The organism is Streptomyces sp. NPDC021212 (genome assembly GCF_044332925.1).
GTDB lineage: Bacteria > Actinomycetota > Actinomycetes > Streptomycetales > Streptomycetaceae > Streptomyces.
Map to the genome: position 1 here is coordinate 111394 of NZ_JBIRPZ010000009.1, position 57671 is coordinate 169064.

Here is a 57671-nt window from a genome sequence, read left to right on the forward strand (position 1 = left end):
GCGGTGATCGGCCCGTACGTCGAGCCCCAGCCCAGGACCAGGGTGCGGGCGTCGCCGGTGGGGTCGTCCACCGCCAGCTCCTCGACCTCGACGCCGTCCACCTTGGCCTGCCGGACGCGGACCATGTGGTCGTGGTTGGCGGGGTCGTAGGAGATGTTCCCGGAGCCGTCCTGCTTCTCGATGCCGCCGATGCGGTGTTCGAGCCCCGGGGTGCCGGGCACCGCCCACGGGCGGGCCAGGGTCTTCGGGTCGCGCTTGTACGGCCAGAAGACCTCGGTGCCGTCCTCGGTGGTGTGGTTGGGGCCGGTCGCGAACTGGACCCGCAGGTCCGGCAGGCCGTCGACCTCCGGCACCCGCCACGGCTCCGACCCGTTGGCCAGATAGCCGTCGGACAGCAGGAAGACCGGGGTGCGGTAGGTGAGCGCGATCCGGGCCGCCTCCAGCGTGGCGTCGAAGCAGTCGGCCGGGGTCCTCGGGGCCACGATCGGCACCGGGGCCTCGCCGTTGCGCCCGTACATCGCCTGGAGCAGATCCGCCTGCTCGGTCTTGGTCGGCAGCCCCGTGGACGGGCCGCCGCGCTGGATGTCGATCACCAGCAGCGGCAGCTCCAGGCTGACCGCGAGCCCGATGGTCTCCGACTTCAGCGCCACCCCAGGACCGGACGTGGTGGTCACCGCGAGCGCCCCGCCGAACGCGGCGCCCAGCGCCGCGCCGATGCCCGCGATCTCGTCCTCGGCCTGGAAGGTGCGCACGCCGAAGTTCTTGTGCTTGCTCAGCTCGTGCAGGATGTCGGAGGCCGGGGTGATCGGGTACGAGCCCAGGAACAGCGGCAGGTCCGCCTGCCGGCTCGCGGCGATCAGCCCGTACGACAGCGCCAGGTTGCCGGAGATGTTCCGGTACGTACCCGAAGGGAAGGCGGTGGCGGCGGGGGCCACCTCGTAGGAGACCGCGAAGTCCTCGGTCGTCTCGCCGAAGTTCCACCCGGCCCGGAAGGCGGCCACGTTCGCCTCGGCGATCTGCGGCTTCTTGGCGAACTTCCGGCGCAGGAACGCCTCGGTGTTCTCCGTGGGCCGGTGGTACATCCACGACAGCAGGCCGAGCGCGAACATGTTCTTGCTGCGCTCCGCCTCCTTCCGCGACAGCCCGAACTCCTTCAGGGCCTCGATGGTCAGCGTCGTGAGCGGCACCGGATGGACCTGGTACGCGTCCAGCGAGCCGTCCTCGAGCGGGCTGCGCTCGTATCCGACCTTCGCCATCGGCCGCTTGGTGAACTCGTCGGTGTTGACGATGATGTCGGCACCGCGCGGCACGTCGCCCAGGTTGGCCTTGAGCGCGGCCGGGTTCATCGCCACCAGCACGTTCGGCGCGTCGCCGGGGGTGAGGATGTCGTGATCGGCGAAGTGGAGCTGGAAGCTCGACACCCCGGGCAGGGTGCCGGCCGGGGCGCGGATCTCCGCCGGGAAGTTCGGCAGGGTCGACAGGTCGTTCCCGAACGACGCCGTCTCCGAGGTGAAGCGGTCTCCGGTGAGCTGCATGCCGTCACCCGAGTCACCCGCGAATCGGATGATCACGCGATCCAGGCGGCGGACCTCCTTGCCGCCGTCCGGTGTTCCCTGTTCCCCGGCGAGCCCGCGCTCGCCGTTCTGATCGGCTGGTTCGGCCTGCTCGGCCGGGCTGCTGACCTGGCTGGTCACTGCTTCGGACCTCCCTCGAGGCGGCGCGCACCTGGACCGTCGGTGCCGACCGGTTGTCCCACGACCATCGTACGTCGGTAAGGCTCGCCTTCCTTGGCCGGATCCCGGGACGGATCCCGCGCCAAGTGTCCGTGATGTCACGGTATGGCACGACATTCCCCGGTCACCGCGGTGTCATTTCAGGTGATCCCCCATCTCGGCCTTTGGCCCCGCTTTGGTCCTAGGACCACGGACTTTCAGGAGTTGAGGTAGGTGAGCACCGCGAGCACCCGGCGGTGATCCCCGTCACTCGGCGACAGGCCGAGCTTCAGGAAGATGTTGCTGACGTGCTTCTCGACCGCGCCGTCGCTCACCACCAGCTGCCGGGCGATCGCCCCGTTCGTCCGGCCCTCGGCCATCAGGACCAGGACCTCCCGCTCCCGCGGGGTGAGCCCGGCCAGCACATCCTGCTTGCGGCTGCGGCCCAGCAGCTGGGCGACGACCTCCGGATCCAGCGCCGTGCCGCCGCGGGCCACCCGCACGACCGCGTCCACGAACTCGCGCACCTCGGCGACCCGGTCCTTGAGCAGATAACCGATACCGCGGCTGCTCCCGGCCAGCAGCTCGGTCGCGTACTGCTCCTCCACGTACTGCGAGAGCACCAGCACCCCGAGCCCCGGATGGTCACGGCGCAGCCGGATCGCGGCCCGCACCCCCTCGTCGGTGTGGGTGGGCGGCATCCGCACGTCGGCGACCACCACGTCCGGCAGCGCGCCCTCGTCGGCCAGCTCGCGGACCGCCTTGACCAGCGCCTCCGCGTCCCCGACGCCCGCGACGACGTCATGGCCGCGGTCGGTCAGCAGCCGGGTCAGGCCCTCCCGCAGCAGCACCGAATCCTCGGCGATGACCACCCGCACCCTGTCCTCCACGTGCTCCGCCACGATGCCCCGGCCCCCAGTTCGCGTTTCACATTGTCGGGGCCAGCATTCCAGGATTCGGACGGATCCGCCGCCGTCAGCGCCAGGGCAGCTCCACCGTCACCGACGTCGGTCCGCCGGGCGGGGAGTGGACGATCAGCACCCCGTCGACCGCCTCGATGCGCTCGGCAAGCCCCGCCAGCCCGCTGCCCCCGGCCGAGGTGGTGGCCCCGCCCCGCCCGTCGTCGCCGACCCGCAGCATCACCCGGCCCTCGGCGCGCCACACGTCGAGGTCGGCGGTGTGGGCTGCGCTGTGTTTGCTGATGTTCTGGAGGAGTTCGGAGACGGTGAAGTAGGCGATGCCTTCGATGGCGGGTGCGGGTCGCTGGGGTAGGTCGACGGTGACGGTGACGGGGACGGTGCAGCGGGCGGCGAGGGCGGAGAGGGCGGGGCCGAGTCCGCGGTCGGTGAGGATGGCGGGGTGGATGCCGCGGGCGAGGTCGCGGAGTTCTTGGAGGGCGAGTTTTACTTCGCCGTGGGCTTCGTCGACCATGCGGGCGGCTGCTTGGGGGTCTTCGTCGAGTTTTTCCTTGGCGAGGCCGAGGTCCATGGCGAGGGCGACGAGGCGGGCCTGGGCTCCGTCGTGGAGGTCGCGTTCGATGCGGCGCAGGTCGGCGGCGGCGGTGTCGACCACCGTGCCCCGGTCCGACTCCAGCTCCCACACCCGGGTCGCGAGCCGGGACGGGCCCAGCAGCCCGCTGACCAGCAGCCGGTCCACGGACGTCAGCGCCCGCATCACCCACGGGGTCGCCAGGAGGACCAGCACCCCGAGGACGCAGGCCGCGGCGACCTCGAACGGGGTGTCGAGGTAGAAGTGGCGCCCGCGCTCATCGTCCCCGAACAGCTCGATACCCGGCTGGTCGATGTACGAGGGGAAGACCCACCGCCACAGGGGATACGTCGCGAACCCCCAGCCGTAAGTGGCGAACACGATCGCCACGGTGAAGGCGAAGATCGCCCACGGCAGGTGCAGCAGCGCGTACAGGACGTGCCGCCACGAGGTGCCGCTCTTGAGCAGCGCGCCCACCCACGACACCGGCCCCCGCTTGCCGCCGGCCGCGCGGACCGGCTCCGGCTCGGCCACCTCCAGCCCCAGCAGCGCGCGGGCGCGGGCCCGCTCCACGACCCCGATCCCCCGGCAGCCCGCGAGGGCGGCGCCGAGCACCGGAACGCCGAGGAAGGTGATCAGGAGCCCCGCGCCGAGGGAGAGCATGACGACCGCGTAGGTGAAGGTCAGGAGCGACACCGGCAGGCTGATCACCAGATAGAGGAACTCGCGCCGGACGCGGCCCTCGAACGGCGCGCGCAGTGCGGGCGGCACCAGGCCGCGCCGGGGTTCGCTCCCCGGCCCGTACGGTCCGTATGCGGTGGCCATCTCGTCGTCCGTCCTCCCGAACCGAAGCCGGCGCCCGGCTTGTCCGCTGTCGTCGTCTTGCCGTCGTCTTGTCGTCGTCTCGTCGTCGTCAACCAGAGTCGCCGGGCGCGGCGGGCCGGGCCATGAAGCGGGTCGGCGTCTTCGCCCGGGGGCTAACCCCACCCCCGGCGCGGCCTCACAGCGACTTGCGGGTGGACACCGTGCGGCGGGGGACTCCGCCCGTACGGCTCGTGCCGTCGCGGTCGCGCCACGGCAACTCGGCGTCCACCGAGGTCGGGCCGCCGGGCGGGGAGTCCACCACGAACCGGCCGTCGACCGCCTCGATGCGCTCGGCCAGCCCCGCCAACCCGCTGCCCCCGTCGCGGGACGCGCCGCCGTGCCCGTCGTCCCGCACCCGGATCAGCAGCCGGCCGCCCAACCGGGACAGGCTCACCGACGCGGTGTGGGCTGCGCTGTGTTTGCTGATGTTCTGGAGGAGTTCGGAGACGGTGAAGTAGGCGATGCCTTCGATGGCGGGTGCGGGTCGCTGGGGTAGGTCGACGGTGACGGTGACGGGGACGGTGCAGCGGGCGGCGAGGGCGGAGAGGGCGGGGCCGAGTCCGCGGTCGGTGAGGATGGCGGGGTGGATGCCGCGGGCGAGGTCGCGGAGTTCTTGGAGGGCGAGTTTTACTTCGCCGTGGGCTTCGTCGACCATGCGGGCGGCTGCTTGGGGGTCTTCGTCGAGTTTTTCCTTGGCGAGGCCGAGGTCCATGGCGAGGGCGACGAGGCGGGCTTGGGCTCCGTCGTGGAGGTCGCGTTCGATGCGGCGCAGGTCGGCGGCGGCGGTGTCGACCACCGTGCCCCGGTCCGACTCCAGCTCCGCTATCCGCCGCTCCAGCCCGTCCGACGGCGACAGCAGCCCGCGCACCATCACCCGGTCGACGTTGGTCAGCCCCCGGGCGATCCAGGGCAGCACCGGCCAGGCGATGAACAGCGAGGTCAGCGCCACGACGAAGGTGAGGACGCCCCAGGGCAGCCGGATGGCGGCGTAGAGCGTGGCCCGCCAGCCCACCGGATCCCGCAGGCTCCGCCACAGCCAGCTGAAGAACCCGTCGTCCAGCCCGCGCGGCATCCGGCTGGGCTCGTCCACGTGCAGCGCCAGCAGCGCACGGGCGCGACGCCGCTCGGACCGGGCGAGCAGTCGGCTGCCCAGCAGCCCCACGGCCAGCACCGGCAGGCCCCCGATCGTGACCGCCATGCCCACGCCCACGCCCAGCCACATCAGGGCGTAGACGAAGCCGAGGACGCCCATCGGCAGATTGACCAGGAGATGGGCGATCTCCTTCCACGTCTGCGCGGGATAGGCGAAGGCGGGCGGGCGCGGCAGTCTCTCGTCGCGCTCCACGGGGGAACTGGAGGTCATGGCACCAAAGCCTGCCGCGCCCCGGCGGGCCGCGCCATGGGGTACATCGCCGGGCGCGAGTAGGGCTAGCCCCACCCGCCCCGCAGGCCGCATGCCGGACGGGCGGATCGCTCTACCACCGGTAGGGCCTAGACTCCGGTGCGTACGGATCGTCGAACACACGAGGTCGACGAGCAGCAGGCAGGACAGGGAGCGAGGGGCGGACGTGCCGGAGGCGACGACCGTACGCGCGGCCAGTGGCGTCCCGCTCGCGGCCGACTACTTCCACGCCTATACGGTGGTGGGCCTGGTCGCGGCGGTCGGGGTGATCTTCGTCGCCGTGGCCTTCGGGGCAGGGCGGCTGCTGCGGCCGGTGGTGCCGACGCCCGAGAAACTGCTGACGTACGAGTGCGGTGTGGACCCCGTGGGCGAGAGCTGGGCACACACCCAGGTCCGCTACTACGTCTACGCTTTTCTGTACGTGATTTTCGCGGTGGACTCGATCTTCCTCTTTCCCTGGGCGACGGTCTTCGCCGCGCCCGGTTTCGGCGCCGCCACCCTGGTGGAGATGTTCATCTTCCTCGGATTTCTCGCCGTAGGTCTGCTGTACGCATGGAAGAAGGGCGTCCTGGAATGGACGTGACACCGACCCCCGCGCAGGCTCCCGTGGATCTCCCGGAGCCGCGCCGCCTCGGCCCGCTCGCCCGGCTGGCGCCTGAACCGATGAAGGTGGTCCTGAACTGGGGCCGCCGCTACAGCCTGTGGGTCTTCAACTTCGGGCTCGCCTGCTGCGCGATCGAGTTCATCGCCGCCTCGATGGCCCGCCACGACTTCATCCGGCTCGGTGTGATCCCCTTCGCGCCCGGACCGCGCCAGGCCGACCTCATGGTCGTCTCCGGCACCGTCACCGACAAGATGGCGCCGGCGGTCAAGCGGCTCTACGAGCAGATGCCGGAACCGAAGTACGTGATCTCCTTCGGCGCCTGCTCGAACTGCGGCGGCCCCTACTGGGACTCGTACGCCGTGACCAAGGGCGTCGACCAGATCATCCCCGTCGATGTGTACGTCCCCGGCTGCCCGCCCCGCCCCGAGGCGCTGCTCCAGGGGATCCTCAAGCTCCAGGAGAAGATCGCCCGCGAGTCGCTGGGGGAGCGGTACGCGACGAAGGGCCGCCCGTCCACGGCCGCGCTGCGGAGCGGCCTGGTCGCGCCCCCGGCGGCCGGGGAGGACGCGCGATGACCGAGCCTGTGGGCTGGCTGCCGAGTTCCCCCACCGCACTGTTCGGCGAGGGCGCCACGGCCGAGGAGGCGTACGGCCTGCTCACCGTCGACGTGCCCGCCGATGCCTGGATCACGGCGCTGGAGACGGCCCGCGACACCCTCGGCTGCACCTACTTCGACTGGCTGAGCGCGGTGGACGAGCCCGGCACCGGTTTCCGGGTGGCCGCGCACGTCGCCGCCCTCGCCCCGGGCGCCGCCATACGCCGGTTGCTGGTCCGCACCACCGTGCCGCACGACGCGGCCACGCTGCCCACCGCCGTGGGCGTCTACGCGGGCGCGGCCTGGCACGAACGCGAGACCCACGAGATGTTCGGGGTCGGCTTCAGCGGCCACCCCGGCCTTGCGCCGCTGCTGCTGCCCGACAACTTCGAGGGCCACCCGCTGCGCAAGGACTTCGTGCTGGCGGCCCGGGTCGCCAAGGCCTGGCCGGGCGCGAAGGAGCCGGGGGAGTCCGACCACGGCGGCCCCAAGCGGCGCCAGATGCTTCCCCCGGGCGTGCCCGACCCCAACGAATGGGGCCCGCTCAAGGGCCAGCTCCCGCCCGCCCCCGCCCGCCCGGCCCGCGGCGCCCGAGCGGCAGGCGACCGCCCGACCCGCCGCACCCGCACCGCGGCGGCGGGCTCGGCAACCCAGTCCGGCGAGGCCGCCGAGCCGAAGCCCACAGGCGCGGCCCCGGCCGAGCGCCGTGCGCGCAGCGCGTCGGCGGGCTCGGCGAGCCAGCGCGCGGCGGCTGAGACGACGGCGGATGTGGAGCCGACCTCTGCCGAGCGCCCGGCCCGCCGTGCGGGCGAGGGCTCGACCGGCCAGCAGGCTTCGGCGGCTGCCGATGCGGCGCTGACGGAGACCGAGGCACAGCCCGCGGCCCCGGCGGAGAGCCCGGCGGGCGAGGACTCGGCCGGCCAGCAGGCCGCAGAGGCTGCCGAGCCGGCGGCGACGCCGGATTACCCGGCAGCCGAGCGCCCCGCGCGCCGTACGCGCAGCGCATCGGCGGGCTCGGCGAATCAACAGGCTTCGGCTGCCGAGCCGACACCGTCGGAGCAGGCCCCCGCGCCCGAGGGCGACGGCGCCACGTCCGGTGATGCGCATTCCGGTACCCATGCCTCGGGCTCGACCCCGGCTGAGCGCCCGGCCCGCCGTGCCCGCAGCGCGAGCGACGGCTCGGCGAGCCAACAGGCGTCCGCCGACGCGCAGTCCGGCGCGACGACGCCCGACGCGTCGGCCCCGGAGACCGAGCGCCCCACGCGGCGGCCCCGCTCGTCCGACGCCCCCTGGCATCACGCGCGCCCGGCGTACGGCGACGACACGGTGCAGTCCGGCCCCGCGCCGGAGGCCCCCGCGGACGACGGCCAATCCGGCACGCCGCAGCAGGACGCCCCGGAGCGACCGGAAGCCGACCAACGCGGCACAGAGAAACCCGACGAGACGACCCACCCCGACGGCCCACCAGGAGGCACCGCGTGAACGACGTCCTCGACGTCGCGCTGCGACTGCTCGTCCTCCTCGTCGCGTTCCTGGTCCTCCCGCTGCTCGTCGGTCAGACCGAGCACAAGGTCATGGCCCATATGCAGGGCCGCCTCGGGCCGATGTACGCGGGCGGCTTCCACGGGTGGGCTCAGCTGGTCGCGGACGGCGTGAAGTTCGCGCAGAAGGAGGACGTGGTTCCGGCCGGGGCCGACCGGCGGATCTTCCAGCTCGCGCCCGCCGTCGCGCTGCTGCCGTATCTGCTGGTCCTGGTCGCGATCCCGGTCGGTCCTGGCGGCGGCGCGGTCGGACAGGTCATCGACGCGGGCATCTTCTTCGTGCTCGCGGTGATGGGCGTCGGCGTACTGGGCTCGCTGATGGCGGGCTGGGCCTCGGCCAATAAGTTCTCCCTGCTCGGGGGGTTGCGGACGGCCGCCCAGCTCATGGCGTACGAGCTGCCGATGCTGCTCACCGCCGCGTCGGTGGCGATGGCCGCGGGCACGGTGTCGCTGCCGGGCATCCTCGACGCGTTCCAGTGGTGGTGGGTGCCGTGGCAGATCGTCGGCGGGCTGGTGTTCTTCACCGCCGGGCTGGCCGAGCTGCAGCGGCCGCCGTTCGACGCCCCGGTGGCCGACTCCGAGATCATCTTCGGTGCGTACACCGAGTACACCGGGCTGCGCTTCGCGCTCTTCCTGCTGGCCGAGTACGCGGGCATCGTCATCCTGTGCGGGCTGACCACCGTCCTGTTCCTCGGCGGGTGGCACGGCCCGAACTCCGGCGACATCGGCTGGCTGTGGACGCTGCTCAAGACGGCCGTCCTCGCCTTCGTCGTGATCTGGCTGCGGGTGAGCTATCCGCGGCTGCGCGAGGACCAGTTGCAGAAGCTCGCCTGGACCTGCCTCATTCCGCTCTCGCTGGCCCAGATCGCCCTCACCGGCGTCGTCAAGGTGGTGATCTCCTGATGGGTATTCCCGGCTCCGGCCTGGCCAAGGGCCTGGCCGTCACCCTGCGCACGATGACCCGCAAGTCGCACACCGCGCAGTATCCGGAGGTCCAGCCCGAACTGCCGCCCCGGACCCGCGGGGTGATCGGGCTGTTCGAGGAGAACTGCACGGTCTGCATGCTGTGCGCGCGCGAGTGCCCGGACTGGTGCATCTACATCGACTCGCACAAGGAGACGGTGCCCCCGGCGGCGCCGGGCGGGCGCGAGCGCAGCCGCAATGTGCTGGATCGGTTCGCCATCGACTTCGCCCTGTGCATGTACTGCGGTATCTGCATCGAGGTGTGTCCTTTCGACGCGCTGTTCTGGTCGCCGGAGTTCGAGTACGCGGAGGAGGACATCCGCGACCTCACCCATGAGCGGGACAAGCTCCGCGAATGGATGTGGACGGTGCCCGCGCCGCCCGCGCTCGACCTGGCCGCCGAGGAGCCCAAGGAGATCGCCGCCGCCCGCAAGGCCGCCGAGAAGGCCGCCGCGGCCGAAGCGGCCGAAGCCGCAAAGGCAGCCGAGCCCGACGGGCAGAACGGGGCCGCCTCGTGAGCGCCGCGGTCCAGCTGGCCGCCACCGGCCACGGGTTCCTGTCGCCCACCGGCGTCGAGATCGCCTTCCTCCTGGTGGGTATCGCGACGTTCGGCGCGGCCGTCATCACCGTCACCACCAAGCAGCTGGTGCACGCCGCGCTGTGGCTGGTGGTGGCGCTCGGCGGGCTCGCCGTGGAATACCTGCTGCTCACCGCGGAGTTCATCGCCTGGGTGCAGGTGCTGATCTACGTCGGCTCCGTCGTCGTCCTCCTCCTCTTCGGGCTGATGCTGACCAAGGCGCCCATCGGCCGCTCCCCCGACGCCGATTCGGGCAACCGCCCGGCCGCCCTCGCGGTGGCCGTCGCCGCCGCGGCCGCGCTGGTGTGGGTGGTCGTGGACGCCTTCCGGGCCACCTGGATCGACCTGGACAAGGGCGTACAGGGCTCCACCGCCGTCTCCGGTGAGAGCCTGTTCCGCTACTGGGTGCTGCCGTTCGAGGCGCTGTCCGTGCTGCTGCTCGCCGCGCTCGTCGGCGCGATCGTGCTGTCCCGCAAGCAGGTCGACAAGAAGGTCGAGGTGAAGCGCTGATGCACCTCGCCTACCCCGCCGTGCTCGCCGTCCTCCTCTTCTGCACCGGCCTCTACGGCGTCCTGGCCCGCCGCAACGCGATCCTGGTGCTGATGTCGGTCGAGCTGATGCTCAACGCCGTCAACCTCAACCTCGTCGCCTTCGACGTCTGGCTCCGCGACACCCTGCACGCGGGCCAGGCGCTCACCCTGTTCACTATCGCCATCGCCGCCGCCGAGATCGGCATCGGTCTCGCCATCGTCCTGCTCGTCCACCGCAACCGGGGCACCTCCGACGTCGACCGGCTCCGGGACCTGGCCGACCCCCCGACGACCGGCCAGGTTCCCACGGACGACAGCGACGACAGCATGGCAGCCGCCACTGACAACGGCCCCGACACCGAGGCATCTCCCGCCCGGAGGCAGACCGCGTGACGACCACGACCGCCGCCGTTCTCGTCCCGCTCCTGCCCTTTCTCGGTGCCGCCGCGGGGCTTCTGCTGGGCCGTCGCGCCCCCGGCTTCGTACGCCCCCTCGCCATCCTGCCCACCCTCGCCGCGACCGTGCTCGCCGTCCTCGTCGCCGTACGGCAGGGCGGCGGCGAGGGGGCAGGGAAGGCGCCGCTGACCGTCGCCACCCGGCTCGCCGACACCGGCTCGGTCCCGATCGACCTCGCGCTGCACATCGACGGGTTCGCCGCCCTGGTCGCGGTCCTCGTCGGCGTCGTCGCGTGCTGTGTGCAGATCTACTCGACCGGCTATCTGCGGGACGACCCCCGCTACCCCTCGTACGCCGCGCTCGTCTCCCTCTTCACCGCCGCGATGCTCCTCGTCGTCTACTCCGACGACCTGATCGTGCTGCTCGTCGGCTGGGAGATCATGGGCATCTGCTCGTACTTCCTGGTCGGCCACTACTGGGAGACCGCGGCCGCCCGGTCCGCCTCCCTCAAGGCGTTCCTCGTCACCAAGCTCGGCGACGTCCCGTTCCTGATCGGCATCTTCGCGCTCGCCGGGGACACCGGCACGTTCCGCATCAGCGAGATCTACGCCCGGCTCACCGCCACCACCTCCGGCATCCCGCTGGACCACCCCACCCTGATCGCGCTGCTGCTGCTGGCCGGGGTCGCGGGCAAGTCGGCCCAGTTCCCGCTGCACACCTGGCTGCCGGACGCGATGGCGGGCCCCACCCCGGTGTCCGCGCTGATCCACGCGGCCACCATGGTCGCCGCGGGTGTCTACTTCATCGCCCGGCTGCTGCCCGTCTTCGCCTCCTCCGCCGCCGCGCTCGCCGTCCTGGCCATCATGGCGGCGATCACCATGGTCGGTTCGGCGCTCGCCGCGCTCGCCCAGGACGACATCAAACGCGTCCTCGCCTACTCGACCGTCGGCCAGCTCGGCTACATGACCGGCGCGCTGGCCGTCGACGACCGCGGCGCGGCCGTCTTCCACCTCATCAGCCACGGCGCGTTCAAGGCGCTGCTCTTCCTCGGCGCGGGCGTGATCATCCACGCGGCCGGGACGAACTCCCTCGCCGCCATGTCCCGGATGACCGGCCTCGCGAAGCGCATCCCCGACGCCTACTGGACCGTCACGGTCGCGCTGCTCGCGCTCGCCGCCATCCCGCCGTTCGCGGGCTTCTTCTCCAAGGAAGCCGTCCTCGGTGCCGCCGAGCACGCCGCCACCGGCCACACCGCGGCCGTGCCCACGGGCGTCGGCTGGACCGTGTTCGCCGCGGGGCTGCTCACCGCGCTGCTCACCGCCGCGTACGCGGGCCGCCTGTGGCTGCTCGCCTTCCGCGGCAAGGGCGAGCAGGCTCCCGACCACGGCAAGCAGCCCGTCGCCCTCAACGTCGTCCTGTGGGTGCTCTTCCTCCCCACCGTCGCCCTCGGGCTGACCTACGGCACCCTCCCCGACTGGTTCGACGGCGGCACCCTCACCCCGACCCTCACCACCTCCGTCCTCGGCACAGGGGCCGCCCTCATCGGCGTGCTCGTCATGTACGCCGCCTGGCGGCACACCTCGGCGCGGGCCGCCCGCGTACCGCTGGGCGCCGTGGCCGCCCACCCGGACGCCGCCGACGCCGTCTCCGAGGTCGAGGCCATCGCCACCCACGAGGCCGCCTACGGCTCCATCGCCGGGGCCACCGACCCCGCGGACCCCGGCCGCCTCCTCCTCGGCCCCCTCCACCGCCACGCGGCAGCCGGCTTCCACCTCGACGCCGTCTACCACGCCCTGTTCGTCCGCCCCGTGCGCGCCGCCGCCACCCTCGTCCGCTTCCTCGACGGCGAGGTCGTCGAGGCTTACGTACGTGGCGTGGCCGGCGCCCCCCGCCTGCTCGGCGCGGCCGTCCGCCGCGCCCAGAACGGCAATGTGCAGACCTACCTCGGCGCGCTGCTCGCGGGCTCCCTCGTCCTGGCCGTGGCCGCCGTCCTCGTCGCAGCGGGAGCCTGACCCGTGAACCACACCGCCCTGCAATACCTCCTCGCGGCCGTCGTCGTGCTCCCCCTGCTCGGCTCCGTCGCCGCCCTGCTCCCGGCCCCGCCCGGCCTGAAAGGCCGCGACCCGGAGCAGGCCGTGCTGCGCCACGGCGTCACCGTCTCCGGCGCCGTGCTCGCCGCCGCCATCGCGCTCGCCGCCGGCTTCGACCACGGCCGCCCGGCCGCGATGCAGGCCCAGACCGACATCAGCTGGATCCCGGCGCTGAACATCCGCGTCCACCTCGGCGTGGACGGCGTCTCGCTGCCCCTGCTCGTCCTGACCGCCTTGCTGACGTTCCTGTGCGCGCTCTACACGTACAAGAACATGCCCGCCGGAGGCTCGGCGAAAGGCTTCGTCTCGCTGCTCCTCCTCCTGGAGTGCGGCACCCTGGCCAGCTTCGCGGTCCTCGACCTGATGCTGTTCTTCCTGGCGTTCGAGATGACGCTCATCCCGATGTACTTCCTCATCCACCGGTGGGGCGGCGCCGGACGGGAGCGCGGCGCCTGGCGGTTCATCCTCTACACGCTGCTCGGCTCCGTCGTCATGCTGCTGGGCCTCCTCCTCATCGGGGTCAAGGGCGGCACCTTCGACATGGTGGCACTCGCCTCCGACAATGGGTCGGGGCTGAGCCACACCACCCAGCTCATCGCGGCCCTCGCCATCATCGTCGGACTCGCCGTCAAGGCCCCGATGTGGCCGCTGCACAGCTGGCTGCCGGACGCCCACACCGCCGCGCCCACCGTCGGCTCGGTCCTCCTCGCGGGCGTCCTGCTCAAGATGGGCACGTACGGACTGGTCCGCATCGTGCTGCCGATGGTCCCCGAGGGCGCGCACACCTTCGCCCCCTACCTCGCGGCCTTCGCCGTCGTCGGCATCATCTACGGATCGCTCGCCTGCCTCGCCCTTGCACGCTCCGGCGCGGGCGGCGACCTCAAGCGGCTCATCGCCTACTCCTCCGTCGGCCACATGGGCTTCGTGCTGCTGGGCATCGCGACCCTCACCCCCACCGGGGTGAACGGCGCGCTGTTCGCCAACATCGCCCACGGCCTCATCACCGGCCTGCTCTTCTTCCTGGTCGGCGCCCTCAAGGACCGCTCCGGCACCACCGACCTGGACCAGCTCTCCGGCGCCAGCGGTGCCGCGCTCTACGGCAGGGCGCCGCGCCTGGGCGGGCTGCTCGCCTTCGGCGCCGTCGCCTCCCTCGGGCTGCCCGGACTCGCCGGGTTCTGGGGCGAGATGCTCGCCATGTTCGGCGCGTTCGAACCCGCCGACGGGCTCAGCCGCCCGGCGTACCTCACCTACATGGCGCTCGCCGGCTTCGGCACCCTGCTGACCGCCGCCTACATGCTCATCGTCGTACGGCGCGTCTGCATGGGCGACCACCCCGTGGAACCCGGGGCCGAACACGGCGCCGCCCGGCCCGCCCTGGCCGACGTCCACGGCCACGAATTCGCCGCCTGGAGCCCCCTGGTGGCCCTCACCGTCCTCGCCGGACTGTGGCCCGCGGCCCTCCTCGGCCTCACCGACCCGGCCGTGCAGCAGCTCCTCGCGGGAGGCAACTGATGACACCCCTCGCCTCTGGTCTCGCCGCGGGCCTCGTCCAGTCCGTCGACTGGCCCGCCGTCGCCCCGCCCACCATCGCCGCCGTGGCCGGCCTCGCCGTCCTCGTCGCCGACCTCTTCCTGCCCGAGCGCCGGAAGCCCCTGCTGGGCTGGCTGGCCATGGCGGGCCTCGTCCTGGCCGGGCTCAGCCTGCTGCCCCTGCTCCACGACGACCGCTCCACCTTCTGCCTGGGCTCCGGCGCCCCCGCGTGCAGCTACACGGCCGACGGCTTCACCCTCGTCATCCAGTTCCTGGTGCTCGGCGGGGCGCTGCTCACCGCGCTGCTGTCCATCAGTGGCATCCAGGACCTGAAACTCCCCGCGGGCGAGTTCTGGTTCCTGCTGCTGTCGTCCGCCTCCGGCGCCGCGCTGCTGCCCGCCTCCCGGGACCTCGCGACCCTCGTCGTCGCCCTGGAGGTGGCCTCCCTCCCCGCCTTCGCGCTCGTCGGGCTGCGCCGGGGGAGCCGGCTCTCCTCCGAGGCCGCCCTGAAATTCTTCCTCTCCTCGGTCACCGCGACCGCCGTCATGCTGCTCGGCGTCAGCTTCGTCTACGCCGCCACCGGCAGCCTGCACCTGTCGCGGATCGCCGACGGCCTCACCCATGTGGACCCGCGGCTCGACACGCTCGCGCAGACGGGCGTGGTCCTCACCCTGGTCGGCTTCGCCTTCAAGACCGCCGCCGTGCCCTTCCACTTCTGGGTCCCGGACACCTACGTCGGCGCGCCCATCCCGGTCGCCGCCTACCTCTCCGTCGTCGGCAAGGCGGTCGGCTTCTCCGGCCTCATCCTGGTGACCCTCCTTGCCTTCCCGTCCTACGACGACGTGTGGGGCCCGGCCGTCGCCGTCCTCGCCGCCCTCACCATGACCGCGGGCAACGTCGCCGCGCTGCGCCAGCGCCCCGAGCGCGCGCACAGCGCCGTCCGCCTGCTGGCCTGGTCCTCCGTCGGCCAGGCGGGCTATCTGCTGGTCCCGATCGCGGCCGCCGGATACGCGGGCTCGGCCGACGACGCCGCCCACGCCATCGGCTCGACCGTCGCGTACGCCCTCATGTACGCGGCCGTCAACCTGGGCGCCTTCGCGGTCGTCGCCCTCGTCGCCCGTACGAACGCCACCGGCCGCATCACCGACTACCGCGGCCTGTACGCCGCCCGCCCGGCCGCCGCCCTCGCCCTCGGCTTCTTCCTGCTGTGCCTGGCCGGGCTGCCGCCGGGCGTCATCGGGCTCTTCGCCAAGGTGACCGTCTTCCAGACGGCCATCCACGCGGGGCTCGGCTGGCTGGCCGTCGTCATGGCGGTGAACGTGGTGATCGCCCTCTACTACTACCTCCAGTGGACGGCGATCCTCTTCCGCGCACCGGAACCCGCACCGGAACTCGCCCCGGCGACCGCGGGCGTGGCATCCGTCACCCCGGTGGCGGCCACCGCCCCCCTGACGACCGCCATCGGACTCGCCGCCGTCCTCGGCATCGCCCTGTCCGGCGCCCCTCAGCTCGTCCTGCGGTTCGCCTCCGGCGTCCTGCTGTAGGACCGCCCGCGGTGCACATCGGTGCACAAGGGAACTAGTGCCCCTCACCTGGCGTTGACCAGTTCAGGGACGGTTCCCCTGCGGCATTTTTGGGAGGGCGTACAGTGCACCGCCGGCACAACGGGCTGAGGACCGCCGTACTCCTCGGGGGACTCTCCGCGCTCATCATCGTCATCGGCAGCTTCTTCGGCCGGATGGGGCTGATCATCGCGGTCTTCGTCGCCCTGGGGACGAACGCGTACGCCTACTGGAACAGCGACAAGCTCGCCCTGCGGGCGATGCGGGCGCGGCCCGTCAGCGAGTTCGAGGCGCCGGGGCTCTACCGGATGGTGCGCGAGCTTTCCACGGCCGCCCGCCAGCCCATGCCGCGCCTCTACATCTCCCCGACCGAGGCCCCCAACGCCTTCGCGACCGGCCGCAACCCGCGCAAGGCGGCCGTCTGCTGCACCGACGGCATCCTGCGGCTGCTGGACGAGCGCGAGCTGCGCGGGGTCATCGGCCACGAGCTGAGCCATGTCTACAACCGCGACATCCTCATCTCCTCCATCGCCGGCGCGCTCGCCAGCGTGGTGGTGTTCCTGGTCAACTTCGCCTGGCTGATCCCCGTCGGCCGGTCCGACGACGACGAGGGCCCCGGCTTCGTCGGGATGCTGCTGATCATGTTCCTCGGCCCGCTCGCGGCCTCCATCATCCAGCTCGCCGTCAGCCGCTCCCGCGAATACGAGGCGGACGCGTCCGGAGCCCAGCTCACCGGCGACCCCCTGGCCCTCGCCAGCGCCCTGCGTAAGCTGGAAGCGGGCACGCAAGCGCTGCCGCTCCCCCCGGAACCCCGGCTTGAGACCGCCAGCCATATGATGATCGCGAACCCGTTCGGGGCGGGCGGCGGCATGTCCAAGCTCTTCTCCACGCACCCGCCCATGCGGGAGCGCATCGCACGACTTGAAAAGATGGCGGGGGAGCTACCGTGAAGACCATTCTGAACATCATCTGGCTCGTGCTCAGCGGCTTCTGGCTGGCCTGTGGCTATGTCCTGGCCGGTCTGCTGCTGTGCATCACCATCATCGGCATCCCCTTCGGGATCGCCTCGTTCCGCATCGCCGGCTATGCCCTGTGGCCCTTCGGCCGCATGGCCGTCCCGCGCCGCGACGCGGGCGCCGCCTCCTGCGTGGGCAACGTCCTGTGGATCATCCTCGCCGGCTGGTGGCTCGCCCTCGGCCACATCGTCACCGGCGTCCTGCTGTGCGTGACGATCATCGGTATCCCGCTGGGCATCGCCAACTTCAAGCTGATCCCGATCTCCCTGACCCCCCTCGGCCACGACATCGTCCCCACGGACCGCCCCTTCGTCGGGCGTTGATTATCCGGCGAGCAGCCGTCCGTGCTCGTCGAGCAGGTCGCGCACCTCGGGTACGTCCTCGAAGTCGCGCAGCCGGCGCAGGACGACGCGGGAACGCTCGGCAGCCCGCTCACTGGCCACCTCGGCGGATGCCGTGACGACGAGCCGGGCCTCGGCGGCGGCCTGTTCCGGCTCGTTCGCGTCCGCGAGGGCGACCGCCAGCCATGAGCGGTACAGGGCGACCTCCCGCGCGTGGGTGGCGTCGTACCGGGCCAGCACATCAGTGAGGAGCGGCACGGCGCGCAGCGGGCGCCGCAGCTCGGTGAACACCCGGGCGTCCATCACCTCCAGCTCCGCACGGCTGACCCAGTAGGCCCACAGTGGTGCGTCGGCGCCGCCGTCCGCCGACAGGGCGTCGTGCGCCGCGCCGAGTGCCCGGATGGCGGGCTGCGCTTCCCCGGCGCGGGTGTGCGCCCAGGCGACGCGGTCGAGGAACAGCGCCCTGGCCTTGGCGGGTGCGTCCGGGCCCGCCTCCTCGACGGCCGCGAGCGCGAGACCCAGGCCCTCACGCTCCCGCCCGGTGTTGCTCAACTGGTAGGCGAGGCTGCCCGCGAGCTGGGCCACGAGTGGCCCGTCGCCCGCCTGCCGCGCGGCCGAGATGCCAATGGTGTAGGCACGGCTCGCCTGCTCGTGGTGTCCGGCGTCGCTCGCGATCCACCCCGCGATCTGAGCCAGCTCGCCGATCTGTGCCAGCAGCGCCCTGCCCACGTCCTCGGCGTGGTTCGTCTCCCGGTAGAGCCGTACGGCCGACCCCAGGTCACGGAAGGCGGGGCCGATCAGGTCGCCCCCCGCCAGGACATCGTCGGCCAGTCGCAGCCCATGCACGCGCGCCGCGAGGCGGGCCACCGTCCCGGCGCCGATACGCCGACCGGACCGTGCCCCGAGCGGCGCCAGCGGGTCGTCCGGGGGCAGCAGCTCGGCCAGGGAAGCTGACGGTCCGCCCGGGGCGGTGTCCGTCTCGCCCCGGGCGTAGGCGGCGGCCCGTTCCAGCTCGCCCACCGACACACCGAGCGCCTGCGCCAGGGCGGGAAGCCACGCATCGGGCACCCGTGCGCCCCGCTCCCACCGGGAGATCTCGTGCCGCGTGACGGAACCCAGCCCCGACAGCGCACACAGCCGCTCCGCCAACTGCCGCTGGCTCCGCCCGGTGGCCCGTCGCAGGCGTGCGAGATAGCTGCCGAACCACGTACGCCGGTCATCGCTCATCCTGGCCCCCTCCCCGTCCCAGTCTGGCCCCTCCCAGGCCCCCTGGGCGGCTCCTCCGTGAGGTCAACGGAGCCACTTCGATGGAGTCACGTACCCACGACGGAAGCAGAGCACCATGCCGGACCGCACCGCCCGCGACATCGAACCGCCGCTACGCCTACTGCCCTGGACGACCCCGGACGGCAAACCCTGCTACCTCTCCTCCGGCGACGCCGGCAGCCGGTTGAACCGGCGGGCGGACGAGGTCGAGGCGGTGCAGCTGAACATGGGGACGGAGCTGCTGGCCCACGCCCGCGCCCTGCTGGACGACCGCAAGACGCACGCCGGGGAACTCCGTTACCTGGCGCACCGGCTGACCGAAGCCCTCCGCGACGCGCTGCGGATCGCCGAGAGCCGGGGCGAACGGCTGGTCGCCGACGACGGGGGTGCCGGACACGCGGACGCCGGGGCCCCGCGAGGCCCCGGCGTGCCGTAACCCGGCGCAACCGCTACCGGTAGTTGACGAACTGGATCGCGAAGTCCAGGTCCTTGCCCTTCAGCAGCGCGATCACGGACTGGAGGTCGTCCCGGCTCTTCGAGGTGACCCGCAGCTCTTCGCCCTGCACCTGCGCCTTGACGCCCTTCGGGCCCTCATCGCGGATGATCTTGGCGACCTTCTTCGCGTTGTCCTGCGAGATGCCCTCCTGGAGCGACGCGAAGATCTTGTACTCCTTGCCGGACGCCTGCGGCTCACCCGCGTCGAGCGCCTTCAGCGAGATCCCGCGCTTGACCAGCTTGGACTGGAAGACGTCGAGGATCGCCTTCACTCGCTCCTCGGAGTTCGCGCGCATCTCGATCCGCTCGCCCGACCACTCGATCGAGGCCCCGACGTTCTTGAAGTCGTAGCGCTGGGAGATCTCGCGGCTCGCCTGGTTGAGCGCGTTGTCGACCTCCTGCCGCTCGACCTTCGAGACGATGTCGAAACTGGAGTCGGCCATCTTGAGTTGGCTCCTCGTACGTAGATCCGTCAGTGGCACGGCCCAGCGGACCGTAGGCGCCAGCCTAGCCATCCCGGTCATGATCCAGAGGCGATCAACCGGGTGGCGGACCACCCCCCGGCATCAGGTATTGTTTACGTCGTTGCCAGGGAGCAGCGCCGCGCAAGCGGGGCACCTGGCGCACATCCCAGGCGGTGTGCCCGAGTGGCCAATGGGAGCGGACTGTAAATCCGTCGGCTTAGCCTACCCAGGTTCGAATCCTGGCGCCGCCACGCTGGGAAAACGGCCCCCGAGCTGCGATTACGCGGCCGGGGGCCGTTGTCGTCCCCAGGACTTAACCTGAAACCGTGCCCAGGTACGAGCAGATCGCCGACGCGCTGCGGCACGGCATCCGCACCGGCCGGCTCCACCCGGGGGAGCGGCTGCCCGCCGAGGACAGGCTTGCCGCCCGGTACCGGACCAGCGTGCCGACGCTGCAGCGGGCGCTGTCCGAGCTGGTGGCCGAGGGGCTGATCGACAAGCGGCACGGGGTCGGGACGTTCGTGCGTACGCCGCGACGGCGCGTCGAGCGGAGCAACGAGCGGCACCAGTGGGAGAAGAACCGGGCGCGCCGGCCCAGGGCCGAGCGCCTGCGGACCGGGTCCACGGAGCATGACACCGGGCTGGACGTGTCCGACCTCGCCTTCCACGCCGAGTACCGCGAGGCGAAGGCCGACGAGGACCTGGCGGGGGTCTTCGGGGTGCCCGTGGGGACGCGGCTGCTGGAGCGGGTGTACCGCACCAACTGCCGTGCGGAGGACGCCCCGTTCGCGCTGGTGCACTCGTATCTCGTGCACGACGTCGTCGCTGCCGACCCCGATCTGCTCGACGCCGCCAACGAGCCCTGGCCCGGGGGCACGCAGCACCAGCTCTACACGATCGGTATCGAGCTGGACCGCGTGGAGGAACGGATCACGGCCCGCCCGCCGACGGCGGAGGAGGCCGGCGCGCTCGGCCTGGGGAAGGGCGTCTCGCTGATTCTCCTCCGGAAGATCTGCGTCGACACCGACGACCGGGTGGTCGAGGTCTCGGACGTACGGCTGCCCGGTGACCGAACGGAACTCGTTTTCGTCACGCCCCTGACAAGGTGGTGACATGCCGAACATCATCACGGTCATCACCGCGGTCCACGCCCCGGGCGCCGGGCATCTGCCGGACGCGTACGCCTCGTTGTGCCAGCAGGAGCTGCCGGACGGCTGGGAGTGGCAGTGGGTCGTCCAGGAGGACGGCGAGACCGACGCCGTACGCCCGTACGTCCCCCACGACGACCGGATCAGCTTCGGCCAGGGCCGGGCCGGGCGGGCGGCCATGGCCCGCACGATGGGGCTCTCCCGCGCCGAGGGCAGTTACGTGAAGGTGCTGGACGCCGACGACATGCTCACCCCCGGGGCCCTCGCCCGCGACCTGCGCGCGCTCGACGGGAACCCGGGGCTCGGCTGGGCCACCTCGCGCGCCCTGGACCTGCTGCCCGACGGCTCCACCGTCGGCTTCGAGGGCGACCCGCCGCAGGGCCCGATCGCGCGCGGCGCCCTCCTCGACCACTGGAAGGCCCACGACCACCGCGCCCAGGTCCACCCGGCGACCCTGTTCGTCCGCCGCGACCTGCTCCTCGCCCTCGGCGGCTGGATGGCCCTGCCCGCCTCCGAGGACACCGGACTGCTGATGGCCCTCAGCGCGGTCAGCCGCGGCTGGTTCACCGCCGAGACGGGCCTCCTCTACCGCAAGTGGCCCGGCCAGGTCACCGCCCATGCCTCCCACGCCGACGCGGCCGAGCGCGAGGCCCGCTTCACGGTCGTGGAGGCCCGGGCCCGCGTCCTGGCGGCGATGGACGGCTGGCGCTACGAGGGCGCCTGACCGGCGCCGCGGTCAGGGCGCCGCGGTCAGGGCAAGGTCTCGGCGTCGACACGGGAGAAGACCAGGTCGCTCTCCGTAGCGACGGGGCCATGCCACCGGCGTGGGACCCGTGCGGGGCCGTGGACCGCGGCGGGGTAGGTGCCTGCCGCGTAGTCGTTGGCCAGGTGGTAGGTGTGGAAGCCGTGCTTCCGCAGGGCTTCCAGCAGCTCCTCGACGGATTCGCCCAGGTCGGCCATCCGCTCCGGGGTGACCTCGATGGTCAGCTCGGCGTCGGGGCGCAGGGCGGGGAGCAGGGGGAGGAGGCCGCGGACCACGCCGCCTTCCGCGCCCTCGACGTCGATCTTGATGACCCTGGCCCGGGCGATCTCGTCCTCGGTGAGGAGGTCGGGCAGCGGCCGGGCCGCGATGTCGAAGGTGGACTCGGCCGGGCCGTCATAGGGGACGATGCTGTTCGCGCCCATGTTGCGCGAGCTGGCGAGGATGAAGGTCAGCAGCTCGTCGCGGTCGGAGACGGCGGCGTTGAGGGCGCGGATGTTGGTGCAGGCGTTGCGCCGGGCGTGCCGCAGGAGCAGCTGGTGGAACGTCGGCGAGGCTTCGACCGCCACCACGCTCCCACCGGGCCCGACGAGGCGGGAGGCGAGGACGCTGTAGTAGCCGATGTTGGCGCCGACGTCCACGAACACGTCGCCGGGCCGCAGCCTGCGCTGGAGCCAGCGCGTCATGTGCGGTTCCCAGACGCCGAAGAGGTACAGGTACCGCTGGATGAGGTCCTGGGTGTCGACGGCGAAGGTGGCGCCGAAGCGGGTGCGGGCCAGGCGGTGCAGGGGGCGGTCCCGCAGGGCGGCGTTCAGGTGCCGCTCGACCAGGGTCCGCTTTCCGGCGCTCCAGGGCGCGTGGCGGACGTAGGCGCGGCCGAGGTCCAGGGCGGCCTGGCCGAGCCACAGCTTCACGGGAGACCTCCGGCTCGGCGCCGGGCGGTGCGGACCGCCGGTGCGCAGGCAAGCGCCCGATCGCTGGCGACGGGGGATGCACCAGCGATCGGGCTGTTCCCAAGCGTAACGCGCCTGCCCGCGTCAGGGTGCCGACTGGTTGGAATGAACGCGGAGTTGTGATCGTGATCACGCATCGGGGCCCCTTTCCTTAAGCTCCGCACGGGGGCTCGTACGACATTCGGGGCAGATACTCGTGCCACTTCTCCGGCGTCAGGACGCCCTCGGTCATCGAGCAGACGCGACGGATGGCCTTGTCGACGTCCAGGTCCCACAGCCGGACCGTATCGGCGCCGGTCGACACTCCGAGCATGTGGCTCTGGGGACTGAACGACAGGAAGTTGCCGGTCTTGGCGTTGGGGCTCATCGACTGGCCGATGGCGTCGGCCTTGGACGGGACGGAGATGTCCCAGAGCCGGACCGCGTTGTCGTTGCCGCCGCTGGCCAGCGTGGTGCCGTCCCGGCTGAGCGTGAGCGAGACGATGGAGTCGGTGTGGCCGGTGAGCGGGCGGCCCAGCCGGGTCGCCCTGCGGGGATCGGCGACGTTCCAGAGCCGGACCGTGTTGTCGTCGCTGCCGCTGGCCAGGGTGCGGCCGTCCGGGCTGTAGGCGAGCGCGTTGACGGGGCCGAGGTGTCCCGTGAGCGGCTCGCCCAGCGGTACGGCGTGACGCCGGTCGGCCACCTTCCACAGCCGGATGGTGTTGTCCGCGCTGCCGCTGGCCAGGGTGCGGCCGTCCGGGCTGAAGAGGAGGGCGTTGACGTAGCCCTTGTGGCCGGTGAGCGGCGCGCCGAGCGGACGGACGTGGGACGGGTCGCTGACGTCCCACAGCCGGATGGTGCGGTCGTCGTACACGGTGGCCAGGGTGCGCCCGTCCGGGGTGAAGGCCATCGCGCCCGCGAACCGGGTCCGCAGGTCGATGGGCGGCCCGGCGGGGCGGGGACGGGCCGGATCGCTGACATCCCACAGCCGTGCCGTGGCGACCCCGGTCATCGCCGCGAAGATGCGGCCGTCCGGGGAGAACGTCGGCTCCCGCACCGAGCCCTTCCCCATGCTGAACGGCTTGCCCATCGGCACCGGCCGCCCGCGCTTCGCCACCTTCCACATCCGGACCTTCTCGTCGCGGGCCGCCGTGGCGAGCACCTTCCCGTCCGGGCGGAACGCCCCGACCCGGCCGATCATGTCCGACGTCGGGATCGACCACAGGCGGACCGTGTTGTCACCGCTCCCGGTGGCCAGCGTCCGGCCGTCGGGGCTGAAGCCCAGGGCGTACATCTCGCCGCTGGCCCCCGCGAGCGGCTCGCCGACCTGCGACGGATACGCCGGGTCCTGGACGTTCCACAGGCTCGCCGTGCTGTCCTGGCTGGCGGCGGCGAGCATGTTGCCGTCCGGGCTGAAGGACACCGACCAGATCGGGCCGGTGTGGCCGGTGAGCGGCGCGCCCAGCGGCTCCGCGTGGCGTCGATCGCCGACATCCCACAGCCGGATCGTGTTGTCCGCGGCGCCGCTGGCGAGGGTGCGGCCGTCCGGGCTGAACGCCACGGAGTGCACCAGGTCCGTGTGGCCGGTCAGCGCCTTGCCCAGCCGCTTCGGATGACGCGGATCGGCCATGTCCCACAGCCTGATCATGCCGTCGTCGCCACCGCCCGCGAGCGTCCGGCCGTCGGGGCTGAACGCCACGGAGCGCACGGCGGCGGTGGGGCCGTTCAGCGTGCCGAGCGACTTCGGCCGCCCCCGCTCGGCCATGTCCCACAGGCGGACGTGACGGTCCTCGGTGGCGGCCGCCAGGGTGCGCCCGTCCGGGCTGAAGGCGAGCAGGTAGATCGTGCCGTCATGGCCGGACAGCGGCCCGCCGAGCGGCCGCGGACGGCTCGGGTCCGTCACGTCCCACAGGCGGACCGTGCCGTCGTCGCCGGCGCTGGCGAGGGTGCGGCCGTCCGGGCTGAAGACCGCGCTGCTCACCCAGCTGGTGTGGCCGGTGAGGGGCTTGCCCAGCGGCTTGGGGCGCGTGGGGTCGCTGGTGTCCCAGAGCCGGACGGTCCGGTCGTAGGCGGCGGTGGCCAGGGTCCGCCCGTCCGGGCTGAACGAGGTGAGGTAGACGGCGCCGGTGTGGCCGAGCAGCGGGGTGGCCAGCGGCGCGTTCACGATCGAGATCAGCCGGTTCCTCGTGGCCTCGTCGTCCGGCCGCAGCCGGTGGGCCACCAGGGCGAGCTGGGCGGACAGCGACGGATCCCGGTACTCGAAGCGGTCCGCTTCGGTGACCACCTGTTCGAACACCGCGTCGTCCCGCTGCTGCCACGCCACCACCGCCGCGCCGACGGCCACCACCGCCAGGACGACCAGGGCCGCCACCGCGCCCCGGCTGAGCCAGATGATGCGCTTGCGCAGCCGCACCGAGGCGGCCAGGAACTCCACCGCGCTGGGCGCCAGCAGGGTGTCACCGGCGGACTTCGCCCAGGTGTGGGCCTGCTCCAGCCGGGAGCCCCGGTAGAGCAGGGACGGGTCGCGGTTCATGCCCTCCCAGGCCCGGCCGTCCTCCTCCAGGCGCTGGCGCAGCAGATGGTCGTTCCGGCCCTCGTCGATCCAGTCGCGCAGCCGGGGCCAGGCGTGCAGCAGCGCCTCGTGGGTGATCTCCACGGTCTCCGCGTCGAGGGTCACCAGGCGGGCGCGGACCAGCGCTTCGAGCGATTCCTGCGTCTTGCCGGGTTCCGTCGACTCCTCCGACAGCTGGCGCCGCGTCCCCCGCCTGCGGGTGGCCTGGGTGTCCTCGCCGAGCCGGACCAGCCGGAGGAGGAGCAGCCGGGCGGCCGTGCGCGCCGCGGGGTCCAGGCTGGTCCAGGCCCGTTCGGCCGTCGCGGCCACCGCGCCCTGGATGCCGCCCGCCGCGCGGTAGCCGGCCAGGGTCAGCCGTCCCGCCTTGCGGCGCTGCCAGGTGGCGAGCAGGGCGTGGGAGAGGAGCGGCAGCACCCCCGCGTCATGGGTACCGCGGGGGCCGTCGGCGCTCACCTCGCGGACGATCAGCTCCGCGAGACCGGGTTCGAGTTCCAGCCCGACGGCCTTGGCCGGGCCCGTCACCGCCTCGCGCAGCTCGGCGACGGTCAGCGGGCCGAGCACCATGTGGCGGTGCTGGAGCGCGTCGGCCAGCTCGGGGTGGGCCAGGCACTGTTCGTAGAAGTCGGCGCGGATGCCGAGGACGACGAGGACGGGTGCCGGGTCACCGGAGGCGGAGGGCGAGCACGCGGCGTGCAGCAGCCGGACGAACGTACGCCGGTCCGCCTCGTCGGTGCCGAGGGTGAACGCCTCCTCGAACTGGTCCACGATGACGACCGGGCGCCCGGCGGAGCCGGACGCCCACGCCGTGACGGCCTCCCGTACCGCGTCCGCCTCCCCCTCGGTACCGGCGACGTCCGCGAGCTGGGGTATCCGGCGGATCAGCTCCGCGAGCGGGTCGCCGCCCGGCGCGAGCTGGAGCACCTCGCGCGCCCCGCCGTCCCCGTCGCCCAGCGCGCCGTGCTCCAGCGCGGGCACCAGCCCGGCGTTCAGCAGGGAGGACTTCCCCGCGCCCGAGGCGCCCACGAGCATGACCAGGCCGCCCGTCTTCTCCGCCGCGCGCAGCTGGGCGACGAGCGCCTCCGTGCTCCGCTCCCGGCCGAAGAACCACCGGGCGTCCTGCTGCCGGTACGCGGCCAGCCCCCGGTAGGGGCACACCGCGCCGGGGACGGCCGGGGTGCCGGCCGGGGGCTGCTCCTCCTCGTCCGGGGCCGCCGGGGGGCGCTCGCCGACCGGGTCGGCCACCGCGCGCTCCCAGAGGCGCTGCCACTGGGCCATGTCGTACAGGCCGGTGGACACCGGCGCGGGCCGCAGCCGCCGTGCGTCGGGGATCAGTACGTGCAGCACCGCCGCGAGGGCCGCGAACTGAGCGGGTACGTTCCTGGCCCGCCGCCAGTCGCTGATCCGCTGGGCGGACACCCGTACGGGGCGCCCCCGTTCGTCGACCCGCTGAAGCCGGACGACCGCCTCGGCCACGCTCTTGAGGGGAGGGTTGCCGGCCTCCCGGTAGAGCAGAGCGAGGCGTTCCGCGAACGCCGTGCGTACCCCTGAGTCGGAACTCAAGGTCTCCACTCCTTACTTCCCCCGCGCCTGGACATCCGGACCGGAAAAGTCACTTTATACGGATGACCTGCGACGAAGCCCTCGGCCCCGAACCGGAACCTCCTCGGAGGCACGCACAGCTGGCAGGATCGCAACGCAACAGCGCAGCCGATCGCGGCGCCTTGGCGGGCCATCGGCCCGGGTCCCTGACGGCCGCCGCGTCGACCACCGAACCGCCCCTCCCGCGATCCGCACCCGAACGGGGGGGTGCGGATCGGCACCGCCCCACCGTTCGGCTCCGGTCCCCGCGTGGGGAGGGACCGGCGCCGAACGCCGTGGGGTGCGGATGTGACCGACGCTCAGGCATGAACCGATCTCATGACCGCGGCCCCGGATAGGCAAGGGGGGCGGCCGGGATTCGCGCCATGATGGCCGAAATCGACCTGCTTACGCCGTCCGGTCGTTGTCGAAGTCCAGCTCCAGCATCCGGATCGCGTTGCCGCGCAGGATCTTGTACGTGGTCTCCGGCGACAGCCCCGCGACGTGCTCGGCCGCGATCCGCTTCGTGTGCGGCCAGGTGGAGTCCACGTGCGGGTAGTCGGTCTCGAACGTGGCGTTGTCCACCCCGACCGTGTCGAGCGAGGCGACGCCGTGCCGGTCGCGGAAGAAGCAGCAGTAGATCTGCCGGTAGTAGTACGTGGACGGCGGCTCGGGTACGAGGTCCCGTACGCCGCCCCACGCCCGGTGCTCCTCCCAGACGTCGTCCGCGCGCTCCAGGGCGTAGGGGATCCAGCCCATCTGGCCCTCGGCGTACGCGAGCTTCAGTCGTGGGAACCTCACCAGGACGCCGCTGAAGAGGAAGTCCATCATCGAGGCCATGGCGTTGTTGAAGCTCAACGCCGCCTGGACGGCGGGCGGGGCGTCGGGGGAGGCGGCGGGCATCTGCGAGGACGAGCCGATGTGCATGCACACGACCGTCCCCGTCGCCTCGCACTCGGCGAAGAACGGGTCCCAGTAGCCGCTGTGGATGCTCGGCAGGCCGAGGTACGTCGGGATCTCGCTGAACGTCACCGCGCGCACGCCCCGCGCCGCGTTCCGCCGGATCTCCGCCACGGCCAGCCCGACGTCCCACAGCGGGATCAGGCACAGCGGGATCAGCCGCCCGCCGCTGTCACCGCACCACTCCTCGACCATCCAGTCGTTGTACGCCCGCACGCACGCCAGCCCGACCTCCTTGTCGCCGGCCTCGGCGAAGGTCTGGCCGCAGAAGCGGGGGAAGGTCGGGAAGCACAGCGACGCCTCGACGTGGTTCATCTCCATGTCGGCGATCCGGGCCTTGGGGTCCCAGCAGCCGCGGCGCATCTGCTCGCGGGTGATGCCCTCCAGGGTCATCTCGTCCCGCGAGAAGCCGACGGCCGCGATGATCCGCTTGTACGGGAACAGGGCGCCCTCGTACTCCCACCAGTCCGTGAGCGGACCGTCCGGATCGGTCGTGATGCGGTATTTGCCGCCGATGTACGCCAGTTCCCCGATGCCGGCCGTGAGCGGCTTCGGGCCGCGGTCGCGGTGCTTGACCGGGAGCCAGGTCTCGAAGAGATGGGCGGGCTCGATCACATGGTCGTCCACGCTGATGACCATGGGCAGCTCGGTCGTCATGGCGCCATCTCCCCACGTTGATCTGACGGTCCGTCAGGTTTAGGGTAGAGGTGATCGCCTCAGGCAACAAGAGAGGGCCGCGCCCGTTTCCGCGGGGCCGTCCGGGGCAAACGCCGCACAGGCTGCGTTGGCCGGACGTCGGGAGGCAAACGGTGAACGCATCGTCGATCGCACGTGGGCTGGGGCCGGCGGCGCGCACCCGCCCCCCGCACCGGGCCATCGAGACCGCGGCCCGCGGCGGCCTCACCGCCCGCGGCGTCCTCTACCTGCTCGTCGGCGTCCTCGCGCTGCGCATCGCCTTCGGCGACGGCGGCGAACAAGCCGACCGGAGCGGGGCCCTCCAGATGCTCGCCCACCAGCCGTTCGGCGCTGCCCTGGTCTGGGCCGTCGGGGCCGGTCTGGTCTGCATGGCGCTGTGGCGACTGTCCGAGGCGGCCTTCGGCGCGGCCGGACCGGACGGCCGCAAGGCCACCAAACGGCTCGCCGGCGCGGCCCGCGCGGTCTTCTACGCCTTCGTCGCCTCCTCCGTGCTCGCCTTCGCGGCCGGGGAACACGGCAGCGGCTCCAGCGACCGCCAGTCACAGGACGTCACGGCCCGCGCGCTCGGCCTGCCGGAGGGACGGTGGCTGGTCGGCCTGGGCGGCGCGGTGATCGCCGTGGCCGGGGTGTGGATCGCCGTACGGGCCCTGCTGCGCACCTTCCGCAAGCACCTGGCGCTCTCCGGGATGCCCCGCCGGGCCGAGCGCGCCGTGGAGGCGCTGGGCGTATGCGGAGGGGTGGCGCGCGGCACCGTGTTCGCGGCGGCGGGCGGCTTCGCGGTCTCCGCCGCCGTACGGTACGACCCGGACCGGGCCAAGGGCGTCGACGACACCCTCCGCACCTTCGCGGCGACCTCGGCCGGGCCGTGGCTGCTGGCCGCGGTCGCGGCGGGGCTGGCGCTGTTCGGCGTGTTCTCCTTCGCCATGGCCCGCTGGCGCCGCGTCTGATCCCTCCGCGCACCCCGATGCGCCCTGTCGCGGCGCCCCGGCGCCCGGGACGATCACACCATGACCCCTAGCGCCCGCATCGCCGCCGCGGTGGCGACCGTCACCCTGGCCGCCACCCCCGCCGCGCTGGCCGACGCGCCCGCCCCGGCCCCGGCCCATGGCGCGCCGTACGTCGAAACCCGCCTCCTCTTCGGCACCGAGCGCCCCGACGGCGGCCCGCCCGTCACCGAGAAGCAGTTCCTGGCCTTCGTGGACCGCCAGATCACCCCGCGCTTCCCGGCCGGCCTCACCATCCAGGACGGCCGCGGCCAGTGGCGCGACCGCAACGGCACGATCGAGCGGGAGCGCTCGTACGAGGTCACCCTGCTCTACCCGGCCCCCGAGGCCGAGTCCCGCAACCCCCGCATCGAACGCATCCGCACCGCTTACGAACGGCGCTTCGCCCAGGAGTCGGTGGCCAGGGCGGACACCCCGACCCGGGTCGACTTCTAGCGCACACGAACCGAACGCCGGGGCCGCTCCCGCACCCGCTCGGCGCCCGCCATGGGCGCCGGGACCGGGCAGGGAACCGGGGCCGCGCACCCCGCATCGTCTCCCCGTTCTCAGCCACCGGCGGCGATCGTTCGCACCGCCTCCGCCACCGGCGTGGTGCCGCCCACGAGTTCCACGGTGCGGCCCGCCGTGCGGGGTTCGTCGAGGAGGGCGGCCAGGACGGCGGCCACGTCGTCGCGGGTCACCTCGGCCCGGCCCGTGTGCTCGGCCAGGTTCACCAGGCCCGTGCCCGGGTCGTCGGTGAGGCGGCCCGGGCGCAGCACGGTCCAGTCGAGGGCGGTGCGGGCCCGTACGTCGTCGTCCGCGGCGCCCTTCGCGCGCAGGTAGGCGGCGAAGACCGGGTCCGTGCCGGGCGCGGGCTCGTGGTCCGCGCCCATCGCGGACACGGTGAGGAACCGCCGTACACCCGCCCGCTCGGCCGCGTCCGCGAAGAGCGCCGAGGCCCCGCGGTCGACGGTGTCCTTGCGGGCGGCCCCGCTGCCGGGGCCCGCACCGGCGGCGAAGACGGCGGCGTCGGCGCCCTCCAGGTGCTTGGCCACGTCGTCCACGGAGGCCGATTCGAGGTCGCAGACGACCGGTTCGGCACCGGCCGCCAGCAGGTCGCCCGCCTGTTCCGGCTTGCGGATGATGCCCGCCACTTCGTCGCCGCGCGCGGAGAGCAGCCGCTCCAGCCGCAGCGCGATCTGTCCATGTCCACCAGCGATGACAATGCGCATGATCCCGACCGTACGCCGGTCCGGCTATGGCTGCGCGGGCCGGGACTGGCGGGGGAGGTCGAGGGCGACCGCGGCGGCCGAGTCGCAGTACTCCCGTACCGCGCTGGTGCGGGCGACCACCCGGCCGTCGTGCACCACGACCCGGCTGTACGCGAGCGACAGCACGCCCGCGAGCCCGTCGCCGCGCACCGCCAGCAGCTCGGCGGGGAACCCCGCCTCCACGCGCACCTCGGGCAGCCCCAGCGCGGCCCGGGCCCGGGCGCAGACCGCGTCGTAGGCGTCCGCGGGCCCCAGTTCGCCCCGGGAGGCCAGCAGGTAGGCGGCCTCCAAGGGGTCGCCGCGGCCCACGGGGTTGACGGTGTCGCGCAGGGCGCCGCTCCCGGCGGCGACCCGGACGCCCGCGGCCCGCAGCAGCCGCACCGGCGCGCAGCCGGCCACGCGCGCCCCCTGCTCACCCCGGTCCTCCCGCCCGACGCAGTCGCCCTGGGGCAGGCAGACCACGGTGACGCCCGCGGCCGCGAGCCGGTCGGCGGTCCGCGCCGCGATGTCCCGGGGCAGCCGGGCCAGCCCGCCGCAGGGGCCGATGGTGACGCCGGGCCGCAGGCCCCCGGCCATCGCCGCGAGCCGGGCGAGCCGGGCCGGGTCGTCGCCGTCCGTGTGGAGGTCGACGGCGCAGCCGTGGCGGGCGGCGAGGTCGAGGACGGCCTCGGCGTGACCGCTCGGGTCGGGGTCGAGGTCGGGGCAGCCTCCGATCACGGAGGCGCCCATCCGTACGGCGTCCCGCAGCATCGCGAGCCCGTCCGCCCCGGCCGCGCCGGTCAGCACGCGCGGCACCGCGACCGCGCCGAGGTCGATGAGCCCGCGGAGGCTGTGCCGGGCCTCCAGGACGGCCTCCAGGGAGCGCAGGCCGTGCACCCCGCCGATCCGCACATGGGTGCGCACGGCGGTCGCCCCGTGGCCGAGGTGCAGCAGGGCGGCCTCGGTGGTGCGGCGCTGGACGTCCTCGGCGGTGTGCGGGACGGGGCCCGCGATGTCGGCCGTCAGGGCGGTGTCGCAGTGCGCGTGCGGCTCGGCGGGGGCGGGGAGCAGCAGGTAGCCGGCGAGGTCGAGCCGCGGCCCGGGGACCAGGCTGCCGGTGGTGCCGACCGCCTCGATCCGCCCGCCGCTGAGCCGCACGTCCACCGTCCGGCCGTCGGCGAGCCGGGCGCCGCCGAGGACCAGCGCGGTGGGCCCGGTCCCGGGACCGGGCCCGGGGGCCGCTCCGCCGTCGTTGCCGGAGGGCTGCTGCTGGTGACTCTCGGGCGGCTGGCTCTCGGGCATCGCACTCCTGGGGCGGGCGCAAGATCACGCGGGGCGACCCGAGCCTAGGACCGCATGGCGGCGGCTTCGCGGAGGAGCCGAATAGTCGTACCGGTGTGGTGCGTGAGCACTCTGTGTCGCACCCACCGACCCTGGGCCGATACGGATTTCACCTTCGGCGGCCGAGCGTGTAATGTCTTCATCGCTCGCCCCAATAGCTCAGTCGGCAGAGCGTCTCCATGGTAAGGAGAAGGTCTACGGTTCGATTCCGTATTGGGGCTCTGATGTGAGGTATCCCGTTCGACTTCGGTCGGACGGGGCCCGGCTCGCATCGAGGCGGTGTAGCTCAGTCGGTAGAGCAAGCGGCTCATAATCGCTGTGTCACCGGTTCAAGTCCGGTCACCGCTACACACAGTAGCCGATTGTGGGGTCGGTCCTCCGGTCGGCTACTCTTTACTGCGTTCTTCATGTCCTATCCGTTCGTCAAGGAGCACTCACGTGGCTGCCACCGACGTCCGCCCGAAGATCACGCTGGCCTGCGTGGAGTGCAAGGAGCGGAACTACATCACCAAGAAGAACCGGCGTAATGACCCGGATCGTCTTGAGATCAAGAAGCACTGCCCGCGTTGCAACGCGCACACCGCGCACCGCGAGACGCGATAGCAATAAGCTCTCATTCGAGGCCGCCCCCCACTAGCGGGGGTGGCCTCGTTTCGTTAGTCGTCAAACAGCAGGAGGTGCCGAGGCGATGGCGCTTGATCCGTCTTTCGTCGGGCGGACCTATCCGCCCACCGACCCGTACGAGGTCGGCAGGGAGAAGATCCGCGAATTCGCCGAATCGATCGGCGAGACCAACCCGGTCTACACCGATCCCGAGGCAGCCAAGGCGCTCGGCTACTCCGATGTGATCGCCCCGCCCACGTTCGTCTTCGCGATCACCTTCAAGGCCGCACGGCACCTGGTGGTCGGGGACCCGCAGCTGGGCCTGGACTTCAACCGGGTGGTGCACGGCGACCAGAAGTTCGCGTACACCCGGCCCATCGAGGCGGCCGACCGCCTCACCGTCGTCACCAGGATCGACGACATCAAGTCGCTCGCGGGCAACGATGTGATCCTGATCAGCGGTGAGGTGCGCGACGCCGCGGGCGAGCACGTGGTGACGGCGATGACGAAACTGGTGGCGCGGGCCGCCGAAGCGGAGGACGCCGGATGACTGCCAAGATCTCGTACGACGCCGTCGAGGTCGGCACCGAACTGCCCGCGCAGACCTTCCCGGTGAACCGCGCCGACCTCATCCGGTACGCCGGCGCGTCCGGCGACTTCAACCCGATCCACTGGAACGAGAAGTTCGCCAAGGAGGTCGGCCTCCCCGACGTCATCGCCCACGGCATGTTCACCATGGCCGAGGCGATCCGCGTGGTGACCGACTGGACCGGCGACCCCGGGGCCGTCGCCGACTACGGCGTGCGCTTCACCAAGCCGGTCGTCGTCCCGAACGACGACAAGGGCGCGCTCATCGAGATCGCCGCCAAGGTCGCCGCCAAGCTGGACGACGAGGCCCGCACGGTCCGGGTGGACATCACGGCGACCAGCGAGGGCCGGAAGGTGCTGGGCATGGCCCGCGCCGTCGTCCGCCTCGCGTAAGTCACTGGGGCCCCCACACGCCCCCGGCAGCGCGCTGGGGGCGCCCCCGTACTCTTGAGCGCGTGCAGGAACTCCATGACGCCCCCCTCGCCCCCCTCACCACCTTCCGCCTCGGCGGCCCGGCCACCCGTCTGATCACGGCCACCACCGACGACGAGGTGATCACCGCGGTCCGCGAGGCCGACGCGAGCGGCACGCCGCTGCTGCTGATCGGCGGCGGCAGCAACCTCGTCATCGCCGACAAGGGCTTCGACGGCACCGCCCTGCACATCGCGACCACCGGCTTCACCCTCGACGGCACCCGGCTGGAGCTGGCCGCGGGCGAGAACTGGTCCGACGCCGTGGCCCGTACGGTCGAGGCGGGCCTCGCCGGTATCGAATGCCTGGCCGGAATCCCCGGCTCCGCGGGCGCGACCCCGATACAGAACGTCGGGGCGTACGGGCAGGAGGTCTCCGCGACCCTCACCGAGGTGGACGCCTACGACCGCCGCACCGACACGGTCGTGACGATCCCCGCCGCCGACTGCGCCTTCTCCTACCGCCACAGCCGCTTCAAGGCCGAGCCGGACCGCCACGTCATCCTGCGGGTCCGCTTCGAGCTGGAGGACGCGGGCGGGCTGTCCGCGCCCATCAAGTACGCCGAGACCGCCCGGGTGCTCGGCGTCGGGGTGGGCGACCGGGTGCCCGCCGACACCGCCCGCCGGACCGTGCTGTCCCTGCGCGCGGGCAAGGGCATGGTGCTCGACCCGGAGGACCACGACACCTGGTCCGCGGGGTCGTTCTTCACCAACCCGGTGCTGACCGAGAGCGCGTACGAAGCCTTCCTGACCCGCGTCGCCGACCGCCTCGGCGCGGACATCGCCCCGCCCGCCTTCCCGGCGGGGGAGGGGCGGATCAAGACCTCCGCCGCCTGGCTGATCGACAAGGCGGGCTTCACCAAGGGCTACGGCACCGGCCCGGCCCGCATCTCCACCAAGCACACCCTCGCGCTCACCAACCGCGGCGAGGCCACCACCGAGGACCTGCTGGCGCTGGCCCGCGAGGTGGTGGCCGGGGTCGAGGAGGCGTTCGGCGTGACGCTGGTCAACGAGCCGGTGACGGTGGGCGTGAGCCTGTAGCCACCTCCGAAAATTCGGAGGTGGCTACGCCAGCCACTCGTCGATCCCCGCCAGCAGCCGCCGCCGTACGTCCTCCGGCGCCGCCGAACCCCGCACCGACTGCCGCGCCAGCTCGGCCAGTTCCTCGTCGCTGAAACCGTGGTGCTCGCGCGCCAGCTGGTACTGGGCCGCCAGCCGCGACCCGAACAGCAGTGGGTCGTCGGCGCCCAGCGCCATCGGCACCCCGGCGTCGTACAGGGTGCGCAGCGGTACGTCCTCGGGCTTCTCGTAGACCCCGAGCGCGACGTTGGAGGACGGGCACACCTCGCAGGTCACCCCGCGGTCGGCCAGCCGGGCGAGCAGCCGCGGGTCCTCGGCCGCGCGCACCCCGTGGCCCACCCGGGACGCGACGAGGTCGTCCAGGCAGTCGCGGACGCTGCCGGGCCCGGACAGCTCGCCGCCGTGCGGGGCGGCCAGCAGCCCGCCGTCCCGGGCGATGGCGAAGGCGCGGTCGAAGTCGCGGGCGAAACCGCGCCGCTCGTCGTTGGAGAGCCCGAAGCCGACCACCCCGCGGTCCGCGAAGCGCACCGCGAGCCGGGCCAGGGTGCGGGCCTCCAGGGGGTGTTTCATCCGGTTCGCGGCGACCAGGACCCGTATCCCGAGCCCGGTGTCCCGGGAGGCGGCGTCCACCGCGTCCAGGATGATCTCCAGCGCGGGGATCAGCCCGCCCAGGCGCGGGGCGTACGAGGTGGGGTCGACCTGGATCTCCAGCCACCCGGAGCCGTCCGCGACGTCCTCCTCGGCGGTCTCGCGCACCAGCCGCCGGATGTCGTCGGGTTCCCGCAGGCAGGACCGGGCGATGTCGTACAGGCGCTGGAAGCGGAACCAGCCGCGCTCATCGGTGGCCCGCAGTCTCGGCGGCTCTCCGCCGCTCAGCGCCTCGGGCAGATGGACGCCGTACTTGTCGGCGAGTTCGAGGAGCGTGCCGGGGCGCATCGAGCCGGTGAAGTGGAGATGCAGATGCGCCTTGGGGAGCAGATGTACATCGCGTGCCATCTGCGAATTTTGCCGTACGTCCGGAGCCGGCGGTACCGCTTTCGCCGAACGTGGGCTTGCCCGCACAGGAATCCGGGTCCGGACGAGAGCGGGCGCCCGGCCACGGCCGGGCGCCCGCTCTCAACAGGGAAGACCCGCTCAGGCGCGGGCCTCAGCCAGCAGCTTCTGGATGCGCGCGATGCCCTCGACGAGGTCCTCGTCGCCCAGCGCGTAGGACAGCCGCAGGTAGCCCGGTGTGCCGAACGCCTCACCCGGCACGACGGCGACCTCGGCCTCCTCCAGGATCAGCGCGGCCAGTTCGACGGTGGTCCCCGGCCGCTTGCCGCGGATCTCCTTGCCGAGCAGCCCCTTCGCCGACGGGTAGGCGTAGAACGCGCCCTCCGGCTCCGGGCACTCGACGCCGTCGATCTCGTTGAGCATGCGCACGATCGTGCGGCGGCGGCGGTCGAACGCCTCGCGCATCGTGGCGACGGCGTCGAGGTCGCCGGAGACGGCGGCCAGGGCGGCGGCCTGCGCGACGTTGCTCACATTGGAGGTGGCGTGCGACTGGAGGTTGGTCGCGGCCTTCACCACGTCCTTGGGGCCGATGATCCAGCCGACCCGCCAGCCGGTCATCGCGTACGTCTTCGCGACACCGTTGACCACGACGCACTTGTCGGCCAGCTCGGGCACGACCACCGGCAGCGAGTGGAACTTCGCGTCGCCGTAGACGAGGTGCTCGTAGATCTCGTCGGTGAGCACCCACAGCCCGTGCTCGGCGGCCCAGCGGCCGATCTCCTCGATCTGCTCACGGCTGTAGACCGCGCCGGTCGGGTTCGACGGCGAGACGAAGACCAGCACCTTGGTGCGCTCGGTGCGGGCCGCCTCCAGCTGCTCGACGGAGACCCGGTAGCCGGTCGTCTCGTCCGCGACGACGTCCACCGGGATACCGCCGGCCAGCCGGATCGACTCCGGGTAGGTGGTCCAGTACGGCGCGGGGACGATGACCTCGTCGCCCGGGTCGACGATCGCGGCGAACGCCTCGTAGATCGCCTGCTTGCCGCCGTTGGTGACCAGGATCTGGGCGGCCTCGACCTCGTAACCGCTGTCGCGCAGCGTCTTCGCGGCGATGGCGGCCTTCAGCTCGGGGAGCCCGCCGGCCGGGGTGTAGCGGTGGAACCGGGGGTCGCGGCAAGCCGCCACCGCCGCCTCGACGACGTAGTCGGGAGTGGGGAAGTCCGGCTCACCGGCGCCGAAGCCGATCACCGGGCGGCCGGCGGCCTTGAGGGCCTTGGCCTTCGCATCGACGGCGAGGGTCGCCGACTCGGAGATGGAACCGATCCGGGCCGACACCCGCCGGTCGGTCGGGGACTGTGCAGGGGGAGTAGCAGCGGTCATGAATGCATCGTTGCAGACGGGCGAAAAGGGCGGTACACGGGTTTAACGAGACTCACACAAGTCGCCCGCCGGGACTCGGCCCGAGGGCACGGGCGCTTCTCGTTCGACGCCCGGCCGTCAAGCACGTACACTCAACCGTCGTTGGCCACCCAACAGACGTATCCGACTCGCACACTCCGTGCAGCGGGATGGATGCGGTAGGTTGGGGGTTGCCGCAAAGGGTCGTAGCTCAATTGGTAGAGCACTGGTCTCCAAAACCAGCGGTTGGGGGTTCAAGTCCCTCCGGCCCTGCTACACGCACTTGATCGACAGGGTGCGTGCATGCGTACGCAAGGACAAGCACCGCTGTGCGGCCGGGCCGGACGCGGCACGGCCACGACCCGGATTCAGGTGAGGACGAGTGACGGAAGCCCTTGGCTCCACCGCGACGCCTGAGAGCGGTCGTCCCGACGAGGACGAGGTGGCGACCAAGAAGGGCCGCCGTGGTGGCAAGCGCGCGAAGAAGGGGCCCTTCGGCCGGCTCGCGCTGTTCTACCGCCAGATCATCGCCGAGCTGCGCAAGGTCGTGTGGCCCACGCGCAGCCAGCTGTCGACGTACACCAGCGTGGTGATCGTCTTCGTGCTGATCATGATCGGCATCGTGACCGTGATTGACTATGGGTTCAACAACGCCATCAAGTACGTCTTTGGCTGAGACCCCGCGGAGGGCGGCCGCGTCCCGGTGGCGCCCCTTCGCACGTTCCACCCCTTGAAGCCAGGAAGAAGCAGCCACCGTGTCTGACCCGAACCTGAACGACGCCGCCGAGCCCGTCGAGTCCCGTGAGGACGAGCTCGACATCGTCGAGGCGGCGGACTCCGACCAGGCTGAAGCCGCCGACGCCGCCGCGGGTGAGCCCGCCGAGACGGCCGCGATCCACGTCGAGGACGAGGACGAGGCCGTCGTCGAGGCCGCTGAGGACGTCGAGGCCGCCGAGGCCGAGGTCGAGGTCGACCCGGTCGAGGCCCTTCGCGAGGAGCTGCGCGGGCTGCCCGGCGAGTGGTACGTGATCCACACCTACGCGGGCTACGAGAAGCGCGTGAAGGCCAACCTGGAGCAGCGCGCCGTCTCGCTGAACGTCGAGGACTTCATCTACCAGGCCGAGGTCCCCGAAGAAGAGATCGTCCAGATCAAGAACGGCGAGCGGAAGAACGTCCGTCAGAACAAGCTCCCCGGCTATGTGCTGGTGCGCATGGACCTGACGAACGAGTCCTGGGGCGTCGTGCGGAACACCCCCGGTGTCACCGGCTTCGTGGGCAACGCCTACGACCCGTACCCGCTGACCCTGGACGAGATCGTCAAGATGCTCGCCCCGGAGGCCGAGGAGAAGGCCGCCAAGGCCACCGCCGAGGAGGGCGGCGCCCCGGCGCCCAGCCGCAAGGTCGAGGTCCAGGTGCTGGACTTCGAGGTGGGCGACTCGGTCACGGTCACCGACGGCCCGTTTGCCACGCTCCAGGCCACGATCAACGAGATCAACGCCGACTCGAAGAAGGTCAAGGGCCTGGTCGAGATCTTCGGCCGGGAGACCCCGGTCGAGCTGAGCTTCGACCAGATCCAGAAGAACTGACGCTTCTTCCCCACCCTTCCGACAGGTCAGACGGGCCCTCCTGGGGCCGGTCTGACCTGCTCGGTTTCAGGCCGCACAGCCATACCCGTTATCGTTGTGCGGTATGCCTCCATCCGGATGACCCGGAGTGGGGGCGGACCACCTCTCACTAAGACCCGGAGAGAGCATGCCTCCCAAGAAGAAGAAGGTCACGGGGCTGATCAAGCTCCAGATCCAGGCCGGTGCCGCGAACCCGGCCCCGCCGGTCGGCCCCGCGCTGGGTCAGCACGGCGTCAACATCATGGAGTTCTGCAAGGCATACAACGCCGCGACCGAGTCGCAGCGCGGCATGGTCGTGCCGGTGGAGATCACGGTCTACGAGGACCGTTCCTTCACCTTCATCACCAAGACTCCGCCGGCCGCGAAGCTGATCCTCAAGGCCGCGGGCGTGGAGAAGGGCTCCGGCGAGCCGCACAAGACCAAGGTCGCCAAGATCACCCGCGACCAGGTCCGCGACATCGCCACCACCAAGATGCCCGACCTGAACGCCAACGACCTGGACGCCGCCGAGAAGATCATCGCCGGCACCGCCCGCTCCATGGGCATCACGGTCGAGGGCTGACAGCCACCCCGTAGCACCACCGTGGCAGGGCCAATGCGCGGTCCGGACCACGACTCCGCACACATACATCAGGAGCAGAGTTGAGCAAGCGCAGCAAGTCCCTCCGCGCTGCGGACGCCAAGATCGACCGGGAGCGCCTGTACGCCCCGCTCGAGGCCGTCCGTCTCGCCAAGGACACCTCCCCGAGCAAGTTCGACGCGACCGTCGAGGTCGCCATGCGCCTGGGCGTCGACCCGCGCAAGGCCGACCAGATGGTCCGCGGCACCGTGAACCTGCCGCACGGCACCGGTAAGACCGCCCGGGTCCTGGTCTTCGCGACCGGTGACCGTGCTGCGGCCGCGGAGGCCGCGGGCGCCGACATCGTCGGCTCCGACGAGCTCATCGACGAGGTGTCCAAGGGCCGCCTGGACTTCGACGCCGTCGTCGCCACCCCGGACCTCATGGGCAAGGTCGGCCGCCTCGGCCGCGTGCTCGGTCCGCGTGGTCTGATGCCGAACCCGAAGACCGGCACCGTCACCCCGGACGTGGCCAAGGCCGTCACGGACATCAAGGGCGGCAAGATCGAGTTCCGCGTCGACAAGCACGCCAACCTGCACTTCATCATCGGCAAGGTGTCGTTCGGTGAGACGCAGCTGGTGGAGAACTACGCCGCGGCGCTCGAGGAGATCAACCGTCTCAAGCCGTCCGCCGCGAAGGGCCGCTACATCAAGAAGGCGAACCTGAGCACGACGATGGGCCCCGGCATCCCGCTGGACGCCAACCGCACCCGCAACCTGCTGGTCGAGGACGAGGCCGTCTGAGCCCTTCCCTGACCGGAACCGCCGGGCCCCCGCCTCTCGTGAAGAGAGGCGGGGGCCCGGCGCGTTGCTGTCGGCGGCCCTCGATAGGGTTCTGATCGACAGTCGTAAAAGAAAAATAAGGGGGAACCGTGCGCGGTACTCATGTGGGCGTGCGTTGCGTGATCGCGGCCTGTGGCATTGTTCTGATGGCCGGACTCACCGCGTGCGGGAGCGACAAGTCCGATGGCGACAAGGCGGGCGGCAACGGCGACAGCGGCGGCCAGTCGGTGGGCAGCCCGCTGGCGGCCCTGAAGCTCGCCTCACAGCGCACGGACGAGCAGCACTCGGCCAAGGTCGACGGCTCCACGCAGATGGGCACCCAGTCCTCCGAGCTGTCCGGCGCCATGGACTGGGCGGACGGCATGAACGCCAACATGACCATCACGCAGAAGGGCGGGGCCATAGCCTCCAGCCCGATCGCGGGCAAGCCCCTCCAGGCGCGGTACACGCCCGACGCGATGTTCATGAACATGGGCGACGAGTTCGCCCAGCAGGCGGGCGGCGGCAAGCACTGGATCAAGTACGACTACGACGCCCTGGCCCAGAAGGCGGGCGCCTCCGGTGCCTTCCTCAAGGACCAGATGCAGAACAACAACCCGTCGCGGTCGGTGCAGCTGCTGATGGCCTCGGGCAAGGTGAAGAAGGTGGGCTCGGAGGACGTCAAGGGCGCAGAGACCACCCACTACACGGGCACGGTCAAGGTCTCCGAGTTGACCAAGATGCAGTCCAAGGACATGAGCCAGTCGGACCTGGACGCGCTGCAGAAGCAGATGGAGCAGTCCGGCATGGAGACCGAGACCATCGATCTGTGGATCGACAGCAAGAACCTGCTGGTCAAGAAGCGTGAGCAGGCCAAGAGCAACAACGGCCCCTACGACTCGACGGTCTTCTACTCGGACTACGGCACCAAGGTCACGGTCCAGGAGCCGTCCTCCTCGGACACCGTGAGCTTCGACCAGATGGCCGGCGGCGCCGGAGCGCAGTCGCCGAGCAGCTGATGCGCCCGTAGCTGATTTGCCCGGCCGCGGCCCGTTCGCGTAATCTGCTGCAGAAGCCAAAGACCGCTGGTTGTCGCTGTGTCTCCGCAAGGGGGTACGGCGGCTGAAGGATCCGCTAGCTGCGGACGACCCGCGCAGGTGACTGTGGTGAGAACTCCCGAACGGGCCGTGGGTCCGTGCGGTCGAGTCACGCCCCGTGCGCCTGCGCCGGGGCGTTTTCGTGTTGTTCAGCCTCCTTCCTTCAGGCCGATGCGGTCCTCATCACCCGGAAGGAGGCCGAGGCTCATGGCGAGTCCCGACAAGGTCGACGCCGTCGACGAGATGCGGGAGAAGTTCAGCACCTCGAACGGCGCCGTTGTGACCGCGTACACCGGTCTCACCGTCGCACAGCTCAAGGAGCTGCGCCGTTCGCTCGGTGAGAACGCCCAGTACCGTGTGGTGAAGAACACGCTGACCAAGATCGCGGCCAACGAGGCCGGGATCAACCAGATCGACGACCTGTTCACAGGTTCGTCGGCCGTCGCCTTCGTGACCGGTGACCCGGTCGAGGCGGCGAAGGGTCTCCGTGACTTCGCCAAGGACAACCCCGCGCTCGTCATCAAGGGCGGTGTCCTTGATGGCAAGGCGCTGTCCGCCGACGACATCAAGAAGCTCGCGGACCTCGAGTCCCGCGAGGTGCTGCTCTCCAAGCTGGCGGGCGCCATGAAGGGCAAGCAGTCCCAGGCTGCCGCGCTCTTCCAGGCCCCGCTCTCGAAGTTCATCCGCACCGCGGAGGCGCTTCGGGCCAAGGTGGACGAGCAGGGCGGTGCCGGCGAGCCGGCTCCCGCCGAGGCCGAGGCCGCCGAGTAACTCGGCCCCGGTCGCAGCGGGCCCGGAAGAAGCCCGCCACCATTTTCATCCGGCACCTGCCGAACTAGTGGAAGGACCGCCATCATGGCGAAGCTCAGCCAGGACGACCTGCTCGCGCAGTTCGAGGAGATGACCCTCATCGAGCTCTCCGAGTTCGTGAAGGCCTTCGAGGAGAAGTTCGACGTCACCGCCGCCGCCCCGGCCGCCGTCGTCGCCCCCGCCGCGGGTGGCGCGGGCGCCGCTGCCGAGGCCGTCGAGGAGCAGGACGAGTTCGACGTCGTCCTCACCGGCGCCGGCGACAAGAAGATCCAGGTCATCAAGGTCGTGCGTGAGCTGACCTCCCTGGGCCTGAAGGAGGCCAAGGACCTCGTCGACGGCACCCCGAAGCCGGTCGTCGAGAAGGTCAGCAAGGAGGCCGCCGAGAAGGCCGCCGAGTCCCTCAAGGCCGCCGGCGCCTCGGTCGAGGTCAAGTGACCCCACGGGTCGGATGACCCGCTGTGCCGCGAGGGCGATCACCCGTTGGGGTGGTCGCCCTTCGGTGTTCTTGGGACGGCTACGCTGACTTTCCGGTTCCGGCAGGTATGGTGATCTTCGTTGCCCGTCGCCACGCCCTGTGACGATCTCGCCGGAGTGGGGGGCCTTGACGAACGGCACGCAGCGCGCAATTCTCGGGACGCGACGTCACACCGATCCGTAAGTCCGAGGCATGGATCGTCGGCGGAGCGGGCAGTATCGATATGCGCCGGCGACGCGCGGGCTGCCGACCAGGCGTATGAAGGACAACGAGGGGCGTGCCCCCTCACCGGAGGGAGAGATTGGCGCTGCCGGTCTCAGAAACTCGGCGCTGGACATCAGTGTGCCAAGTGGCTACACTGACCCTTTGCGCTGCCTGTTAGCTGCTCCCTGCCCGTCACCAGGGGCATACCCACCTTTGAGCACTGCCGATGAAAATACCCTGACCAGGGATTTCATCCATGGGTTCGCGGTGGGACCGGTACGCGCGTAGTGAGTCCGAGCCCTCGGAAGGACCCCCTCTTGGCCGCCTCGCGCAACGCCTCGACTGCCAATACGAACAATGGCGCCAGCACCGCCCCGCTGCGCATCTCCTTTGCGAAGATCAAGGAGCCCCTCGAGGTTCCGAACCTCCTTGCACTGCAGACCGAGAGCTTCGATTGGCTGCTCGGCAATGCCGCCTGGAAGGCTCGCGTCGAGGCTGCGCTGGACAGTGGTCAGGACGTCCCCACCAAGTCCGGTCTGGAAGAGATCTTCGAGGAGATCTCCCCGATCGAGGACTTCTCCGGGTCGATGTCCCTGACCTTCCGTGATCACCGCTTCGAGCCGCCGAAGAACTCGATCGACGAGTGCAAGGAGCGCGACTTCACGTACGCCGCGCCGCTCTTCGTCACCGCCGAGTTCACCAACAACGAGACCGGTGAGATCAAGTCCCAGACGGTCTTCATGGGCGACTTCCCGCTCATGACGCCGAAGGGCACCTTCTGCATCAACGGCACCGAGCGTGTCGTCGTCTCGCAGCTGGTCCGCTCGCCGGGTGTGTACTTCGACTCCTCCATCGACAAGACGTCCGACAAGGACATCTTCTCCGCCAAGATCATCCCGTCCCGGGGTGCCTGGCTGGAGATGGAGATCGACAAGCGCGACATGGTCGGCGTCCGCATCGACCGCAAGCGCAAGCAGTCCGTCACCGTCCTGCTCAAGGCGCTCGGCTGGACCACCGAGCAGATCCTCGAGGAGTTCGGCGAGTACGAGTCCATGCGCGCCACCCTGGAGAAGGACCACACCCAGGGCCAGGACGATGCGCTGCTCGACATCTACCGCAAGCTGCGCCCGGGCGAGCCGCCGACGCGTGAGGCCGCCCAGACGCTGCTGGAGAACCTGTACTTCAACCCGAAGCGCTACGACCTCGCCAAGGTCGGCCGCTACAAGGTCAACAAGAAGCTCGGCGCGGACGCCCCCCTCGACGCCGGCGTGCTGACCACCGACGACGTCATCGCGACCATCAAGTACCTGGTCAAGCTGCACGCCGGGGAGACCGAGACGGCCGGCGAGGCCGGCGACACGATCGTCGTCGAGACCGATGACATCGACCACTTCGGCAACCGCCGCCTGCGGAACGTCGGCGAGCTGATCCAGAACCAGGTCCGCACCGGTCTGGCCCGTATGGAGCGCGTCGTCCGCGAGCGGATGACCACCCAGGACGTCGAGGCGATCACGCCGCAGACCCTGATCAACATCCGGCCGGTCGTCGCCTCCATCAAGGAGTTCTTCGGCACCAGCCAGCTGTCGCAGTTCATGGACCAGACCAACCCGCTGTCGGGTCTGACCCACAAGCGCCGCCTGTCGGCGCTGGGCCCGGGTGGTCTGAGCCGTGAGCGGGCCGGCTTCGAGGTCCGTGACGTGCACCCCTCGCACTACGGCCGCATGTGCCCGATCGAGACGCCGGAAGGCCCGAACATCGGTCTGATCGGCTCGCTCGCCTCGTACGGCCGGGTCAACGCGTTCGGTTTCGTCGAGACCCCGTACCGCAAGGTCCACGAGGGTGTCGTCACCGACAAGGTGGACTTCCTCACCGCCGACGAGGAGGACCGCTTCGTCATCGCCCAGGCGAACGCGCCGCTGGCCGAGGACAACACGTACGCCGAGAACCGCGTCCTGGTCCGCCGCCGTGGTGGCGAGGTCGACTACGTGCCCGGCTCCGAGGTCGACTACATGGACGTCTCGCCGCGCCAGATGGTGTCGGTCGCGACCGCCATGATCCCCTTCCTCGAGCACGACGACGCCAACCGCGCGCTCATGGGCTCGAACATGATGCGCCAGGCCGTGCCGCTGATCAAGGCGGAGTCCCCGCTGGTCGGCACCGGCATGGAGTACCGCTGCGCGGTCGACGCCGGCGACGTCATCAAGGCCGAGAAGGACGGTGTCGTCCAAGAGGTCTCCGCCGACTACGTGACGGTGGCCAACGACGACGGCACCTACACCACCTACCGGATCGCCAAGTTCTCCCGCTCCAACCAGGGCACCTCCTTCAACCAGAAGGTCGTCGTCGACGAGGGCGCGCGCGTCATCACCGGCCAGGTGCTGGCCGACGGCCCGTCCACCGAGGACGGCGAGATGGCGCTCGGCAAGAACCTGCTCGTCGCGTTCATGCCGTGGGAGGGCCACAACTACGAGGACGCGATCATCCTCAGCCAGCGGCTGGTGCAGGACGACGTTCTCTCCTCGATCCACATCGAGGAGCACGAGGTCGACGCCCGGGACACCAAGCTCGGCCCCGAGGAGATCACCCGGGACATCCCGAACGTCTCCGAGGAGGTCCTGGCCGACCTCGACGAGCGCGGCATCATCCGCATCGGCGCCGAGGTCATCGCCGGGGACATCCTGGTCGGCAAGGTCACCCCGAAGGGTGAGACCGAGCTGACCCCGGAGGAGCGCCTGCTGCGCGCGATCTTCGGTGAGAAGGCCCGTGAGGTCCGTGACACCTCGCTGAAGGTGCCGCACGGCGAGACCGGCAAGGTCATCGGCGTCCGCGTCTTCGACCGCGAGGAGGGCGACGAGCTGCCCCCGGGCGTGAACCAGCTGGTCCGCGTCTACGTCGCGCAGAAGCGCAAGATCACCGACGGTGACAAGCTCGCCGGCCGCCACGGCAACAAGGGCGTCATCTCGAAGATCCTGCCGGTCGAGGACATGCCGTTCCTGGAGGACGGCACCCCGGTCGACATCATCCTCAACCCGCTGGGTGTCCCGTCCCGAATGAACCCGGGACAGGTCCTGGAGATCCACCTCGGCTGGCTGGCCTCCCGTGGCTGGAAGGTCGAGGGCTCCGAGGAGTGGATGCAGCGGCTGCAGGCGATCGGCGCGGACGAGGTCCAGCCCGGCACCAACGTCGCGACCCCGGTCTTCGACGGCGCCCGCGAGGACGAGATCGCCGGTCTCTTCGAGTCGACGATCCCGAACCGCGACGGCGACCGCCTGGTCCAGCCCTCCGGTAAGGCCCGGCTCTTCGACGGCCGCTCCGGCGAGCCGTTCCCGGACCCGATCTCGGTCGGCTTCATGTACATCCTCAAGCTGCACCACCTGGTGGACGACAAGCTGCACGCCCGGTCCACCGGCCCGTACTCGATGATCACCCAGCAGCCGCTGGGCGGTAAGGCTCAGTTCGGTGGCCAGCGCTTCGGAGAGATGGAGGTGTGGGCGCTGGAGGCTTACGGCGCCGCGTACGCCCTCCAGGAGCTGCTGACCATCAAGTCCGACGACGTCACCGGCCGCGTGAAGGTCTACGAGGCCATCGTCAAGGGCGAGAACATCCCCGAGCCCGGCATCCCCGAGTCCTTCAAGGTGCTCATCAAGGAGATGCAGTCCCTGTGCCTCAACGTGGAGGTGCTGTCCAGCGACGGCATGTCCATCGAGATGCGCGACACCGACGAGGACGTCTTCCGCGCTGCGGAGGAGCTCGGCATCGACCTGTCGCGGCGCGAGCCGAGCAGCGTCGAAGAGGTCTGACGGGTCTGGCCGGGGCGGCTCGTACGCACCGCCCCGGCCTCTCCCCGGACCCCCAGTCAGACCCGAAGACACGACCCTGAAAGAGGGATTGACGACAAGTGCTCGACGTCAACTTCTTCGACGAGCTGCGGATCGGCCTTGCCACCGCTGACGACATCCGTCAGTGGTCCCACGGCGAGGTCAAGAAGCCGGAGACCATCAACTACCGCACCCTGAAGCCCGAAAAGGACGGACTCTTCTGCGAGAAGATCTTCGGTCCGACCCGGGACTGGGAGTGCTACTGCGGCAAGTACAAGCGCGTCCGCTTCAAGGGCATCATCTGCGAGCGCTGTGGCGTCGAGGTCACCCGCGCCAAGGTGCGCCGTGAGCGGATGGGCCACATCGAGCTGGCCGCACCCGTCACCCACATCTGGTACTTCAAGGGCGTGCCCAGCCGCCTGGGCTACCTGCTCGACCTCGCCCCGAAGGACCTCGAGAAGGTCATCTACTTCGCCGCCTACATGATCACGTGGGTGGACGAGGAGCGCCGTACGCGCGACCTGCCCTCGCTGGAGGCCCACGTCTCCGTCGAGCGTCAGCAGATCGAGCAGCGCCGCGACGCCGACCTGGAGGCCCGTGCCAAGAAGCTCGAGGCGGACCTGGCCGACCTCGAGGCCGAGGGCGCCAAGGCCGATGTGCGCCGCAAGGTGCGCGAGGGCGCCGAGCGCGAGATGAAGCAGCTGCGCGACCGCGCCCAGCGCGAGATCGACCGTCTCGACGAGGTGTGGAACCGCTTCAAGAGCCTCAAGGTCCAGGACCTGGAGGGCGACGAGCTGCTCTACCGCGAGCTGCGTGACCGCTTCGGCACGTACTTCATGGGCGGCATGGGCGCGGCTGCGCTGCAGAAGCGCCTGGAGTCCTTCGACCTCGACGAGGAGGCCGAGAAGCTCCGCGAGATCATCCGGACCGGCAAGGGCCAGAAGAAGACCCGTGCGCTCAAGCGCCTCAAGGTCGTCTCCGCCTTCCTGCAGACCCGCAACAGCCCCAACGGCATGGTGCTGGACTGCATCCCGGTGATCCCGCCGGACCTGCGTCCGATGGTGCAGCTGGACGGTGGCCGCTTCGCGACCTCCGACCTGAACGACCTGTACCGCCGTGTGATCAACCGGAACAACCGCCTCAAGCGTCTCCTTGACCTCGGTGCCCCCGAGATCATCGTGAACAACGAGAAGCGGATGCTGCAGGAGGCCGTCGACGCGCTGTTCGACAACGGCCGCCGCGGCCGCCCGGTGACCGGTCCCGGTAACCGTCCGCTGAAGTCCCTCAGCGACATGCTGAAGGGTAAGCAGGGCCGGTTCCGTCAGAACCTGCTCGGTAAGCGCGTCGACTACTCGGCCCGTTCCGTCATCGTCGTCGGCCCGCAGCTCAAGCTGCACCAGTGCGGTCTGCCCAAGGCCATGGCGCTGGAGCTCTTCAAGCCGTTCGTGATGAAGCGCCTGGTGGACCTCAACCACGCGCAGAACATCAAGTCGGCCAAGCGCATGGTCGAGCGCGGCCGCACGGTCGTGTACGACGTGCTCGAAGAGGTCATCGCCGAGCACCCGGTGCTGCTGAACCGTGCGCCGACCCTGCACCGCCTCGGCATCCAGGCCTTCGAGCCGCAGCTGGTCGAGGGCAAGGCCATTCAGATTCACCCGCTCGTCTGCACCGCGTTCAACGCGGACTTCGACGGTGACCAGATGGCCGTGCACCTGCCGCTGTCCGCGGAGGCCCAGGCCGAGGCCCGCATCCTGATGCTGTCCTCGAACAACATCCTCAAGCCGGCCGACGGCCGGCCGGTGACCATGCCGACCCAGGACATGGTGCTGGGTCTGTTCTTCCTCACCACCGACGAGGAGGAGCGCAAGGTCATCGGCGAGGGCCGGTCCTTCGGCTCCACCGCCGAGGCGATCATGGCGTTCGACGCCCGGGAGCTGTCGCTCCAGGCGAAGATCGACATCCGCTTCCCGATCGGCACCGTCCCGCCCCGCGGCTGGACCCCGCCGGCTCCGGAAGAGGGCGAGCCTGCCTGGCAGCAGGGCGACAGCTTCCGGCTGCGCACCACGCTGGGTCGGGCGCTCTTCAACGAGCTGCTGCCCGAGGACTACCCGTTCGTCGACTACTCGGTGGGCAAGAAGCAGCTCTCCGAGATCGTCAACGACCTCGCCGAGCGCTACCCCAAGGTGATCGTCGCGGCGACGCTGGACAACCTGAAGGCGGCCGGTTTCCACTGGGCCACCCGCTCCGGTGTCACCGTCGCCATCTCCGACATCGTCGTGCCCGAGGCCAAGAAGGCCATCATCACGGGCTACGAGGCGCAGGACGAGAAGGTCCAGAAGCAGTACGAGCGCGGCCTGATCACCAAGGACGAGCGCACCCAGGAACTGATCGCGATCTGGACCAAGGCGACCAACGAGGTCTCCGAGGCGATGAACGCGAACTTCCCGAAGACCAACCCGATCTTCATGATGGTCGACTCGGGCGCGCGTGGAAACATGATGCAGATGCGTCAGATCGCCGGTATGCGTGGTCTGGTGTCCAACGCGAAGAACGAGACCATCCCGCGGCCCATCAAGGCGTCGTTCCGTGAGGGTCTCTCCGTGCTGGAGTACTTCATCTCCACCCACGGTGCCCGTAAGGGTCTCGCGGACACCGCCCTGCGTACCGCCGACTCGGGTTACCTGACCCGTCGTCTGGTGGACGTCTCGCAGGACGTGATCATTCGCGAGGAGGACTGCGGCACCGAGCGCGGCCTCAAGCTCGCGATCGCGTCCACCGGCGCGGACGGCGTGCTGCGCAAGACCGAGGACGTCGAGACCAGCGTGTACGCGCGCTGCCTCGCCGAGGACATCGTCGTGGACGGGAAGGTCCTGGCCCCGGCCGGCACCGACCTGGGCGACGTGCTCATCGACGAGCTGGTCCGGCACGGCGTGGCGACGGTCAAGACCCGCTCGGTGCTCACCTGCGAGTCCGCCGTCGGCACCTGCGCCATGTGCTACGGCCGCTCGCTGGCGACCGGCAAGCTGGTGGACATCGGCGAGGCCGTCGGCATCATCGCCGCCCAGTCCATCGGTGAGCCCGGCACCCAGCTGACGATGCGTACCTTCCACACCGGTGGTGTGGCCGGTGACGACATCACCCAGGGTCTGCCGCGTGTCGTCGAGCTGTTCGAGGCCCGTACGCCCAAGGGCGTCGCGCCGATCTCGGAAGCGGCAGGCCGCGTCCGGATCGAAGAGACCGAGAAGACCAAGAAGCTCGTCGTCACCCCGGACGACGGCTCCGACGAGACCGCCTACGGCGTCTCCAAGCGGGCCCGTCTGCTGGTGGGCGAGGGCGACCACGTCGAGGTCGGCCAGGCGCTGACCGTGGGTGCCACCAACCCGCACGACGTGCTGCGCATCCTCGGCCAGCGCGCCGTCCAGGTGCACCTGGTCGGCGAGGTCCAGAAGGTCTACAACTCGCAGGGTGTGTCGATCCACGACAAGCACATCGAGATCATCATCCGGCAGATGCTGCGCCGGGTCACGATCATCGAGTCCGGCGACGCGGAGCTGCTGCCGGGCGAGCTGGTGGAGCGCACGCGCTTCGAGGGTGAGAACCGTCGTGTGGTCCAGGAAGGCGGCCACCCGGCCTCCGGCCGTCCGCAGCTGATGGGTATCACCAAGGCCTCGCTGGCGACCGAGTCCTGGCTGTCGGCGGCGTCCTTCCAGGAGACGACCCGGGTGCTCACCGACGCGGCGATCAACGCCAAGTCGGACTCCCTGATCGGCCTCAAGGAGAACGTCATCATCGGTAAGCTCATCCCGGCCGGTACGGGCCTGTCCCGCTACCGCAACATCCGGGTCGAGCCCACCGAGGAGGCGAAGGCCGCGATGTACTCGGCCGTCGGCTACGACGACATCGACTACTCGCCCTTCGGCACCGGCTCCGGCCAGGCGGTCCCGCTGGAGGACTACGACTACGGTCCGTACAACCAGTAAGCACTGGATCTGTTCGCAGGGCGGTCACCCCATGGCGGGGTGGCCGCCCTGCGGCTATGCTCCGGGTTGGTGTGTCCAGCGCGTGTGCATTTGTTTTGACCGGAGCCGATGCGGTAGGTACGCTCTGACCTTGTGCCTGGGGTGTCCCTGGGCTCCCGTATGCGCCAAGCGCGACGGGGGGCCGAGGTGTCGACACCAACAATCTGCACTCTCCTGACATTCGCAGGGGGCTGCGGTGCGCGACACACCCGACCGCGTGGGTCGGAGAAACCCCAGGTTAGCTTTATCGAGATCGGCACACAGAAACCGGAGAAACGGTGCCTACGATCCAGCAGCTGGTCCGCAAGGGCCGCCAGGACAAGGTCGAGAAGAACAAGACTCCCGCACTGGCGGGGTCGCCGCAGCGTCGTGGCACGTGCACCCGCGTGTTCACCACGACGCCGAAGAAGCCGAACTCGGCGCTCCGTAAGGTCGCGCGTGTCCGGCTGAGCAGTGGGATCGAGGTCACCGCCTATGTCCCGGGTGAGGGTCACAACCTGCAGGAGCACTCCATCGTGCTCGTGCGCGGCGGTCGAGTGAAGGACCTGCCGGGTGTTCGCTACAAGATCATCCGCGGCTCCCTCGACACGCAGGGCGTCAAGAACCGCAAGCAGGCTCGCAGCCGCTACGGCGCCAAGAAGGAGAAGTAAGAATGCCTCGTAAGGGTCCCGCCCCGAAGCGCCCGGTCATCATCGACCCGGTTTACAACTCTCCTCTGGTGACGTCCCTCATCAACAAGGTCCTGCTGAACGGCAAGCGCTCCACCGCCGAGCGCATTGTCTACGGCGCCATGGAGGGCCTGCGTGAGAAGTCCGGCAACGACCCGGTCATCACGCTCAAGCGCGCGCTGGAGAACGTGAAGCCGACCCTCGAGGTCCGCTCCCGCCGTGTCGGTGGCGCCACCTACCAGGTGCCGGTCGAGGTTCGCCCCGGCCGCTCCTCCACCCTCGCGCTGCGCTGGCTCGTGGGCTACTCCCGCGCCCGTCGCGAGAAGACCATGACCGAGCGGCTGATGAACGAGCTGCTGGACGCCAGCAACGGTCTGGGCGCCTCCGTCAAGCGTCGCGAGGACACCCACAAGATGGCCGAGTCCAACAAGGCCTTCGCGCACTACCGCTGGTAGTCGCTACCCCATCGAGATCCGAGAGAAGACTGAAGCCTTATGGCTACCACTTCACTTGACCTGGCCAAGGTCCGCAATATTGGGATCATGGCCCACATCGACGCGGGCAAGACGACGACCACCGAGCGGATCCTGTTCTACACCGGTGTGAGCTACAAGATCGGTGAAGTCCACGACGGCGCTGCCACGATGGACTGGATGGAGCAGGAGCAGGAGCGCGGCATCACGATCACGTCGGCCGCGACGACCTGTCACTGGCCGCTCGAGGACACCGATCACACGATCAACATCATTGACACCCCGGGCCACGTCGACTTCACGGTCGAGGTGGAGCGTTCGCTGCGCGTCCTCGACGGTGCCGTGACGGTGTTCGACGGTGTGGCCGGCGTGGAGCCGCAGTCCGAGACCGTGTGGCGTCAGGCGGACCGCTACGGCGTGCCGCGCATCTGCTTCGTCAACAAGCTCGACCGCACCGGTGCCGAGTTCCACCGCTGCGTCGACATGATCACGGACCGCCTGGGCGCGGTGCCGCTGGTCATGCAGCTGCCGATCGGCACCGAGGCCGACTTCAAGGGCGTCATCGACCTCGTCACCATGAAGGCGCTGGTCTGGAACCTCGAAGCGACCAAGGGCGAGATGTACGACACCGTCGACATCCCGGACACCCACGCCGAGGCCGCCGACGAGTGGCGCGGCAAGCTGCTGGAGTCCGTCGCCGAGAACGACGAAGAGATGATGGAGCTGTACCTGGAGGGCGAGGAGCCCTCCGTGGAGCAGCTGTACGCGGCGATCCGCCGCATCACCATCGCCTCCGGCAAGGGCGGCGGCACCACCGTCACCCCCGTGTTCTGCGGCACCGCGTTCAAGAACAAGGGCGTGCAGCCCCTGCTCGACGCGGTCGTCCGGTACCTGCCGTCGCCGATCGACATCGAGGCGATCGAGGGCCACTCGGTCAAGGACCCCGACGAGGTCATCAAGCGTCGTCCGACCGAGGACGAGCCGCTGTCGGCGCTGGCGTTCAAGATCGCGAGCGACCCGCACCTCGGCAAGCTCACCTTCATCCGGGTGTACTCGGGCCGCATGACGGCCGGCACGCAGGTGCTGAACTCGGTGAAGGGCAAGAAGGAGCGCATCGGCAAGATCTACCGGATGCACGCGAACAAGCGTGAGGAGATCGAGTCGGTGGGTGCCGGTGACATCGTCGCCGTCATGGGTCTGAAGCAGACCACCACCGGTGAGACCCTCTGCGACTCGTCGAACCCGGTGATCCTCGAGTCCATGGACTTCCCGGCCCCGGTCATCGAGGTGGCCATCGAGCCGAAGTCCAAGGGCGACCAGGAGAAGCTGGCCGTCGCGATCCAGCGGCTTGCCGAGGAGGACCCGTCCTTCCGCGTCAAGACCGACGAGGAGACCGGCCAGACCATCATCGCCGGTATGGGTGAGCTTCACCTCGACGTGCTGGTCGACCGCATGAAGCGCGAGTTCAAGGTCGAGGCCAACGTCGGTAAGCCGCAGGTGGCCTACCGCGAGACGCTGCGCAAGGCGGTCGAGCGGTACGACTACACGCACAAGAAGCAGACTGGTGGTTCCGGCCAGTTCGCCAAGGTGCAGATCGCGCTGGAGCCGCTCGAGGGCGACGGCTACGAGTTCGAGAACAAGGTCACCGGTGGCCGCATCCCGCGGGAGTACATCCCGTCCGTGGACGCGGGCTGCCAGGAGGCCATGGAGTTCGGCGTGCTCGCCGGCTACCCGCTGACCGGCGTCAAGGTCGTGCTTCTCGACGGTGGCTACCACGAGGTCGACTCCTCCGAGATGGCGTTCAAGATCGCCGGTTCGATGGCCTTCAAGGAGGCCGCCCGCAAGGCCAGCCCGGCCCTGCTCGAGCCGATGATGAAGGTGGAGGTCACGACGCCCGAGGACTACATGGGCGACGTGATCGGCGACATCAACTCCCGCCGTGGTCAGATCCAGTCCATGGAGGACCGTAGCGGCGCCAAGCTGGTGATCGGTCTGGTCCCGCTGTCGGAGATGTTCGGCTACGTGGGCGACCTGCGCAGCAAGACCTCTGGCCGCGCCAGCTACTCCATGCAGTTCGACTCCTACGCCGAGGTTCCCCGGAACGTCGCCGAGGAGATCATCGCGAAGGCCAAGGGCGAGTAAGGCGGGTTCATCCGCATTCCTCACCGTTTAGGCTGGAGCAAAGGCACATGGGTATTCCGTCGCGGAGCGCTCGAAACGGCGTTTCGCGGCGGGTCCCCTGACGCCGGCCCCCCATAACGAATACGGCGACGGGCATCCCCTCGGGGTCCTGGCCGGTTCGGTAAGACCACCTGAACCCGTCCGCAAAGCGCGGATGCGTTACAGAACCACTCCACAGGAGGACCCCAGTGGCGAAGGCGAAGTTCGAGCGGACTAAGCCGCACGTCAACATCGGCACCATCGGTCACGTCGACCACGGTAAGACGACCCTTACCGCGGCGATCACCAAGGTGCTGCATGACAAGTTCCCGGAGCTGAACCCGTACACGCCGTTCGACGAGATCGACAAGGCTCCGGAAGAGCGGCAGCGCGGTATTACGATCTCCATCGCGCACGTGGAGTACCAGACGGACTCCCGTCACTACGCCCACGTCGACTGCCCGGGTCACGCGGACTACATCAAGAACATGATCACCGGTGCGGCGCAGATGGACGGCGCCGTCCTCGTGGTCGCCGCCACCGACGGCCCGATGCCGCAGACCAAGGAGCACGTGCTCCTGGCCCGCCAGTCGAACGTGCCGTACATCGTCGTCGCGCTGAACAAGGCCGACATGGTGGACGACGAGGAGATCCTGGAGCTGGTGGAGCTCGAGGTCCGTGAGCTGCTCTCGGACTACGAGTTCCCGGGCGACGACGCGCCGATCATCCGCGTCTCCGCGCTGAAGGCGCTCGAGGGCGACCCGCAGTGGGTCAAGTCCGTCGAGGACCTGATGACCGCGGTCGACCAGTCGATCCCGGAGCCGGCGCGTGACGTCGACAAGCCGTTCCTCATGCCGATCGAGGACGTCTTCACCATCACCGGTCGCGGTACGGTCGTCACCGGCCGTATCGAGCGCGGTGTGCTGAAGCTCAACGAGAACGTTGACATCATCGGCATCAAGAACGAGAAGACCTCGACCACGGTCACCGGCATCGAGATGTTCCGCAAGCTGCTCGACGAGGGGCAGGCCGGTGAGAACGTCGGTCTGCTGCTCCGCGGCATCAAGCGCGAGGACGTCGAGCGCGGCCAGTGCATCATCAAGCCGGGTTCGGTCACCCCGCACACCGAGTTCGAGGCCACGGCCTACATCCTGTCGAAGGACGAGGGTGGTCGCCACACCCCGTTCTTCAACAACTACCGTCCGCAGTTCTACTTCCGTACGACTGACGTGACCGGTGTGGTGACCCTCACCGAGGGCACCGAGATGGTCATGCCGGGCGACAACGCCACCATGAGCGTCCAGCTGATCCAGCCGGTCGCCATGGAGGAGGGCCTGCGGTTCACCATCCGTGAGGGTGGCCGTACCGTCGGCGCCGGCCAGGTCACCAAGGTCACCAAGTGACCGAAAAGTGATCCTTCCTGCCCCGCGAGGGTAGGGGTTCACGGCTCAAGGGCGGGTCCGCGCATCGTGAGATGTGCGGGCCCGCCTTGCTGTTTCTGGGGGCTGGTAGGGGTTTTCCCGGCGACCAGGGTGCAGCACGCTGGCAGGACGCCGGGCCGGACGGGCCGGCGGTGAGGGCCCGGAACGACGACCGGATGGGAACCACCGATGCCCCGGACCGAGGACGACGAGCTGTGGATACGGCGTTTCCACGCCGCCCCGGACAGCGCCGTCAGCCTGGTGTGCCTCCCGCACGCGGGAGGCTCGGCCCATGCGTACTTCCCGCTGTCCGAGGGGCTTATCCCCTCGGTGGAGGTGCTGTCCGTGCAGTACCCCGGCCGGCAGGACCGCCGCTGGGAGCCGCCCGCCACCAGCGTCGAGGAGCTCGCCCGGTCGGTGGCCACGGCGCTGCGGGGCACCCTGGAGCGCCCGGTGGCGCTGTTCGGCCACAGCATGGGCGGTGCGGTCGCCTTCGAACTGGCCCGCATCCTGGAACGGGAGGGCGTCACCCCGGTCGGCCTGTTCGTCTCGGCGCGGCGTGCACCCTCCCGGCACCGGTACGACCCGGACGCCCGGCTGCCCTCCGATGACGAGGTGAAGGCCGAGGTGCGGCGGCTCAGCGGCGCGGACGCGGCGATCCTGGAGGACGCGGGGCTGCTGGACGCCTTCCTCCCGGTGATCCGCGCCGACTACGCGGTCGCCGGTGGGTACCGGGGTGCCGCCGATGCCCGGGTCGGCTGCCCGGTCACGGTGCTGGTGGGCGACGCCGACCCCGAGACCACGGACGAGGAGGCCCGCGCCTGGCGGGACCACACCACCGGCGCGTTCACCCTGCACCGTTATCCCGGGGGCCACTTCTACATCGAGCAGCACCGGGCAGCCGTGATCGACGTGCTCGCGGACGCGCTGCTGCCCGTGGGCACCGCGGCGGCCGGGCCGGCCCGGCCACCGGCTCAGGCTATGTCGGCATCGTCGAACCCCAGGCTGGCGGGCAGCTGATGACGGTGTTTGATCCTGAACTTGCGGTAGACCTTGGTGAGGTGCTGCTCGACGGTACTGACGGTGATGAAGAGCTTCTCCGCCACTTCCCGGTTGGCCAGCCCCTTGGCGGCCAGTAACGCCACCCGGCGTTCGGCGTCGGTGAGCGACTCGACCCGCATCGTCTTCTGTCCGCCGCAGGAGGCCGAGCGGTCGTACGGCAGGGCCGGCCGCAGGACGCGCAGCAGCTGCTCCGCCCCGCACTCCTGGGCCAGCCGCCAGGCGCGGCGCACCACTTGCCGGGCCTCGCCGCCCTTCCCCAGCTGCTGCTGAGCCTGGGCGAGGTCGGCGAGGGTGCGGGCCATGTTGTACCGGTCGCTGCCCGCCTGGAACATCTCCAGGGCGCGGCTCAGCAGGCCCGGGCGCTGGGCCGAGGTGCGGGTCGCGGCCAGCAGCCGCAGCGCGGAGCCGACGGCCCTGGGCTGCCACGGCTGGGCGCGTTCGAGTTGTTCGTTCAGCAGCTCGGCGGCCTGGGCCGGCTTGTTGAGCCGTAGCCACGCCTCGGCGGCTCCGCTGCGCCAGGGCACGAACCCGGGGGAGTCAAGACCCCAGGCCCGGGCCTGTTCCCCGCAGGACAGGAAGCAGGCGAGCGCGGCCTGGTCCTGCTCCATGGCCAGGTGGTACCGGCCGCGCGCGTACTGGTGGTGCAGCCCGTACCGGGTCTGGAAGGCGGCGTCGGGGAGCGGGCGGCCCAGCAGTTCGGCCGCCGCGTCGTACTCGCCCATGGCGGTGTTGGCCTCGATCAGGGTGGCCAGGGGGAGGGCGAGGGAGACGCCCCAGCCCTCGACCGGGAACCGGGACAGGGCGTCGAGGGCCTGGTCGCGGGCGGCCGGCAGGTTGCCCTTGCGCAGCGTGACCATGGCCTTGGTGCTCAGCAGCAGCGCGTCCCAGGCGGGGGCGTGGCGCTTGGCCGACTGGGCCAGCAGCTGGTCGCACCAGGAGTCCGCGAGGTTCAGCTGATCGATGTAGATCAGGGCGTGCAGCGCCGACAGCGGCATCTCCATGGACTGCTGGCCGAGACGTACGTACTGGAGCACCAGCTCGGCCTGGGCGGCGATCGACTCGACGCCCTGGCCGGTGACGGCAGAGAACACGGCGTGGGCCGCGGTCAGCTGCGGCGGGTCCGTCTCCGACGCGGTGGGAAAGCCCTCCGGCGCGACGGCCAGCAGCGGCCCGCCCATCCTGCGCAGCGCGCCGGGGTAGGTGGAGGCGAGCCGTATCCAGGTGGTGAGCAGCAGAGGGTCGGACTGCTGCTCGTCGCCGGTCGTCGGCAGCCCGTCGGCGACCTTGACCGCCTCGTCCTCCAGGCCGTTCCACAGCAGGGCGCGGATCAGCTGGAGCGAGGTGGCCAGTGGTATCGCACCCTCCTGGGCGGAGACGGCCAGCGACTGGAGCTGGGAGACGGCGGTCTTCGGGTCCAGCCGCCAGGTGATGCCGGCCGCCGCTGCCTTGAAGACGAGGGCCTGCGCCTCGTCGCCGGAGCAGCACCGGCTGGCCAGTTGCAGGCAGTGCGCCGCCGAACTGCCCTGTCCTGCGACCAGGAAGTGGTCGGCCGCCGCGCGCAGCAGGGGCGCTTCCCAGTCCTCGCCGAGGGGGCCGCATTCCAGCAGCCTGGCGGCGACCACGGTCTGCGGTGCGCCCTCCTCGTGGAGCAGCCGGGTGGCGCGACGCAGC

Annotated in this window: 49 protein-coding genes and 4 tRNA genes (2 of these 53 only partly in view); 39 read left to right on the plus strand and 14 right to left on the minus strand. The window is 70.7% G+C overall.

Annotated elements, in window-relative coordinates; translation table 11 throughout:
- From ACH4SI_RS24540 to ACH4SI_RS24555, 4 genes are all read right to left on the minus strand, one after another.
- On the minus strand, nucleotides 1-1694 hold the 5' portion of the coding sequence (locus ACH4SI_RS24540) for a 2-oxoacid:acceptor oxidoreductase subunit alpha (protein WP_398299017.1). The gene continues 259 nt to the left of window position 1, outside the view; 1694 of the gene's 1953 nt are visible here — the first part of the coding sequence; the start codon lies at nucleotides 1692-1694; the stop codon falls past the left edge of the window.
- A gap of 236 nt (nucleotides 1695-1930) precedes the next feature.
- Nucleotides 1931-2590 carry a response regulator gene (locus ACH4SI_RS24545; RefSeq protein ID WP_398299494.1) on the minus strand — a complete coding sequence of 220 codons (660 nt, stop codon included), beginning with the start codon at nucleotides 2588-2590 and terminating at the stop codon, nucleotides 1931-1933.
- Nucleotides 2591-2687: 97 nt separating this feature from the next.
- Entirely contained in the window at nucleotides 2688-4025 is a 1338-nt protein-coding gene (locus ACH4SI_RS24550; protein WP_398299019.1) for a sensor histidine kinase, read from the minus strand.
- Between the two features lie 175 nt (nucleotides 4026-4200).
- Nucleotides 4201-5427 (minus strand): sensor histidine kinase, encoded by a 1227-nt coding sequence (locus tag ACH4SI_RS24555; protein ID WP_398299021.1) that lies wholly within the window; start codon nucleotides 5425-5427, stop codon nucleotides 4201-4203.
- 205 nt (nucleotides 5428-5632) lie between these two features.
- Here ACH4SI_RS24555 and ACH4SI_RS24560 point away from each other — a divergent pair, with 205 nt between their 5' ends.
- From ACH4SI_RS24560 to ACH4SI_RS24615, 12 genes are all read left to right on the plus strand, one after another.
- Complete coding sequence (locus ACH4SI_RS24560; RefSeq protein WP_361485025.1) at nucleotides 5633-6049, plus strand: NADH-quinone oxidoreductase subunit A; 417 nt, start codon at nucleotides 5633-5635, stop codon at nucleotides 6047-6049.
- Nucleotides 6040-6645, plus strand: a complete 606-nt coding sequence (locus ACH4SI_RS24565; protein WP_398299023.1) for an NADH-quinone oxidoreductase subunit B — start codon at nucleotides 6040-6042, stop codon at nucleotides 6643-6645. Before ACH4SI_RS24560 ends, ACH4SI_RS24565 begins: the two co-directional genes overlap by 10 nt.
- On the plus strand, nucleotides 6642-8147 hold the full coding sequence (locus tag ACH4SI_RS24570; RefSeq protein WP_398299025.1) for an NADH-quinone oxidoreductase subunit C: 1506 nt from the start codon (nucleotides 6642-6644) through the stop codon (nucleotides 8145-8147). Before ACH4SI_RS24565 ends, ACH4SI_RS24570 begins: the two co-directional genes overlap by 4 nt.
- The gene (locus tag ACH4SI_RS24575) at nucleotides 8144-9109 is read left to right on the plus strand and encodes an NADH-quinone oxidoreductase subunit H (RefSeq protein WP_398299027.1); all 966 of its coding nucleotides are present in this window, start codon (nucleotides 8144-8146) and stop codon (nucleotides 9107-9109) included. Before ACH4SI_RS24570 ends, ACH4SI_RS24575 begins: the two co-directional genes overlap by 4 nt.
- Nucleotides 9109-9687, plus strand: a complete 579-nt coding sequence (locus ACH4SI_RS24580; protein ID WP_398299029.1) for a NuoI/complex I 23 kDa subunit family protein — start codon at nucleotides 9109-9111, stop codon at nucleotides 9685-9687. Before ACH4SI_RS24575 ends, ACH4SI_RS24580 begins: the two co-directional genes overlap by 1 nt.
- Nucleotides 9684-10256, plus strand: coding sequence for an NADH-quinone oxidoreductase subunit J (locus tag ACH4SI_RS24585; RefSeq protein WP_398299031.1), 573 nt, complete (start codon nucleotides 9684-9686; stop codon nucleotides 10254-10256). The genes ACH4SI_RS24580 and ACH4SI_RS24585 overlap by 4 nt, the downstream gene beginning before the upstream one ends.
- Nucleotides 10256-10669 (plus strand): NADH-quinone oxidoreductase subunit NuoK, encoded by a 414-nt coding sequence (gene nuoK / locus ACH4SI_RS24590; RefSeq protein WP_398299033.1) that lies wholly within the window; start codon nucleotides 10256-10258, stop codon nucleotides 10667-10669. Before ACH4SI_RS24585 ends, nuoK begins: the two co-directional genes overlap by 1 nt.
- Nucleotides 10666-12684 (plus strand): NADH-quinone oxidoreductase subunit L, encoded by a 2019-nt coding sequence (locus ACH4SI_RS24595; protein ID WP_398299035.1) that lies wholly within the window; start codon nucleotides 10666-10668, stop codon nucleotides 12682-12684. Before nuoK ends, ACH4SI_RS24595 begins: the two co-directional genes overlap by 4 nt.
- A gap of 3 nt (nucleotides 12685-12687) precedes the next feature.
- Entirely contained in the window at nucleotides 12688-14274 is a 1587-nt protein-coding gene (locus ACH4SI_RS24600) for a NuoM family protein (protein ID WP_398299037.1), read from the plus strand.
- Nucleotides 14274-15836: an NADH-quinone oxidoreductase subunit N gene (locus tag ACH4SI_RS24605; RefSeq protein WP_398299039.1), complete on the plus strand. Its 1563-nt coding sequence runs from the start codon at nucleotides 14274-14276 to the stop codon at nucleotides 15834-15836. The genes ACH4SI_RS24600 and ACH4SI_RS24605 overlap by 1 nt, the downstream gene beginning before the upstream one ends.
- A gap of 104 nt (nucleotides 15837-15940) precedes the next feature.
- Nucleotides 15941-16804: a zinc metalloprotease HtpX gene (gene htpX / locus ACH4SI_RS24610; RefSeq protein ID WP_398299041.1), complete on the plus strand. Its 864-nt coding sequence runs from the start codon at nucleotides 15941-15943 to the stop codon at nucleotides 16802-16804.
- Complete coding sequence (locus ACH4SI_RS24615; RefSeq protein ID WP_398299043.1) at nucleotides 16801-17193, plus strand: YccF domain-containing protein; 393 nt, start codon at nucleotides 16801-16803, stop codon at nucleotides 17191-17193. Before htpX ends, ACH4SI_RS24615 begins: the two co-directional genes overlap by 4 nt.
- Here the strand turns inward: ACH4SI_RS24615 and ACH4SI_RS24620 are convergent, their stop codons facing one another.
- Nucleotides 17194-18438, minus strand: a complete 1245-nt coding sequence (locus ACH4SI_RS24620) for a helix-turn-helix domain-containing protein (protein ID WP_398299045.1) — start codon at nucleotides 18436-18438, stop codon at nucleotides 17194-17196.
- A gap of 115 nt (nucleotides 18439-18553) precedes the next feature.
- Here ACH4SI_RS24620 and ACH4SI_RS24625 point away from each other — a divergent pair, with 115 nt between their 5' ends.
- Nucleotides 18554-18913, plus strand: coding sequence for a hypothetical protein (locus ACH4SI_RS24625; RefSeq protein WP_398299047.1), 360 nt, complete (start codon nucleotides 18554-18556; stop codon nucleotides 18911-18913).
- 13 nt (nucleotides 18914-18926) lie between these two features.
- Here ACH4SI_RS24625 and ACH4SI_RS24630 read toward each other — a convergent pair whose 3' ends face one another.
- Nucleotides 18927-19415 carry a YajQ family cyclic di-GMP-binding protein gene (locus ACH4SI_RS24630; protein WP_398299049.1) on the minus strand — a complete coding sequence of 163 codons (489 nt, stop codon included), beginning with the start codon at nucleotides 19413-19415 and terminating at the stop codon, nucleotides 18927-18929.
- Between the two features lie 190 nt (nucleotides 19416-19605).
- Between ACH4SI_RS24630 and ACH4SI_RS24635 the strand changes: the two genes are divergently transcribed.
- From ACH4SI_RS24635 to ACH4SI_RS24645, 3 genes are all read left to right on the plus strand, one after another.
- Nucleotides 19606-19687, plus strand: a tRNA-Tyr gene (locus ACH4SI_RS24635).
- Between the two features lie 75 nt (nucleotides 19688-19762).
- Complete coding sequence (locus tag ACH4SI_RS24640) at nucleotides 19763-20548, plus strand: GntR family transcriptional regulator (protein ID WP_398299051.1); 786 nt, start codon at nucleotides 19763-19765, stop codon at nucleotides 20546-20548.
- Between the two features lies 1 nt (nucleotide 20549).
- Nucleotides 20550-21308, plus strand: a complete 759-nt coding sequence (locus ACH4SI_RS24645) for a glycosyltransferase family 2 protein (protein ID WP_398299053.1) — start codon at nucleotides 20550-20552, stop codon at nucleotides 21306-21308.
- A gap of 26 nt (nucleotides 21309-21334) precedes the next feature.
- Here the strand turns inward: ACH4SI_RS24645 and ACH4SI_RS24650 are convergent, their stop codons facing one another.
- The 3 genes from ACH4SI_RS24650 to ACH4SI_RS24660 all read right to left on the minus strand — a co-directional run bounded on the left by ACH4SI_RS24650 (nucleotide 21335) and on the right by ACH4SI_RS24660 (nucleotide 28043).
- Nucleotides 21335-22258 carry an FkbM family methyltransferase gene (locus ACH4SI_RS24650; RefSeq protein WP_398299055.1) on the minus strand — a complete coding sequence of 308 codons (924 nt, stop codon included), beginning with the start codon at nucleotides 22256-22258 and terminating at the stop codon, nucleotides 21335-21337.
- 190 nt (nucleotides 22259-22448) lie between these two features.
- Nucleotides 22449-26417, minus strand: a complete 3969-nt coding sequence (locus ACH4SI_RS24655) for a hypothetical protein (RefSeq protein WP_398299057.1) — start codon at nucleotides 26415-26417, stop codon at nucleotides 22449-22451.
- Nucleotides 26418-26834: 417 nt separating this feature from the next.
- A complete protein-coding gene (locus ACH4SI_RS24660; protein WP_398299059.1) occupies nucleotides 26835-28043 on the minus strand; it encodes an amidohydrolase family protein in 1209 nt (402 codons plus the stop codon).
- Nucleotides 28044-28210: 167 nt separating this feature from the next.
- Here ACH4SI_RS24660 and ACH4SI_RS24665 point away from each other — a divergent pair, with 167 nt between their 5' ends.
- Nucleotides 28211-29029: a DUF1206 domain-containing protein gene (locus tag ACH4SI_RS24665; protein ID WP_398299496.1), complete on the plus strand. Its 819-nt coding sequence runs from the start codon at nucleotides 28211-28213 to the stop codon at nucleotides 29027-29029.
- Nucleotides 29030-29089: 60 nt separating this feature from the next.
- Nucleotides 29090-29521, plus strand: coding sequence for a DUF3574 domain-containing protein (locus ACH4SI_RS24670; protein WP_398299062.1), 432 nt, complete (start codon nucleotides 29090-29092; stop codon nucleotides 29519-29521).
- Nucleotides 29522-29631: 110 nt separating this feature from the next.
- Here the strand turns inward: ACH4SI_RS24670 and ACH4SI_RS24675 are convergent, their stop codons facing one another.
- The gene (locus ACH4SI_RS24675; protein WP_398299064.1) at nucleotides 29632-30297 is read right to left on the minus strand and encodes an NAD(P)H-binding protein; all 666 of its coding nucleotides are present in this window, start codon (nucleotides 30295-30297) and stop codon (nucleotides 29632-29634) included.
- Between the two features lie 24 nt (nucleotides 30298-30321).
- Nucleotides 30322-31617 carry a hydrolase gene (locus ACH4SI_RS24680; protein ID WP_398299066.1) on the minus strand — a complete coding sequence of 432 codons (1296 nt, stop codon included), beginning with the start codon at nucleotides 31615-31617 and terminating at the stop codon, nucleotides 30322-30324.
- Between the two features lie 187 nt (nucleotides 31618-31804).
- Between ACH4SI_RS24680 and ACH4SI_RS24685 the strand changes: the two genes are divergently transcribed.
- From ACH4SI_RS24685 to ACH4SI_RS24710, 6 genes are all read left to right on the plus strand, one after another.
- Nucleotides 31805-31877: transfer RNA gene (locus tag ACH4SI_RS24685), tRNA-Thr, on the plus strand.
- Nucleotides 31878-31931: 54 nt separating this feature from the next.
- Nucleotides 31932-32004, plus strand: a tRNA-Met gene (locus ACH4SI_RS24690).
- Between the two features lie 90 nt (nucleotides 32005-32094).
- Nucleotides 32095-32259 (plus strand): 50S ribosomal protein L33, encoded by a 165-nt coding sequence (gene rpmG, locus ACH4SI_RS24695; protein ID WP_009715907.1) that lies wholly within the window; start codon nucleotides 32095-32097, stop codon nucleotides 32257-32259.
- A gap of 85 nt (nucleotides 32260-32344) precedes the next feature.
- Nucleotides 32345-32809, plus strand: coding sequence for a MaoC family dehydratase N-terminal domain-containing protein (locus tag ACH4SI_RS24700; protein ID WP_398299068.1), 465 nt, complete (start codon nucleotides 32345-32347; stop codon nucleotides 32807-32809).
- Nucleotides 32806-33240 (plus strand): MaoC family dehydratase, encoded by a 435-nt coding sequence (locus tag ACH4SI_RS24705; RefSeq protein WP_398299070.1) that lies wholly within the window; start codon nucleotides 32806-32808, stop codon nucleotides 33238-33240. Before ACH4SI_RS24700 ends, ACH4SI_RS24705 begins: the two co-directional genes overlap by 4 nt.
- Nucleotides 33241-33302: 62 nt before the next feature.
- Entirely contained in the window at nucleotides 33303-34358 is a 1056-nt protein-coding gene (locus ACH4SI_RS24710) for a UDP-N-acetylmuramate dehydrogenase (RefSeq protein ID WP_398299072.1), read from the plus strand.
- A 24-nt stretch (nucleotides 34359-34382) separates the two neighbouring features.
- Here the strand turns inward: ACH4SI_RS24710 and ACH4SI_RS24715 are convergent, their stop codons facing one another.
- The gene (locus ACH4SI_RS24715; RefSeq protein ID WP_398299074.1) at nucleotides 34383-35393 is read right to left on the minus strand and encodes an adenosine deaminase; all 1011 of its coding nucleotides are present in this window, start codon (nucleotides 35391-35393) and stop codon (nucleotides 34383-34385) included.
- A 138-nt stretch (nucleotides 35394-35531) separates the two neighbouring features.
- Entirely contained in the window at nucleotides 35532-36770 is a 1239-nt protein-coding gene (locus ACH4SI_RS24720; RefSeq protein ID WP_398299076.1) for a pyridoxal phosphate-dependent aminotransferase, read from the minus strand.
- Between the two features lie 218 nt (nucleotides 36771-36988).
- On the opposite strand from ACH4SI_RS24720, the gene ACH4SI_RS24725 reads away from it, so the two are divergent.
- From ACH4SI_RS24725 to ACH4SI_RS24795, 15 genes are all read left to right on the plus strand, one after another.
- Nucleotides 36989-37061 (plus strand) — tRNA-Trp (locus tag ACH4SI_RS24725).
- Between the two features lie 109 nt (nucleotides 37062-37170).
- The gene (gene secE, locus ACH4SI_RS24730) at nucleotides 37171-37464 is read left to right on the plus strand and encodes a preprotein translocase subunit SecE (RefSeq protein ID WP_009715901.1); all 294 of its coding nucleotides are present in this window, start codon (nucleotides 37171-37173) and stop codon (nucleotides 37462-37464) included.
- A gap of 79 nt (nucleotides 37465-37543) precedes the next feature.
- Nucleotides 37544-38374 (plus strand): transcription termination/antitermination protein NusG, encoded by an 831-nt coding sequence (gene nusG / locus ACH4SI_RS24735; RefSeq protein WP_398299079.1) that lies wholly within the window; start codon nucleotides 37544-37546, stop codon nucleotides 38372-38374.
- A gap of 166 nt (nucleotides 38375-38540) precedes the next feature.
- The gene (rplK, locus tag ACH4SI_RS24740; protein ID WP_009715899.1) at nucleotides 38541-38975 is read left to right on the plus strand and encodes a 50S ribosomal protein L11; all 435 of its coding nucleotides are present in this window, start codon (nucleotides 38541-38543) and stop codon (nucleotides 38973-38975) included.
- A gap of 80 nt (nucleotides 38976-39055) precedes the next feature.
- The gene (rplA, locus tag ACH4SI_RS24745; RefSeq protein ID WP_398299081.1) at nucleotides 39056-39775 is read left to right on the plus strand and encodes a 50S ribosomal protein L1; all 720 of its coding nucleotides are present in this window, start codon (nucleotides 39056-39058) and stop codon (nucleotides 39773-39775) included.
- Between the two features lie 185 nt (nucleotides 39776-39960).
- Complete coding sequence (locus tag ACH4SI_RS24750) at nucleotides 39961-40812, plus strand: hypothetical protein (protein ID WP_398299083.1); 852 nt, start codon at nucleotides 39961-39963, stop codon at nucleotides 40810-40812.
- Nucleotides 40813-41097: 285 nt separating this feature from the next.
- Nucleotides 41098-41661, plus strand: coding sequence for a 50S ribosomal protein L10 (gene rplJ / locus ACH4SI_RS24755; protein ID WP_398299085.1), 564 nt, complete (start codon nucleotides 41098-41100; stop codon nucleotides 41659-41661).
- A gap of 84 nt (nucleotides 41662-41745) precedes the next feature.
- Nucleotides 41746-42135: a 50S ribosomal protein L7/L12 gene (rplL, locus tag ACH4SI_RS24760; protein WP_398299087.1), complete on the plus strand. Its 390-nt coding sequence runs from the start codon at nucleotides 41746-41748 to the stop codon at nucleotides 42133-42135.
- 561 nt (nucleotides 42136-42696) lie between these two features.
- The gene (rpoB, locus tag ACH4SI_RS24765) at nucleotides 42697-46179 is read left to right on the plus strand and encodes a DNA-directed RNA polymerase subunit beta (RefSeq protein WP_398299089.1); all 3483 of its coding nucleotides are present in this window, start codon (nucleotides 42697-42699) and stop codon (nucleotides 46177-46179) included.
- A 98-nt stretch (nucleotides 46180-46277) separates the two neighbouring features.
- The gene (locus tag ACH4SI_RS24770; RefSeq protein ID WP_398299091.1) at nucleotides 46278-50177 is read left to right on the plus strand and encodes a DNA-directed RNA polymerase subunit beta'; all 3900 of its coding nucleotides are present in this window, start codon (nucleotides 46278-46280) and stop codon (nucleotides 50175-50177) included.
- A 317-nt stretch (nucleotides 50178-50494) separates the two neighbouring features.
- Complete coding sequence (gene rpsL / locus ACH4SI_RS24775; RefSeq protein ID WP_014054153.1) at nucleotides 50495-50866, plus strand: 30S ribosomal protein S12; 372 nt, start codon at nucleotides 50495-50497, stop codon at nucleotides 50864-50866.
- A gap of 2 nt (nucleotides 50867-50868) precedes the next feature.
- The gene (rpsG, locus tag ACH4SI_RS24780) at nucleotides 50869-51339 is read left to right on the plus strand and encodes a 30S ribosomal protein S7 (RefSeq protein WP_014178748.1); all 471 of its coding nucleotides are present in this window, start codon (nucleotides 50869-50871) and stop codon (nucleotides 51337-51339) included.
- Between the two features lie 39 nt (nucleotides 51340-51378).
- The gene (gene fusA / locus ACH4SI_RS24785) at nucleotides 51379-53499 is read left to right on the plus strand and encodes an elongation factor G (protein WP_398299093.1); all 2121 of its coding nucleotides are present in this window, start codon (nucleotides 51379-51381) and stop codon (nucleotides 53497-53499) included.
- 227 nt (nucleotides 53500-53726) lie between these two features.
- Entirely contained in the window at nucleotides 53727-54920 is a 1194-nt protein-coding gene (gene tuf, locus ACH4SI_RS24790) for an elongation factor Tu (protein ID WP_398299095.1), read from the plus strand.
- 207 nt (nucleotides 54921-55127) lie between these two features.
- The gene (locus tag ACH4SI_RS24795) at nucleotides 55128-55958 is read left to right on the plus strand and encodes a thioesterase II family protein (RefSeq protein ID WP_398299097.1); all 831 of its coding nucleotides are present in this window, start codon (nucleotides 55128-55130) and stop codon (nucleotides 55956-55958) included.
- On the opposite strand, the gene ACH4SI_RS24800 is transcribed toward ACH4SI_RS24795, so the two are convergent.
- Nucleotides 55913-57671, minus strand: the 3' portion of a protein-coding gene (locus ACH4SI_RS24800; RefSeq protein WP_398299099.1) for an AAA family ATPase. Its footprint extends 1007 nt past the window's final position; the window shows 1759 of its 2766 coding nt (coding positions 1008-2766); its start codon lies off the right edge, out of view — the gene reads right to left on this strand; its stop codon occupies nucleotides 55913-55915. The genes ACH4SI_RS24795 and ACH4SI_RS24800 overlap by 46 nt on opposite strands.

What these genes read in the sequence shown, in the direction of transcription:
- rplK (WP_009715899.1), top strand. Translation starts at nt 38,541, where the DNA reads ATGCCTCCCAAGAAGAAGAAGGTCACGGGGCTGATCAAGCTCCAGATC.
- ACH4SI_RS24750 (WP_398299083.1), top strand. Translation starts at nt 39,961, where the DNA reads ATGGCCGGACTCACCGCGTGCGGGAGCGACAAGTCCGATGGCGACAAG.
- rplJ (WP_398299085.1), top strand. Translation starts at nt 41,098, where the DNA reads ATGGCGAGTCCCGACAAGGTCGACGCCGTCGACGAGATGCGGGAGAAG.
- ACH4SI_RS24580 (WP_398299029.1), top strand. Translation starts at nt 9,109, where the DNA reads ATGGGTATTCCCGGCTCCGGCCTGGCCAAGGGCCTGGCCGTCACCCTG.
- ACH4SI_RS24715 (WP_398299074.1), bottom strand. Translation starts at nt 35,393, where the DNA reads ATGGCACGCGATGTACATCTGCTCCCCAAGGCGCATCTGCATCTCCAC.
- ACH4SI_RS24680 (WP_398299066.1), bottom strand. Translation starts at nt 31,617, where the DNA reads ATGCCCGAGAGCCAGCCGCCCGAGAGTCACCAGCAGCAGCCCTCCGGC.
- ACH4SI_RS24630 (WP_398299049.1), bottom strand. Translation starts at nt 19,415, where the DNA reads ATGGCCGACTCCAGTTTCGACATCGTCTCGAAGGTCGAGCGGCAGGAG.
- ACH4SI_RS24645 (WP_398299053.1), top strand. Translation starts at nt 20,550, where the DNA reads ATGCCGAACATCATCACGGTCATCACCGCGGTCCACGCCCCGGGCGCC.
- ACH4SI_RS24795 (WP_398299097.1), top strand. Translation starts at nt 55,128, where the DNA reads ATGCCCCGGACCGAGGACGACGAGCTGTGGATACGGCGTTTCCACGCC.
- ACH4SI_RS24565 (WP_398299023.1), top strand. Translation starts at nt 6,040, where the DNA reads ATGGACGTGACACCGACCCCCGCGCAGGCTCCCGTGGATCTCCCGGAG.
- nuoK (WP_398299033.1), top strand. Translation starts at nt 10,256, where the DNA reads ATGCACCTCGCCTACCCCGCCGTGCTCGCCGTCCTCCTCTTCTGCACC.
- rpsG (WP_014178748.1), top strand. Translation starts at nt 50,869, where the DNA reads ATGCCTCGTAAGGGTCCCGCCCCGAAGCGCCCGGTCATCATCGACCCG.
- ACH4SI_RS24675 (WP_398299064.1), bottom strand. Translation starts at nt 30,297, where the DNA reads ATGCGCATTGTCATCGCTGGTGGACATGGACAGATCGCGCTGCGGCTG.
- fusA (WP_398299093.1), top strand. Translation starts at nt 51,379, where the DNA reads ATGGCTACCACTTCACTTGACCTGGCCAAGGTCCGCAATATTGGGATC.
- ACH4SI_RS24700 (WP_398299068.1), top strand. Translation starts at nt 32,345, where the DNA reads ATGGCGCTTGATCCGTCTTTCGTCGGGCGGACCTATCCGCCCACCGAC.
- ACH4SI_RS24550 (WP_398299019.1), bottom strand. Translation starts at nt 4,025, where the DNA reads ATGGCCACCGCATACGGACCGTACGGGCCGGGGAGCGAACCCCGGCGC.
- ACH4SI_RS24620 (WP_398299045.1), bottom strand. Translation starts at nt 18,438, where the DNA reads ATGAGCGATGACCGGCGTACGTGGTTCGGCAGCTATCTCGCACGCCTG.
- ACH4SI_RS24660 (WP_398299059.1), bottom strand. Translation starts at nt 28,043, where the DNA reads ATGACGACCGAGCTGCCCATGGTCATCAGCGTGGACGACCATGTGATC.
- ACH4SI_RS24605 (WP_398299039.1), top strand. Translation starts at nt 14,274, where the DNA reads ATGACACCCCTCGCCTCTGGTCTCGCCGCGGGCCTCGTCCAGTCCGTC.
- ACH4SI_RS24625 (WP_398299047.1), top strand. Translation starts at nt 18,554, where the DNA reads ATGCCGGACCGCACCGCCCGCGACATCGAACCGCCGCTACGCCTACTG.
- ACH4SI_RS24705 (WP_398299070.1), top strand. Translation starts at nt 32,806, where the DNA reads ATGACTGCCAAGATCTCGTACGACGCCGTCGAGGTCGGCACCGAACTG.
- ACH4SI_RS24555 (WP_398299021.1), bottom strand. Translation starts at nt 5,427, where the DNA reads ATGACCTCCAGTTCCCCCGTGGAGCGCGACGAGAGACTGCCGCGCCCG.
- ACH4SI_RS24720 (WP_398299076.1), bottom strand. Translation starts at nt 36,770, where the DNA reads ATGACCGCTGCTACTCCCCCTGCACAGTCCCCGACCGACCGGCGGGTG.
- rplL (WP_398299087.1), top strand. Translation starts at nt 41,746, where the DNA reads ATGGCGAAGCTCAGCCAGGACGACCTGCTCGCGCAGTTCGAGGAGATG.
- ACH4SI_RS24670 (WP_398299062.1), top strand. Translation starts at nt 29,090, where the DNA reads ATGACCCCTAGCGCCCGCATCGCCGCCGCGGTGGCGACCGTCACCCTG.
- ACH4SI_RS24570 (WP_398299025.1), top strand. Translation starts at nt 6,642, where the DNA reads ATGACCGAGCCTGTGGGCTGGCTGCCGAGTTCCCCCACCGCACTGTTC.